The following is a 57,671-nucleotide window of genomic DNA, read 5'->3' on the forward strand; positions in this document are numbered from 1 at the left end:
ATGTCGATCCGTTTTGCTCGTTCCAGCTTGCCGATCGACTCATCAAGGCAGGAAAAGATTTTGACATGGTCTACGTTCCTGGTGCCAATCACCATACTCTAGGCACCTACACCGAGCGCAAACTCCTAGACTTCTTCGTTCGCAACATTCTCGGTCAGACCCCGCCCGACTGGAACAGCAAACCGATCGAGCTGGAGTAGCTTGTGGCTCTTGCAATTGTTAGCTCGCCTTATCGGCTGTAATCAGGGCGAGGCGCGAGCAAATCTGCACCGAAGGACGATCGTGGAGTCTAGGACTTGCGCTGCGTATTGAGGATAGGCTCGCCGCGACGTTGGTCTGAGCAAACTGCTTGATAGGCACGCCTGCAGACCGCGTGTGTGCGATTGCAAGATCCCCTATCAGCCTGGTGTGAAGCGTTCAGGGGAAAAGCCGCACCCAACGCCGCTTCCGCTCGCCGTAACGCTACGGCGGTGCGGCCCACCCGATCCGCTCGACGAGCATAGGAACACATAGGTCCCCGAACGGACGATTACCTTGGCAATAGAAGACCCTCGTCGGTCATCGCCGCTGTGGGTGGCAGCCCGTCGGTCTGGAGCTGCCACGATTCTCATCCTCGCGTCACATATGAGCTGAAGCTTTCCGGATCGGGTATCCAATCGGCATCCAGTTGCTCGGCGATATGGTTGAATTCTACCTCAGGACAAGAGTGAGTAGAGCAGCCCCGCTACGAAAATCCTATCCTGGTTCGTTTGACGCATCGACTATTCAGATTGATTGGCGTGATACCCGGCGCGGCCGCAACACGCTAGGCCGTCAACCGCTGAGCAGAAAACCAGCCTTCGCCTTCCGCGGCGGCGGACCTCGTCAGCCTTTCGAAAGCTTGCCTGAGTAGGTTGCTCATGTGATCTGTGGAAGTGAGGCTAGCGTGCACCCGTACAAACTGGACATTCATCGTAGCAGCTTGGCTGCAGGTGCAGCACGCCGTACCGCACGAGCAAGCGGACAAGCCGGCCAAGCCGGTTTTGAGCAGCACTTGGGCGAATTGCAGGCGGCGGATGAGTTGATGAGTGCACCAGGCGAGGATGTCCTCGTCAATGGCTCGCATGGCAAAGGTGAGTTGAGACCAACGAAGAGGCAGAGGATCCAAAGCAATCTGCAGCATGCTGTGACTGAGCGGCAACCAGGTCAGGTTGGTGACTCAGGCGCTCGCGCGATGATGCAACTCCCTGCCCATCAGGTGGGTACATCGGAACGGGAGGCGCAGCTCGCGATGCAGGGGGATGAGCACGAATACACCCCAGCGCCGCATCTCGATGGGTCGATGCCCTCGACAGTGCAGCCGGATCGTCCAATTGTGGCCCCCGACGGTGCCGACAAGCGTCCTGTTTATTCCAACGATGCCACCGCCATCGAAGGGCTGAAGTCTGCACTCCTTGCGGGTAAAGCCAGGCCGGACACGGTCACTCGCAGCGCAAATTCTCTTTTCGGCTTTAGTCGTTGGCTCTTTCAAAACAAAAAGCCAGGGTTTGCTGCTCGGCTTTACCATCCGTCGCTGAGCCAGGATCTCGAGGAGTACGAGAGTAGGGGTGGTTCCTCCACAGTGGCTGGCGCACTGCGTCAACTGATGAAGCCGATAGGCGGAGCCGCCCCGATTGTGGGTCGCGCTGTCCTGAACCCCCATCCTGACGACGCCGCGCTCACTAGACATTTCAGATCCGCGAGCGGCTACGCAACTGCTCTTAACCATTTCAGTCATTACCTACGTCAAAATGACAAGCTCGGGATTGCGGGCCGGATTTACGATGAATCGCTGGATAAAGATGTTGAGAGCTACAAGGCCGCCTCCTCTACTCGTGGAGCTCCGATCGAATCTGCACTGGTTTATATCCGCAAGCACCCGCCGCGCGTTATACTCGGGAGTCATCTGGAAAACGCGGTCAGCATGGAGGCTCGTCCCCGTGGCGACGCTGCTCAGCATACCGCACCACAGCAGGGATTCGATTGGCCAGAGGAGCTCCTGCCGGTAGGTTATAAGGAGGGCACCGATCTACCATTGTCTCTCGCCCCAACCGCGCACCAACACCAAGCACCCGACTTTGGAGAGGCCGTCCCTCACTTGAACTGGCGCCACGGCGACCAGGGCGCCCCGGAGGGGCTGGTAGCTGCACGGGACAGGAGCAGCCCGCTGCCAAGCGAGGCGGTGCCACATAAATCTGGACGGGGACTCGCTACGCAGCCCAGATTGTGGGCGGAGAAATCCGCCTCGCCAGAGCTCTTTCGACGGCGGGCGGAGCAGGCTCTGCCGGCGTCCGCCAGAGGTGTGGAGACATCCTCCGCGGTTGATGAAGCCGCCGCTCGCCAAGCTTTGGCTTGGTTGCAGCAGGAGATGGAGGGGATCGAACCGATGCAGGATCCTCATAAGGTGGCTACACCGGAATCTGAGGCGCAGCTCGTCAGGCAGAGGGATGAACACGAATCCACCCCAGCACCGCATCCCGGAGCTGGTGGTTCGATGCCCTCGACAGTGCAGCCGGATCGTCCAATTGTAGTCCCCAACGGTTCCGACAAGCGTCCTGTCTATTCCAACGATGCGACCGCTATCGAAGGGCTGAGGGCAGCATTCCACGCGGGTAAGGCCAGCGCGAACACGGTCACTTTCAATGTAAATTCTCTTTTCGGCTTTAGTCGGTGGCTCCTTCAAAACAACAAGCCAGGGTTTGCTGCTCGGCTTTACCATTCGTCGCTGGATCAGGATCTCAAAGAGTATGAGAGTACGGGTGGTTCCTCCACCGTGGCTGGCGCACTGCGTTACCTCAAGAAGTCGACAAGCGGAGCCCCGATTATGGGTCGCCCTCTCGTGATCCCCTATCCTGACGATGCCGAGCTCATTAGAGATTACAGAGCCGCTTCGACCAAGGAGTACCTGGCAGCGCCTGCGACCGGACGGAATCCAGATACCGTGGGCGGCTATACAAATTTTCTTAGACATTTTAGCCAGTATCTGCGTCAAAATAACAAGCCTGGGATTGCCGCTCGGATTCACGACAAATCGCTGGATAAAGATGTTGAGAGCTTCAAGGCTGTCTCCTATGGTAATAGACTAAGTATCGGTTCTGCATTGGCTCACCTCCGGGATATCCTGCCGCGCATTGTGCTCGGGCGCGAAACTGTCCTTGCTGCTCATCCGGCAGACGCAGTCACCAGGCGCGTTGGGGCCGCTGCTGAAGCTGGGCCAGCGGCACCGGCAAGAGCTCCCCAACCCGCCTCGCCAGCAACCGCTAAGCTGCCAGGCACCTACCGCGGCCTTCCACTGGTTGATGTGACCACACTGACGACCAGTTCCTCTGGGGCTCAGATCGGGGCGCTCGATCCGACAGCCCCGTCCAACGTTGCAACGGGGCGGGTGCTCGGCGCCGCCGAATGGCTGAGCGACGCCCATGTCCAGAGAGATTACAATTTGCTGGAGCGGCAACTGCAGGGGATCAATCCGGCGCTCGCTGCCCGGACTCGGCTGGTGGATCCTTCCGTATCCCATCTACTGCGACACACGTCGCCGCAAGACGCTCGAGGCATATTGCAGTCCATCTATAATCAAAACAACGCCACAGCCGACTTCCTGTTCTTGCCAGTGAATAATGGCACGGCTACTAGCCCCGGCACCCATTGGTCGCTGCTGCTCGTTGATCGCCGCGACCCCGAAAGGCGGTTCGCCTATCACTACGACTCCCTCCAGCGAGAGGGATATAACGACGTGCCTGCAAAACAGCTCGCAGGACTGCTGAATGCTACCTTGGCGCCAGCCCCCATGGCCAGACAGACGAACCATTATGATTGCGGCGTATTTGTCCTGGAGGGCACGTGGGCGCTGGTTGAACGATTGGTGAAAGGGCAGCGGCCAGACCACGAGCCGCTGCCCCTCGACAACCTCGTTGCCGATCGGCAGGCGCTGCAAGACCGGCTAAGGAGGCGCTTGCCGCACGAGGAAGAGCCGCGGCAGCTGCTGGAGGATGAACCCGCCTCCCCACCGATGATGGCATTCGAGCCAGGGGAACTGCGGCAACTGTTGGAAGACGAGCCTGACTCCCCACCAATGATGGCGTTCGAGTCAGGGGAACTGCGGCAACTGTTGGAAGACGAGCCTGCCTCCCCACCAATGATGGCGTTCGAGCCAGGGGAACTGCGGCAGCTGTTGGAGGATGAACCCGCTTCCCCATCGATGATGGCGTTCGAGCCAGGGGAACTGCGGCAACTGTTGGAAGACGAGCCTGCCTCCCCACCAATGATGGCGTTCGAGCCAGGGGAACTGCGGCAACTGTTGAATGATGAGCCTGCCTCCACTTGGGCACAAATCAATTCGACCCCACATGCGCGAGCGGACGGTGTTCATCAGCCAGCCCAGGCGCCCTGGCTCCCTGAACGCAGAAGATAACTTTGCGGAGGAGCGGTCACGCAACTGTCGGCGGCGCCGGGCCTCAGGGTGAATGGAGAGGATGGTGTCGCGTGAAGGCGCAACACGCGTGCTGACCGACCTGCATAGTAGGAAGTCGTTCATTGCTCCCAAATCGTATGTGAGGAACATTCCTGTCCCGGCTGCACCGCGCGATGCTAGGTCGCGTTGTTCAGCGGGCCAAGCCGATGACACCTACGAAGCTACTGATCGGGCAGATCGCCGTTGTGTGCGCAATTGTCATTATCGGCGTATGGACGGCAACCCAATGGTGCGCTCAAATGCTGACCTACCAGACGCCTCTCGGCGCACCATGGTTTCTCTTCGCCGGCTGGCCAATCTACAAGCCGTGGAAGCTGTTTGAATGGTGGTTCCACTTCGATGCTTATGCGCCGGAGGTCTTCGACAAAGCCGGTACGCTTGCAGGCGCCAGCGGATTCCTGGGCTGTGCCGCCGCAATCGCAGGCTCGCTTTTGCGCGCGCGACAGCGCGGGTCGGTTACGACCTATGGGTCTTCACGGTGGGCCACGACTCATGAGGTCGAGACGGCAGGGTTGTTACGGCCGGCGGGCGTTTTCCTCGGTAGGCTGAACGATCGCTATCTGCGCCATGACGGCCCGGAGCACGTCATGGCATTTGCGCCGACGCGTTCGGGCAAGGGCGTGGGGCTGGTTGTTCCAACGCTACTTTCCTGGACCGGGTCTGCCATCATTCATGATATAAAAGGCGAAAATTGGCAGTTGACCTCCGGCTGGCGGTCGAAATTCTCGTACTGCCTTCTGTTCAATCCGACCGACCCGAGATCGGCACGCTACAACCCGCTGCTGGAGGTGCGCAAAGGCCCAGATGAGATCCGGGACGTTCAAAACATCGCCGACATCCTCGTCGATCCCGAGGGCGCGCTGGAGCGACGGAACCACTGGGAGAAGACCAGCCATTCACTCCTAGTTGGCGCCATTTTGCACGTGCTCTACGCTGAAGAGGACAAGACGCTAGCCCGCGTCGCCACCTTCCTGTCGGACCCGCAACGCTCGTTTGCCGCAACGCTACGGCGGATGATGACGACAAACCATCTCGGGACGGGGCATAACCCTCAGGTCCATCCCGTAGTGGCCTCGGCGGCTCGCGAACTCCTGAACAAGTCGGAAAACGAGCGCTCAGGCGTCCTCTCGACCGCCATGTCCTTTCTTGGGCTTTATCGTGATCCAACGGTCGCGGCGGCCACTTCGTCCTGCGACTGGCGCATCGCTGACCTAGTGGATGGAGAGCGACCGCTGTCGCTCTATCTGGTCGTGCCGCCTTCGGATATCTCGCGCACCAAGCCTTTGGTGCGACTGATCTTGAACCAGATCGGCAGGCGGTTGACGGAGCGTCTGGAGGGGGACCCGAAGAAGAGCCGTAAGCATCAGCTGCTCATGATGCTGGACGAGTTTCCGGCGCTCGGTCGCCTCGACTTCTTCGAAACGGCGCTCGCCTTCATGGCAGGTTATGGCATTCGCTCCTATCTGATCGCACAATCTTTGAACCAGGTTTCAAAGGCCTATGGCGAGAACAATGCTATTCTCGACAATTGCCACGTGCGAATTGCCTTTTCCTCCAATGACGAACGCACGGCCAAGCGCATCTCGGATGCCCTCGGCACCGCAACCGAACTTAGGTCGATGCGCAACTATGCGGGCCATCGGCTTGCGCCCTGGCTTTCACATGTCATGGTGAGCCGCCAGGAAACCGCGCGCCCGCTCCTGACGCCAGGCGAGGTGATGCAATTGCCGCCGTCAGACGAATTGGTCCTGGTTTCTGGGTTGCCGCCGATCCGCGCCAAGAAGCTGCGCTATTATCAGGATCAGAATTTCACAGATCGGGTGCTGCCTGCGCCGGTGCTGCACGACGGACCCTATGCGGACTGCCCTGCATCACGCCCGGACGGCTGGACTGGACAAGTGTGCAGCGTCGATAGCCGACTTGCTGCGGACGAGGAAAGCGCCGACGCGCCAGTTGAAGACGAGGGAGGCGTTCAGCAGCAACGCCATCCAAGCCTGCCCGAAGAAGACGTTGTTGTCTCTCAAGAGCCCGATCAGGCCGATCTGTACAAGCCCGCAGACGATGACAGCGAAGCGCTCGCGGACAAGCGTGTCATGGATCGGATTTCCACTGCGGCCCGCGCCTACGGTATCAACGAGGGCAGGGGCGACGATGTCATTCCCGGCTTCTGAAGTCCGCTGAGTTGCAGAGCGCACCTCAGCGTAGATAACGGCCATAAGCAATTTTGAGCGTCTGGCCGATGCTTCTCCCGTCGCCGGCGCAACGCCGGGCCGTCGGAACGAGCCGCATGAAGCCGCACCGCATTCGCCATCAGTTTCTGCTTGAGCCGGAGCTCAGCGAGAAACTGGACAACCTCAGTCGCGATCCGTCAACGACCAAATCAGCGATCGTGGCGAAGGCGATCGAGGCGTTCATCGAGCGGCGTGGCGAGAGCGAGTTCGATCGGCGCTACGGCGTAAGGCTTGACCGGCTCTCCCGCGATCTTGCCCACGTCAGGCGCGATTCCGAGGTGATCCTGGAGAGCCTGGCGCTCTTCATCCGCTTTTCGATCACCCTTCACGCCCACACGCCGGTCCCGGATCGGGCAACGCAGGCTATTGCCCAAGAGCGTTTCGAGAAATTCGTTGAGAAGGTCGGCCGCCAGATCGCTTCCGGCAAAAAGTCGCTTAGCAAAGACAATGGTGGGGGAGGGGAAGGATGAGCTCTCATCCCGAGGCCGACCACCGGCGGCGTGTCATGCTGCGCACCGCCATGGGTCCGGCAATCACCGAAGCCCTGGCCGATCCGTCCGTCATCGAGGTGATGGTCAATCCCGACGGCGCGCTGCGACTCGACCGGTTAGGCGAAGGTCGGGTCGATACCGACGTTCACATGCACCCGTCCGAGGCAGAACGTATCATCCGCCTGGTTGCTTCGCACGTGCGCGCCGAGGCGCACGCCGACAACCCGATCGTCAGTGCCGAATTGCCGTCTGGCGAACGCTTCGAAGGCCTGCTGCCACCTGTGGTGTTGGCGCCATGTTTTGCCATCCGCAAGCCCGCCGCGAAAGTCTACACCCTGGCCGACTATGTTGCCGAACGCATCATGCTGCCGCTGCAGGCCGATGCGCTGAAAAAGGCCGTCCGCGAGCGGCGCAACATGCTGATCGCCGGCGGCACTTCCTCGGGGAAGACAACACTCGCCAACGCTCTGCTTGCTGAAGTCGCCGAATGCGACGATCGGGTGATCCTGATCGAGGACACACGCGAACTGCAGTGCGCGGCCAGGGACTGCGTTGCCCTGAGAACAAGGCGGGGCTCGGTCACCCTTGCCGATCTCGTGCGCTCGACGCTGAGGCTCAGGCCGGACCGCATCATCGTGGGCGAGGTGAGGGGCGCGGAAGCGCTCGACATGCTGAAGGCATGGAACACCGGGCACCCAGGCGGCATCGCTACCGTACACGCCAATTCCGCGCGCTCGGCTCTCTATCGCATTGAGCAACTCGCCCAGGAAGCGGTGGTCACCGTTCCCCGCCGGCTCATCGCTGAGGCGATAGATCTGATCGTCTTCATAGCGGGACGCGGCTCGTCGCGCCACATCGACGCAATCGCCGAGGTCACCGGTCTCGACGGCAGCGGCGATTACGCCGTTGCCCCGCTCACGCTTTCGCAACTCCAGCAGCTTTGAAAGGCCTTCCTCATGCGCAAGAAGCTTCGCTTTCTTTCGTCCACAGCGCTCGCGTTTCTTAACACGGCCCCGGTTTATGCCGCCGGCTCCGGCATGCCGTGGGAGCAGCCGCTGCAGCAGATCCTGGAGTCCGTGCAGGGACCGGTCGCCAAGATCGTTGCGGTGATCATCATTATCACCACCGGCCTGACGCTTGCCTTCGGCGACACCGCCGGTGGTTTTCGGCGCCTGATTCAGATCGTCTTCGGTCTGTCAATCGCCTTCGCGGCATCGAGCTTCTTCCTCTCCTTCTTCTCCTTCGGTGGTGGGGCGCTCGTCTGATGGCCGCCGGGGAGCAGCATATCGAGGGCTTCGCAGTACCGGTCCACCGGGCGCTGACCGAGCCGATCCTGCTCGGCGGGGCTCCGCGCGCGGTGGCGATCCTCAACGGTACAGTGGCCGCGGCCATTGGCTTCGGCTTGCAGCAATGGATTGCTGGTCTGGTGCTTTGGATCGCAGGCCACTCGTTAGCGGTGTTTGCCGCAAGACGCGATCCGGACTTCGCCAGCGTGCTTGTGCGCCACCTACGTCTGAAGGGGTGGCTTGCATGCTGAACCTTTCGGAATATCGAAGCAAAGCCGACCGGCTTGCCGACCATCTACCCTGGGCTGCCTTGGTGGCGCCCGGCATCGTGCTCAACAAGGACGGCAGCTTTCAGCGGACGTTGCGGTTCCGCGGCCCGGATCTCGAAAGTGCGACGGAGGCTGAACTCGTCGGCATTTGCGCCCGGGCGAACAATGCTCTCAGACGCCTTGGCTCTGGCTGGGCATTGTTCTTTGAGGCCGAGCGCACAGAAGCGCTGGGCTATCCGAACTCGCATTTTCCTGACGCCGCGTCGTGGCTGGTCGACGAAGAACGCCGCGCTGCTTTCGAGGGGAAGGTAGCGCACTACGAGAGCCGCTATCATCTGACCTTGGTGTTTATGCCACCGCCGGACGCCCAGGCGCGCGCAGAAAGCGCGCTCGTCGACTCTCATTATTCCCGAGGAGAAAGAGACTGGCGCCAGGATCTGGCGAGGTTCCGTGACGAGACCAACCGCGTGCTCGATCTCTTCTCGGGTTTCATGTCCGAAGTACGCGTCCTCGATGATGCTCAGACGTTGACCTACCTCCACGGCACGATTTCGCCTCGTCGCCATCCTATCATGGCCCCGGAAACGCCGATATATCTGGATGCAATCCTGGTCGATGCGCCGCTTACCGGTGGCCTGGAGCCGATGCTGGGTGAGCAGCATCTTCGCACACTGACCATCCTCGGCTTTCCGAACCTCACCCGGCCCGGAATCCTCGATACCCTCAATCATCAGGATTTCGCCTATCGCTGGATGACGCGCTTCATTCCGCTCGAGAAAACGGAAGCCACGAAGACGCTGACGCGATTGCGCCGGCAGTGGTTTGCCAAGCGCAAATCGATCGTGGCAATCCTACGCGAGGTCATTACCAACGAGCCGGTCCCGCTTGTCGATAACGATGCCGACAACAAGGCGCTCGATGCCGACGAAGCCCTTCAGGCATTGGGCGGTGATCATGTGAGTTTCGGCTATCTCACCACCACCGTGACCGTGTGGGGCGAGGATCGCCAAGCCGCTGCAGAGAAGCTTCGCGCGGTCGAGCGCATCATCAATGGGCTCGGCTTCACCACGATCCGAGAAGGCGTCAATGCGGTCGAGGCTTGGCTCGGCTCATTGCCTGGCCATGTCTACGCTAACGTTCGCCAACCGCTCGTTCATACATTGAACCTTGCCCATCTCATGCCGCTGTCGTCGGTTTGGGCCGGTCCTGCGACAAACGAGCATCTCGCGAAAGTCACCCAAACCGAAGCGCCACCGCTTTTCGTTGCCGAGACCAGTGGGTCGACACCGTTTCGGCTTTCCACCCACGTCGAAGATGTCGGCCACATGCTGGTTGTTGGTCCGACCGGCGCCGGCAAGTCGGTTCTGCTTGCTCTGATTGCTCTGCAGTTCAGGCGCTATGCCGGCGCCCAGGTTTATGTCTTCGACAAAGGCAATTCGGCCCGTGCTGCAACACTTGCCATGGGTGGAGAACACCACGCGCTAGGAGCGGACGGTTCCCTTGCCTTTCAGCCACTGCGCAGCATCAACGACCAGGCTAGCCGAAGCTGGGCGGCCGAATGGATCGCCAGCCTTGTTGCCCACGAGAACGTCACCGTCACGCCGGAGGTGAAGGAGGCTATTTGGTCAGCGCTGGCCAGCCTTGCCACCGCGCCGGCGCAGGAACGCACACTGACCGGTCTTTCGGTCCTGCTTCAATCCAATGCGCTGAAGACCGCATTGATGCCCTACACGCTCGACGGTCCCTTCGGCCGCCTGCTCGATGCCGATCATGATGGGCTGGCCTTGTCGGATGTGCAGTGTTTCGAGACCGAGGAGTTAATGCACAGCCAAGGCGCTTTGCTGCCGGTGCTTACCTATCTGTTCCAGCGACTTGAGGAACGGTTCGACGGACGGCCCACGCTGATCATGCTCGACGAGGCGTGGGTCTATCTCGACAATCCGCTGTTCGCCGCCCGCATCCGCGAATGGCTGAAGGTGCTGCGAAAGAAGAACGTGTCGGTTGTCTTCGCTACGCAGTCGCTGGCTGATATCGCGGGCTCTGGCATAGCGCCGGCAATCATCGAAAGCTGCCCGCAGCGCATTTTCCTTCCCAATGATCGTGCCGTGGAACCCCAGGCGCGCACAGCCTACGAGCGCTTCGGTTTAAGCGAGCGGCAGATCGAATTGATCGCCCGCGCCACGCCGAAGCGTCAGTATTATCTGCAATCGCGCCGCGGCAACCGTCTGTTCGAGCTCGAGCTTGGCCCCATCGCTCTTGCGCTTTGCGGTGCTTCCGATCCGGCCACGCAGACTCTGATCGACAGGATCATGTCCGAAGACGGGCAAGGCAGCTTTGCCTCGCAGTTCCTGATCGCGCGCGGCCTCGATTGGGCCGGCGAACTTCTCAAGCAATTCCCTCAACCAGACAAGGAGCAATTCTCATGATGCGGCGACGCCTTCTCTCCGGCCTGATCACCGTTTCCCTGATCGCCAAGCCTATGGCCGACTATGTGCAGCCCGCCTACGCCCTTATCGTGTTCGATCCGTCCAATTATGCGCAGAACGTGCTGACGGCCGCGCGCGCATTGGAGCAGATCAACAACCAGATCCAGTCGCTGCAGAATCAGGCGACCATGCTGCAGAACATGGCGCGCAATCTTCAGCGTCTGGATTTCTCTTCCGTTGGCCAACTCACCGGTTCACTCCATCGCATCGACGGCTTGATGGACCAGGCGAGTGGCCTCAGCTTTGATCTGGGCAAGCTTCAAGACCAGTGGCGCAGCCAATATCCGGAAAGCTACGACGCCACGATCAAAGTCAGCGATGTGGCGAGTGCTGCGCGGGAGCGTTGGCAAACCGCCATGCAGGCGTTCCGCCAGACCATGGGTGTCCAGTCGCAAATCGTCGAGAACGTCCGCGCCGACGGCGATCTGCTCGCCGATCTCGTCAACCGCAGCCAAGGGGCGGCCGGTGCGCTTCAGGCAAGCCAGGCCACCAACCAGCTGATGGCGCTTTCGACAAAACAGCAGATGCAGATCCAGACGCTGCTCGCAACGCAGTTTCGAGCTGAGGCCGAGGATGCCGCCCGCAAGGCCCAGTCAGACGAAGCCGCCCGCGAGATGACGAAGCGGTTCTTGGGTACCGGCTCGGCTTATCCCGGCAATTAATCACGAGTTCATCACGACGAGAAAGGCAGCGGCATGAACGACCTTGGCGTCATCGATCGCTTCATGGAGACCTTCATCCGCTACATCGACAGCGGGTTCGGTCTGCTATCGGGCGACCTCGCCTTCCTCACTACCATTCTGATCGGCATTGACATCACACTTGCCGGCCTGGCGTGGGCGCTCGGCGACGAAACCAGCGTTCTCGGCCGGCTTGTCCGCAAGGTGCTCTATGTTGGCGTCTTCGCCTTCATTCTGAACAATTTCAAGAACCTCGCCGATATCGTTTATCGTTCTTTTGCCGGTCTCGGGATTAAGGCGTCGGCCGGCAATCTGTCGGCAGACAATCTCTTGCGCCCGGGCCGCATTGCCGCGACCGGTTTCGAAGGTGCTTGGCCAATGCTTGACCAAGCCAGTCAGCTCCTGGGCTTCCCGGAAATCTTCGGCAACGCACTGACCATCTTCGTGCTGCTGATGGCCTGGTTCCTGGTTATCATCGCCTTCTTCATCCTTTCCATCCAGCTTTTCATCACCATCCTAGAGTTCAAGCTCGCCACGCTGGCAGGTTTTGTTTTGGTTCCATTCGCACTTTGGAACCGTTCAGCGTTCCTGGCCGAACGCGTGCTCGGCCATGTTATCTCGTCAGGCATCAAGGTGATGGTGCTCGCCGTCATTGTCGGTATCGGCTCCACGCTCTTCGGGGAGTTCGCTTCCGCATTGCAAGGCAAGGAGCCGGATCTTGCCGGTGCCATGTCCCAGGTACTGGGCGCACTGGCACTGCTTGGCCTTGGCATTTTTGGGCCGGGGATCGCGTCGGGTCTCGTCTCAGGCGCACCGCAGCTTGGGGCGGGCGCCGCCCTCGGCACGACCGCGGCGGCAGCGGGTGTATCACTCGTTGCTGGAGGCACAGCATTTGCTGGCGCGCGTATGGCAACCAGCGGCGGTCTCGCCGCCATCCGAGCCGGCACAACAATGGGATCGGCTGCTTCCACGTCATGGCAGATCGGGCGCGCAACCTCGCCCGACGCTGGCCTCTCCGGTGTGGCTGCTGGAATGCATGGTGTAACCAGTGCAGCTGGCGGCGCCGCTATACGCATAGCGCGATCCGCCACTGCAAGTGTTGGGCGCAACGCCGATGCCGGGCGCGATGCCGCGTGGACCGCGACCGGCGGCGCGCCGACAGCGTCAATGACCGAACGCTCTGCCGGTTCGGCCACTGTTTCGGCGCCGACGTGGGCAAGGCGCCTACGTTCTGAACAGACCGCCCGGGCAAATCGCCACGCTGCCATGCAAGCTGTCCGAGACGGAGACCGGCCGGGAGGCAGCGCCAACCCCTCTCTCAACGACAAGGATGACTAGATGCTCTTCAAGCGACCCGTGCACCGTTACGGCAAAACACCCGAACCGGTCACGCCGTATCAAAAAGCCGCCCAACTGTGGGACGAGCGCATCGGCTCATCTCGACTGCAGGCCAGGAACTGGCGGATCATGGCCCTTGGCTGCCTGGCCTTGGCGACCGGGCTTTCCGGCGGACTCGTATGGCAGTCGATGCAAAGCCGTGTCGTGCCTTATGTCGTCGAGGTCGATGGCTTCGGCGAGACGCGCGCCGTCGCGCCGGCGGTCCGGAATTATGAGCCCTCGGATGCTCAGATCGCCTGGCATCTCGGCCGCTTCATCCAGAATGTCCGTTCCGTTTCCACCGATCCGGTTTTGGTTCGGCAGAACTGGTTGGCAGCGTACGACTTTGCTAGCGATCGCGCAGCGCTCTTCCTCAACGAATACGCCAAGGCGAACGACCCCTTCGGTCAGATCGGAACGCGCAGTGTTTCGGTACAGGTCACCAGCGTGGTCAGAGCCTCCGAAAGTTCATTCCAGGTCAAATGGACCGAGCAGGTGTTTGAGCGCGGAAGCCTTGCCAGCACGATGCGCTGGACTGCGATCCTCACGATCGTGATCCGCTCGCCAAGCAATACGGATCAGCTGCGCAAGAATCCGCTCGGCGTCTTCATCAATGCCATTGACTGGTCACGCGAGCTCGACAGCGCCGTCCCAGCCCCCCTTTCTCCGACGGAGTCCACCAATGAAAGGTAAAATGTCACCGATTCGTGCCGTGCTGATCCTATCGGTGTCGGCAGCGGTCGTTTCCGCTTGTGCATCGAAGAAGGTGCCGCCGCCTGAGATTTCCTATGACGCTGCCGACTTCAAACCGGCCGCGATCGAAAAAGCGCCGGAGAGGCCGATTAGAATTGTCGAGGTGCCAAAACCACTGCCGCTGCCTGGCCAAATGCAGCCCGAGCCCGGCAAGGCCGAGGACAAGCGCCCTCCTGAAGAACGCGTCGCTGATGCCAACAAAGCCGCGACCCAGCAACCCACCAAGTACGGGTATGTTAATGCAGTGCAAGTCTACCCCTTCACCGATGGCGCGCTTTATCAACTCTATGCCGCGCCGGAGCGCGTGACCGACATCGCTCTGCAGCCGGGCGAGAAACTAACCGCCGTGTCGGCTGGCGACACCGTGCGCTGGGTCATTGGCGATACCGCAAGCGGCACCGGTGACAATCAGCGCACCCATGTTCTGGTAAAACCCTTCGCGCCGGGTCTTGCCACCAATGTCGTCATTACGACGGACCGGCGGACCTATCATTTGCAGCTTCAAAGCACCGAGAAGACCGCAATGGCGGCAATCTCCTGGACCTACAGCCAAGACCAGATCATCGCGCTTCGCCAGCGCAATGCTCAAGCCGAGGCAGTTACACCGGTCGCGTCGAACATCGCGCTCGAAAACCTTCGCTTTCGCTACTCAATCAGTGGCGACACACCGCCCTGGAGACCGACGCGAGCCTTCGACGACGGCAGCAAGGTCTATATTGAGTTCCCTCGTCGCATAGATCAGGGCGAGGCGCCACCACTCTTCATCGTCGGCGCAGATGGGAGCAGCGAGCTCGTCAACTATCGCGTGCGCGGCAACTATTACATCGTCGATCGGCTCTTCGCCGCGGCCGAACTTCGCCTCGGCACCAAGCGGCAGCAGGTGATCCGCATCAGCAGGATTGACGGCAGGCAACCGCAACGGCGGATCTCGCTCTTTCGCGGCAGCCGGCGAGGTGAGGGCTCATGATCGAAAATTCCCGCTCTGGCATCCCGCCGAAACTGGATCCCGAGGAACTGCAGCTTCGGGCCTCTCCCCGCCGCGTGGTGCGGTTCAGGCGCGGTGTGATCATCGCTATCGCAGCGCTCGGATCCGGCGCTGTCTTCGGCGTTACCATGATCGCCCTCCAGGGGCCGGCCCTTCGCATCAGGGATCAGGCGGAAGATCTCTACAACACTGAGCGCAAACCAACCGCCGAGGGACTCGATACGCTTCCCCATGACTATTCCGGCATGAAGCCAAAGCCTCCCGTCCTTGGGCTACCTTTGCCGGGCGACCTCGGCCGCCCCATCCTCGAGCGGCAGCGCCAGCTCGGCATCGTGCCGGGCCAAGACATCTCGGCCGAGGAGCAGCGTCTAGCGCAGCAGGCGATCGAAGCGCGTGAATCGCGGGTGCTTTTCCGCGTCGAAAATCGAGCTCAACAGACAGATGTCGGAGAGAGCGTGCAAACTGCTCAGCATCCATTTGAGGCGCTTCCCCAATCCGAAGCAGGACGCGCGTCAGCCTCGGTGGCGGCGGCGGAAGGCGACCAGAACAATCAGCAGCGAAAGCTTGATTTTCTCAGCCAGCGGAGCACTGGCGGGATCTACAATCCGCATGCGCTTCAGACGCCGATCTCGCCATATCAACTGATGGCTGGCAGCGTGATTGCCGCCAGCCTGATCACCGGCATCAATTCCGATTTGCCGGGCCTTGTCGTCGCGCAAGTCACCGAAAATGTGCACGACACGGTCACGGGCAACATATTGCTGATTCCGCAGGGCTCACGTCTTATCGGCGTCTACGACAGCGTCGTCGCGTTCGGGCAAAAGCGAGCGCTGCTGGTCTGGCAGCGCATTCTGCTGCCCGACGGCTCGTCGGCCGAAATCGACAATCTGCCCGCGAGCGACACCGCCGGCTACGCAGGGCTGGAAGACAAAGTCGATTTCCACACTTGGCAGATGATCAAGGGAGTGGCGCTTGCCACATTGCTCGGTGTCGGCACAGAATTCAGCCTCGGCGAAAACGAGAGCGATCTGGTCAAGGCGATCCGGGAATCAGCCCAGCAGAACGCCAGTCGAGCCGGCCAGCGCATCACCGAAAAAAACCTCAATATCCAGCCCACCATCGTCGTCCGCCCAGGTTGGCCACTGCGCGTCATCGTGCACAAGGACATCGTGCTGCGGCCATACGCCAGTTGAGCAGGAGTTATCATGGCTGACCTGAAACTTGGAAAACTTCCGGACCGAACAGCTTCGAAGATCACCATTACCGTCAGCGCGGAGCTGAGCCAAACACTCAAGGAGTATGCTGCACTTTACCGTCAGACCTATGGTCAGTCTGAAACCGTGGCAGAACTCATCCCTTTCATGCTGGCGGCGTTTCTGGAAGGCGACCGAGCCTTTGCCAGGGCCAGAAAAGAACGTCTGCCGACGGAGCTTGCCGGAAAATCGTGACTCCTCCGCTAGGGCAGCTGGAACATTGCCTAGCTGTCGCGACCTACCTGCTCCTCGCGAAGCATAGGATCAAACCCCTTGGAATGTAGGTATGCGCAAGAGAGGATGTGGAAGGAGATACCGCGCAACAGCCTAAGTTTGCATTTTCGATTTGATGCGGTAGTCGCCTATGAGCGGTCAAAACGAACGCAGCTGGTTCGCCGATCGACCAAACGGCGAGCGCACTGTGCTTTGCTCAGACCGCCACCGAGTGCCTCGCCGTTCCCCCTTTGAAATATGTATCGAACTTGGCCGCGATGGTTCGAATGAAGGGGCGACTTTCAGTCCGTACGAGGAAACTGTCACCATCGAATTCAAGCGCTCGGGCAGGATCGTGGAGTGCGATGGACCTCGAGCGATGAAGGAGCTGCTCGCCGGCTTTGCCGAACCGCTCCACCAGATCGACTGCCGAGAAGGCAAAATCACACATCAGCCGCTCGATGATCCAGCCACGGACGCGATCGTCGTCGGAAAGGGCAACGCCGCGGACGGCAGCCAACCCGCCATCCGCAACCATGCGCCCGTACCCGGCAGTCGAAGCCATGTTTTGCACGTAGCCTTGGCGAAAACGACCGATGGACGAAGGGCCAAGTCCGATCAGTGTCGGGCAGCGATCCTCAGTGTAGCCCTGAAAATTGCGATGCAAAACTCCTGCGCGGGCCGCTATGGCCAGCGCATCGTCGGGCTTCGCGAAATGATCGAGTCCTATTGCCTCATATCCCTTGGCGACAATTGCCCGCGCCGCGAGTTGAGATTGGGCGAAACGCTCAGTGGGACTCGGCAGCCATGCCTCGTCGATCATCGTCTGATGCTTCTTGAACCAGGGCACATGTGCGTAGCCGAACAGGGCCATCCGGTCTGGCTCCAAGGTCAGTGCCTGCGCCACCGTGGAACAGATCGTCTCGCGTGTCTGATTCGGGAGCCCGTAGAGCAGGTCCAGATTGACCGATTCGACGCCCCGCGAACGAACCCCGTCGACGACTGCCTTGGTCTGCAAAAAACTCTGCTCACGATTAATTGCTTTTTGCACTTGCGGATCGAAATCCTGCACGCCGAGGCTCGCCCGGGTTACGCCGATTTGAGCAAGTGCATCAAGGCGCGCCTTGTCCATGTCGTTGGTTTCGATTTCGATGCTGACCGTAGCATCCGGGAGAAAGTCGAAGCTGTCCCGCAAGGCCGCTCCAAGAGCAACCATATCATCGGGCCTCAGAATAGTTGGCGAACCGCCACCGAAGTGGATTGCACGGACATGTGCCTTGCCGCTCAGCAGACCGGCAATCGTGACGATTTCGGCATTCAGCGAGCGCAGATAAGCGGCCACCGGCTCATATTGGTGCGTCTGCTTGGTGTGGCAGGCGCAGAACCAGCAGAGCTTGTCGCAGTAAGGAATGTGCAGGTACAGCGAGATTTCGTCGCCGCTTTCCAGCGTCTCCAACCAGCCACGGTAAATGGCAGCATCGATCCCCGAATGGAAATGCGGCGCCGTCGGATAGCTGGTGTAGCGTGGGACGTTCTCGCTGAGTTTGACAGCTATTTCCGATTGCATCTCGCGTTCACCGTGTTGCCCGCCGGAACACTGCACGCATCGCTGAAGCAGACCCTGATCTCGATCAGCCGCGCTCATGGACAAACCGCCGCAGGATTTCTCTACCCTGGATGGGTATCCTGCCGGCAGTTAGGATCGGGTAAGGCGAACGCATGACCTTTCGGCAAGACATTCATAGTTCCGGCATTCCTGTTCTTTGCTTCCCTTGCGAGGCACGGCGTCGCGGTGTCTGCGGTGCGCTCGATCCAGACAATTTGGTTGGGCTCGCCAAGACTTGCTCGCGTCGCCGGATCGAGTCAGGAATGGAGTTGACCGGCGAGGCACAGAACGTCGACAGCTACTCCAACGTGCTTTCAGGCGTTGTAAAGCTATCAAAGAGCCTGTCGGATGGGCGCCAGCAGATCGTCGGTCTCCAGTTTGCACCGGATTTTCTGGGACGTCCTTTCAAGGTGGAAAGCTCGATCAATGCGGAAGCGGCAACAGCAGTCACGCTGTGTTCGTTTCCGCGAGCGGCCGTCGAACGGATGATGAAGGCGTCACGGGAATTCGAGCATCGCCTGCTCAAACAGACGCTGAATGAACTCGATGAGGCGCGCGAGTGGATGGTGACGCTGGGGCGCAAGACAGCTCCGGAAAAGGTGGCGACTTTTCTCCTCATGATGGCCCGGAATATCGATTCCAGTCTCGATGCGGCTTCCGGGTCGGCGTCCTTCGATCTGCCGCTGACGCGTGTCGAAATGTCTGATTTCCTTGGAATCACCAACGAGACCGTGAGCCGCCAACTGACGCGATTGCGGGCTGACGGGGTGATTCGGATTGAGAACGCACGCCATGTGACGGTGGACAGCATAAGCCGTCTGGAGAAGCGCTGTGGCGGCGGACGCGAGCGGCCCTAAGCGGCGAGGCCATGTCGCATGACTCCGGGGCGGGCCGTGTTTGCCTTTTAATGCGATGTTGCCGCGCCTTCGACGAAGCGGCGTCACGGTCGAGACAAACAGCTTTCGGGCTTTGATAGGAACGTGACCAATCGCCAGGTGTGTTTCGGCACATACCGGCGAAGCATGGTCCTTAATCTGCCACGGCTCGGCGGAACGATCGCGTTCGTTTCCAATGGGATCCGAACAACGTTTGGCAGGGCATCGGCAATAGCATCCAACGCGCGCAGGGCCTCAGCTTTCGCCTCAGCGATCGCGTCTGCGCCCGCCCAACCCAGGGAACGCCTTCCATGAGGGGGTGAGCCCGCGCTGCGTTCCTCGTTCATTCGCCACCTGCTGATTGCGCCGCACAAAATCGTGCGGCCTGACATAGATCAGGGCGAGGGGGCGGCGGCTGCGCGATTAGTGCGCTGCGGATTTGGCATCCACCAGATTCGAGATCGGGATCTGCAATGAAATTCGGCACAGAGATCGTCCTTCTAAGCGTGTTCGCTTTTGCGGCCCTGGTGGCCGCCGGCTTCGGCGTGGATGAACCTTTCCGCCGACACATGTGGGTGTTGTTCTTCGCAGTGGCTGGTTTCACTGCGATCCTGTTGCGCAACACGGAGTTCAGGCCAGCAGCTCCGATTGACCCATCCGCTTACATGGATGGTCCGATCCGCTACGGCGCGATCGCCACCGTGTTCTGGGGTGTCGTCGGCATGCTGGTCGGCGTGGTGATCGCGCTGCAGCTCGCCTACCCCGATCTCAACATCCAGCCCTGGTTCAATTTCGGTCGTTTGCGGCCGTTGCACACATCCGGTGTCGTTTTCGCCTTCGGCGGCAACGCGCTGCTTTGCACGTCTCTGTATGTCGTGCAGCGCACCTGCCGCGCGCGCCTCTTCGGCCGTGATCTCGCCTGGTTCGTCTTCTGGGGCTACCAGCTTTTCATCGTCATGGCCGCGACCGGCTACCTGCTCGGCATCACCGAGGGCCGCGAGTACGCCGAACCCGAATGGTATGTGGATGTCTGGCTGACCATCGTCTGGGTCGCCTACCTCATTCTGTTCCTTGGCACGATCCTGAAGCGCAAGGAACCGCATATCTACGTGGCCAACTGGTTCTACCTGTCGTTCATCGTGACCATCGCGATGCTGCATGTGGTCAACAACCTGTCCATACCAGTCTCGTTCCTGGGCTCCAAGAGCTACTCCGCCTTTTCAGGGGTCCAGGACGCCTTGACGCAATGGTGGTACGGCCACAACGCGGTCGGCTTCTTTCTCACCGCCGGCTTCCTCGGCATGATGTATTATTTCGTGCCCAAGCAGGCGAACCGGCCAGTCTATTCGTACCGGCTGTCGATCGTCCATTTCTGGGCTATCATCTTTCTCTACATCTGGGCCGGGCCGCATCACCTGCACTACACCGCCTTGCCCGATTGGGCGCAGACGCTCGGCATGGTGTTCTCGATCATGCTGTGGATGCCGTCCTGGGGCGGCATGATCAACGGCCTGATGACGCTGTCCGGCGCCTGGGACAAGCTGCGCACCGATCCGATCATACGCATGATGGTGATGGCCGTCGCCTTCTATGGCATGTCGACCTTCGAAGGCCCCATCATGGCGATCCGGGCGGTCAATTCGCTGTCGCATTATACCGACTGGACCATCGGGCACGTCCATTCGGGTGCGCTCGGCTGGGTCGGCATGATCTCGTTCGGCGCGATCTACTACATGGTCCCGAAGCTCTGGAACCGTCAACGGCTCTACTCGCTGAGGCTCGTCACCTGGCACTTCTGGCTGGCGACACTCGGGATCGTCGTCTACGCCGCGGTGATGTGGGTGTCCGGCATCATGCAGGGCCTGATGTGGCGCGAATATGGCGAGCAGGGCTTCCTCGTCTACTCCTTCGCCGAAACCGTCGCCGCCATGCACCCCTACTATGTCATGCGCGCCATCGGCGGCGCCATGTACCTCTCCGGCGCCCTGATCATGGCCTGGAACATCACCAGGACCATCCTCGGCCACCAGCGCGAGGAGGAGCCGATGCCGAGCCCCGTCGCCATCCGACCTGCGCGATCAGGAGCCAGGTAATGGGCTTGATGGACAAACACGCAATCATCGAGAAGAACGCCACGCTTCTTCTCGTTGGCTCGCTGCTCGTGGTGACGGTCGGCGGCATCGTCGAGATCGCGCCTCTCTTCTATCTCGACAATACGATCGAGAAGGTGGAAGGCATGCGCCCCTATTCGCCGCTCGAACTTGTCGGGCGCAACATCTATATGCGCGAGGGCTGCTACCTCTGTCATAGCCAGATGATCAGGCCGTTCCGCGACGAAGTTGAGCGCTATGGCCACTACAGCCTGGCTGCCGAGTCCATGTACGATCACCCCTTCCAGTGGGGATCGAAGCGCACCGGGCCGGATCTCGCCAGAGTTGGCGACCGCTACTCGAATGCATGGCATGTCGCGCATCTTACCGACCCGCGCTCGGTGGTGCCGGAATCGATCATGCCGAGCTATGGGTTCCTGAAAGACACGCCGATCGACGTGAAGGATTTCTCGACGCATCTGGTCGCCAACAGGCTTGTAGCCGTCCCTTACACGGATGACATGATCGCCCACGCCAATGCGGATCTGGGGGCGCAGGCCGATCCCAATGCCGACACATCAGGCCTTGAGGCGCGTTACCCAAAAGCCAAGATCGGCGACTTCGACGGCAACCCGCAACAGGTCACCGAAATGGATGCCCTGCTCGCCTACCTGCAGATGCTTGGCACACTGGTCGACTTCAAAAATTACGACGAAGCCGCCGGCTACCGCTGAGGAGAACGCTGATGACCTACAATTTGATGCGGGCGTTTGCCGACAGCTGGGGCCTGGTTGCGATGGCGCTGTTCTTCGTGGGGTGCATCGCCTTTGCCCTACGCCCCGGCAGCCGAAGGCTGGCCGACGAAGCGGCCCGCATTCCGCTCGAGGACGAGTGATCATGAGCGACGAGCATATCGATGAAATCTCTGGCGTCTCGACCACCGGCCACGAATGGGATGGTATCCGGGAGCTGAACAACCCGCTTCCCAGATGGTGGGTCATCACTTTTTACGTCACCATTGTCTGGGCGATAGGCTACACCATTGCCTATCCAGCATGGCCTCTGTTGCACTCGGCGACAACGGGTGTGCTCGGCTATTCCAGCCGCAACGAGGTCAGGAACGAGCTGACCGCGGCTGAGGCCGCCAAGGGCAAATATATCTCGGCGGTGGAGTCCAAGAGCGTCTCGGAAATCGCCGCGGACGACGGCCTGCGCGAATTCGCAATCGCCGCCGGTGGCGCCGCTTTCAAGGTCAATTGCGTACAATGTCACGGCTCCGGCGCCCAGGGTTCCAAGGGCTTTCCCAATCTCAACGACGACGACTGGCTATGGGGCGGCAAGGCCGAGCAGATCCAGCAGACGATTACGCACGGCATCCGCTTTGCGACTGATGCGGAAACGCGGCTGTCGGAAATGCCGGCCTTCGGCGACATCATTACCGCCGACCAGATCGCACAAGTCAGCGCCTACGTGGCCAGCCTTTCCGGCAAGGTCCGCGATGCAAGTCTGATCCAACCCGGCGCCAAGGTCTTTGCCGAGAATTGCGTGGCCTGTCACGGCGACAATGCAAAAGGCAACAGGGAATTCGGCGCCCCCGACCTGACCGATGCGATCTGGCTCTATGGATCCGGTGAGACAGCCATCGCCGCACAGGTCCGTGCGCCAAAACAGGGCGTCATGCCGGCCTGGGTTGGCCGTCTCGGCGAGATCAAGGTCAAGGAACTTGCAGTTTATGTCCATTCGCTTGGCGGCGGAGAATAGGAATGGAAGCCCTATTCTTCGGTCCCCCCTGCCAAGCGGACGAGGCCTGGCGTGAGCCGGGCCTCGACACCATCCCTAATGCGATCTGCACAACCCGGCAAGGCTATCCTACGGCGAGGCTTTACGACAGGTGCCCCTGACATCGGCTGGGAAAGTGGAGTTGCACATGCGTGACAAGACGCAGTTGACAGGGCTCGAAACAGAAACTGTCAATTCCGCCAAAACCCGCAAGCCGCTTTATGCCGCGCGTCAAAAGATCTTTCCGAAGCGCGCCTCGGGCAACTTTCGTCGCTTCAAATGGCTGGTGATGACGATCACACTTGGCATCTATTACCTGGCTGCGTGGCTGCCTTGGGCTCGCGGTCCATTTGCCCCGGACCAGGCAGTCCTGCTCGATCTCGCGAACCGGCGCTTCTACTTCTTCTTCATCGAGATATGGCCCCAGGAATTCTTCTATGTGGCCGGCCTCCTGGTCATGGCGGGCGTCGGTCTTTTCCTGATCACCTCGACTGTCGGCCGTGCCTGGTGCGGCTATGCATGCCCTCAGACGGTGTGGGTCGATCTGTTCCTCGTCGTCGAACGTGCGATCGAGGGGGACCGTAACGCCCGCATGAAGCTCGATGCAGGTCCCTGGACCGCGCGCAAGCTCATGCTGCGCGTGTTCAAGCACACCATCTGGCTCGTCATAGGCGCGGCGACTGGCGGCGCCTGGATCTTCTATTTTGCCGATGCGCCGACGCTGGTCGGCGAACTCTTCACCGGCACCGCGGCGCCCGTCGCCTACATCACCGTCGCCGTCCTGACGGCGACCACCTACACGTTCGGCGGGCTGATGCGAGAACAGGTCTGCACCTATATGTGCCCATGGCCGCGCATCCAGGCGGCCATGCTCGACGAAAGTTCGCTCACCGTCACCTACAATGACTGGCGCGGCGAACCGCGTTCTCGCCATGCGAAGAAGGTGCAAGCTGCAGGGCAGTCCGTCGGCGACTGCGTCGACTGCAATGCCTGCGTCGCGGTCTGCCCGATGGGGATCGACATTCGCGATGGCCAGCAGCTCGAATGCATCACCTGCGCGCTCTGCATCGACGCCTGTGACGGCGTCATGGACAAGCTCGGCAAGGAGCGCGGGCTGATCTCCTACGCGACGCTCTCCGACTACAACACCAATATGATGCTGGCAACCGCGGGCGGCTCCAGTTCAGTCAACCCGTCGCTGGTCAGGACCGCTGATGGCCTGTTCTCCGACAAGGTAGCGCATTTCCACATCCGCAAGATCTTTCGGCCGCGCACCTACGTCTACATGGGCTTGTGGTCGCTGATCGGCCTCGGCCTGCTCTATTCCCTGCTGACGCGCGACCGGCTCGAACTAAACGTGTTGCATGATCGCAATCCTCAGTTCGTCACGCTGTCCGACGGCTCCATCCGCAATGGCTATACCGTCAAGCTGCTCAACATGATCCCGGAGCCGCGGACGCTCGTCGTCACGATCCAAGGCCTGGATGGAGCTGACATGAGCGTGGTCGGCGAAGATATCCCGGCAGGCCGCTCATTCGCCATTCCGGTCGAACCCGACCGCCTGAAAATGCTGAAAGTCTTCGTGCGCCAGCCCGCGGGCCAGATCCGCGCGCCGGCGCAGACTTTCAAGTTCCGCGTCGAGGACAGAGCCAGCTTCGAATCGAACGAGTACACCGCCACCTTCAACGCGCCGGAGGCCCCCAGATGACTGCCAATGTACAAAAGCCTCGTGAATTTACCGGCAGGCACATGCTGGCCATCATCCTCGCCTTTTTCGGCGTGATCATCGCGGTCAATTTGACCATGGCGACGCTCGCCAGCACAAGCTGGACTGGCCTCGTCGTCGAAAACACCTATGTGGCGAGCCAGCAATTCAACAAGAAGGCCACGGAAGGACGGGCACAGGCAGCCCTTGGCTGGACCGGCAAGCTGACCATCGCATGGGGTGAAGTCCGCTACAGCCTCACCGATGCCGCTGGCAAGCCGGTTCCCCTGCACGGCGTCAAGGTGCTGTTTCGCCATCCCGCGTACGAGAAGGAGGACAAGTCGGTCACCCTCGCACCCGCCTCGGGCCAGGAATTCGCAGCCCAGCACATGCCGAAGGACGGCGTCTGGATTGTCGAAGTCGACGCCGACGCCGGTCTGGATAAACCGTATCGCGACGTCCGCAGGATCATGATTTCCCATGGAGCGCTGCAATGAGTTGTTGTGCACCGGGCGCCGAAATGGCGCTTGATCTGGGCAGCACCACGTCGGTCCTGCCGTCTAGTCAGGAGATCAGGCTGGCGAGCCGATCGCTTGGCGATGATCTCCGCCAAACCGATCTTTCGGTGCCGAGCGTTCATTGCGCAGCTTGTATCCAGACGATCGAGACGGCGTTGGGAACGCTCGATCGCGTCGAGAGCGCCCGCGTCAACCTGTCGACGAAACGGGTCTCGGTCCGCTGGCGTGGCGACGAGGTTCCACCGTTCGTCGCCGCGCTTGGACGGCTCGGCTACCAGGCGCATCTCTTCGCCCCCGAGATTGATGAAAAGGACAGGACGCTTTCGGAGTTGATCCGCGCCGTCGCGGTTGCCGGGTTCGCGGCGGGCAATATCATGCTGCTTTCGGTCTCTGTCTGGTCCGGTGCCGAAGGCGCTACCCGCGACCTGTTCCACTGGGTCTCTGCGCTTATCGCCATCCCTGCACTCGCCTTCGCCGGCGGCATCTTCTTCCGCTCGGCCTGGAATGCGTTGCGCCACGGCCGCATGAACATGGACGTGCCGATCGCGGTCGGGGTGTCGCTTGCCTACGCCATGAGCCTCTATGAGACGATCAACCATGGCGACCATGCTTATTTCGATGCATCGGTGTCGCTGCTGTTCTTCCTGTTGATCGGCCGCACGTTGGATCACGTGATGCGCGAACGTGCCCGGATCGCCGTGAAAGGCCTGTCCCAGTTGGCCGCACGTGGCGCCATGGTGCTGCGCGGCGACGGCGCACGCGACTATCTGCCGGTTGGCGAGATCGAACCAGGGATGCAGCTGCTGATTGCTGCCGGCGAAAGGATACCCGTCGACGGCAAAATCATTCAAGGGGCATCGGATCTGGACTGTTCGCTTGTCTCGGGCGAGAGCACGCCTCGAAGCGTTGCAGCAGGCGAAGCCGTGCAGGCTGGTGTCCTCAACCTAACCGGCCCGCTGACGATTGAGGCGACAGCCGCCGCGAAAGATTCGTTTCTGGCGGAAATGGTTCGGCTCATGGAAGCCGCAGAGGGCGGCCGCGCGCATTATCGCCGGATCGCCGATCGCGTTTCAGCGCTCTATGCCCCGGTGGTTCATCTCACAGCCTTCGCGACGTTCCTTGGCTGGATGGCGGTGACCGGCGACTGGCATAGGGCGATAACCATCGCCATTGCCGTTCTGATCATCACCTGCCCGTGCGCGCTCGGCCTCGCCGTACCGATCGTTCAGGTGGTCGCCGCGCGGCGTCTGTTCGAGAACGGCATCATGGTCAAGGACGGTTCGGCCATGGAGCGCCTGGCGACGATTGATAACGCAGTGTTCGACAAGACCGGAACGCTCACGCTCGGACAACCCCGGCTCCTCAATGCATCGTCGATCGATCCGGCCATGCTGGCAATCGCGGCAGACATGGCCGCGCACTCGCGTCACCCGTTTTCAAAGGCCATAGCCGGCTTTGCCGCTCTTGACGGGCAGCACAAATTCGATGCCGTCACCGAGCATCCAGGGTTCGGCATCGAAGCCACTGACGCCGGAAGCACCTGGCGGCTGGGTCGACGCGGATGGGCTGGATGGAAGGCCCGGACCGGCGGCGAAGGCAAACATGGCCATGGCGGAACGGTTCTGACGAAAGACGGGATCATTGTCGCGACCTTCGATTTCGAGGATGCGCTGCGCGCCGACGCGGCGGCGGCGATCAAGCGATTGAACGATACTGGGGTGTCGATGCAAATGCTGTCGGGCGATACCGCAGGTGCCTGCGGCGAAGTTGCAAGAATGCTGGGTGTCGACGACTTCGTTCCGTGCCTGCTGCCGTCGGGCAAGGTCGAGCGCATCGAGACCCTGGCGAAAGACGGACACAAGGTTCTGATGGTTGGCGACGGCCTCAACGACACGCCGGCGCTGAGCGCGGCGCATGTCTCGATCGCTCCGGCCACCGCCGCCGACATTGGCCGCAATGCCGCCGACTTCGTATTCCTGCGCGAAAGCCTTCTGGCAGTGCCTCTCGCGCTGGACGTCTCGCGCAAGGCGGGACACCTGATCCGCCAGAACATCGCGATTGCGATCGTCTACAATGCCGTCGCCGTGCCGATCGCCATCCTGGGCCACGCCACGCCTTTGTTAGCGGCGATTGCCATGTCTGCCTCATCGGTGCTTGTTATTGGAAACGCATTGCGCTTGCACGGCTTCGGGGCGAATGCGACGCTGCAAGTTATTCAAAAAGTCGGACGCTCCGCAGTCAGCTATTCGGCATAATCCTCGTGACGACGTTGCTCTATCTCATACCAGTGGCCCTTTTTCTGGGTGCACTGGGTGTGTCCGGCTTCGTCTGGGCATTGCGAAGCGGTCAATACGAAGATCTCGACGGAGCCGCCGAGCGGATACTAATTGATCGGGACGACAAACCGGAACGCTGATTTCAATCCGCTGTGCATAAGATGCGCGGATCGCGCTCGTCAGTCGAGCCGGCTCGGTCGGGAACAAGCTGTCCATGCTCCATGCTCCATGACCATCTTGACCTAAGCTGCACACTACATTTGTGAAAAGCCTCTGTCGTGCGAAGGACTGCCTACCATTGCACCCAGTATGAGGCGGCTGATGCCACGAGAGTACCTCGCGTGGCCGGACGAGAGCTTGGCAATGTGCGCACGGGTTCCAAAGTGGAACGTCACGGTCGATCACCTGACCGTGAACCGCCAGTGCCGATTGGTCATGTCTGGCTGATCCAGATCAGGGTCATACTCATCGGTGTGGTCTATTGACCAGTCTTCGACGGAGAAATGCATGACTTACGGAAAGATTGGTCGTCATTATCAGCACCTTCACGGTTCTGGGTTTTCTGTCGTGTGGTCGGCCATGCCTTGTGCTTACGGCGCAGCCATTAGCTGACCGGCGTCGTGTGTATCTCGCTTGCTGGCTGACCATCCGCGTGGCTGCGCGGACAGGGGGGCCGATCAACAGCTTTCGCCTTTGATGGGTTGTGTGCGTCGTTGCCGATCCATCCCGATTCCCGGCCCGCGCCTTGAGGCTATGCGACGGTACCGGAACCCAGCGCACGTCACGCGGTTCCGCGCGCGTGGTGTCCGCTCGTCACGACGATGAACGAACAAGCGGCTGGAGTACCATGAACACCGTACACATCATCGACTGCCACAATGCAAATGACTACTTCGCCGACAGGCAAGAGGGACCGATCGTGCAGCACTTGTTAAAGGCTGTCAACATCCGCGCGGAGCTCCACATGGCGTTGAACCGAACGAAATTTGGTGAGGCTGTAGTACGAGCGATGGAGGCGGAGTGCGACGTGCTTCACATCGCCGGGCACGGCAATGGTGACGGGATCGCTTCGTCCAGTGGGCGAAGTGGCCTTCTTTGGGCTGACTTCGTAAAAATGTTCCAGGGCTCGCATCCAGCGCCGAAGATCCTCGTGATGTCAACGTGCTGCGGAGCATCATCGGGGTTGGGACGTGCGTTTTCGAGATCGATCAACCGTCCGAAGTTGATCATTGGTTCGAGTGACGCGCGCTATTTCGACGACTATGTCGCCGCGTGGGCTTTGCTCTATCGGCGACTGAATTGCAAGGACATCGACATCGAAGCCATGCAGCAGGTTCTTGATGAGATATGCGCGGTCGTGGATAAAAGTTTCCGCTACCTTGGCTGGGATGACGAGAGAGAGCGCTACGTTCGATACCCTCACCCTCGCAAGAGAGCCCGCTTCGACGTCGTGGAGCGTGAGTAGTATGCGCAAGGGTTCCAGGTGGAATGTGGCGATCGATGCGGCGCGGCCGTCGCTGACCAGCGTCGCGAGTGTCTCGCTTGCTGGCGGCGATCTGCGCGGCTGCGCGGCGAAAGGGCGGGATCGGTTAGCCGCATCCACCTCTGAGCGCTTTGAGTGCTTCGTTGCCGATCGATGCGAATCTCCCGGCCCAGCGCCTTTAGGCAATGCGGCGGGCACGGAGCTCATGTCACTCGGCTCAGTTTCACCGTTACACGAGGATAGGCGACCGGATGGCGGCACGCTGATGGGCTCTGACGATAATTTTGACATCGTTGTCGTTGGAGCCGGCCCGGTCGGCCTTTCGTTCGCTGCGTCGCTTGCCCAAAGCGAACTCAAGGTGGCAGTTGTTGAACAGAACACATTCGATAGTCTGGCGAATCCGGCTTTCGATGGTCGCGAAATCGCGCTGACCAACGCTTCGATCAGAACCCTTCGCGAGCTCGGCGCCTGGGATGTCATTCCGGCTTCGGACAAATCAGCACTTCAAGGCGCGCGCGTGCTCAACGGCTCGAGCGCATTCGCTCTTCGTTTCGATCCTCCCAGCAACTCTGGAGAACCGCTGGGGGTTTTGGTTCCAAATTGCCGGATCCGCGAGGCGCTGTTCAAAATCGTCCGCTTGCAGGATCGCGCCCGGCTGTTGTGCGGCCACTCGGTCGTCGATGCAACAAACAGCCAAGAAGGAGCAGTCGTAACGCTCTCTAATGGCGCGCGTTTAACTGCTCGGCTGGTTGTTGCCGCGGATTCGCGTTTGTCCGCCACGCGTGATCTGCTAGGCATCGGCGCCGATATCAACCGGCTTGGCCACTCGATGCTGATTTGCCGAGTGAGGCACGAGCGCGCCCACCACCAGATCGCCATCGAATGGTTCGATCACCATCAGACGATAGCGATATTGCCCCTAGCGGAGGGCATGTCGTCGCTGCTGCTCACATTGCGCTCAAACGAGGCCTATAGACTGCTTGCCTTCGATGATGATTTGTTCCTGTCGGAGTTGACGAAACGGTGTCGAGGGCGCCTTGGAAAAATGACCTTGGCAAGCAAGCGCCACACCTATCCGCTGGTCACGACCTGGGCGCACAAATTCCGGGCGCCGAGCGCCGCACTCATCGGCGACGCTGCCATCGGCATGCACCCGGTGACCGCTCACGGGTTCAACATCGGTCTCAGCAGCCAGAAGCAACTCGCCCGTGGAATCATGACTGCGTGCCGCGACGGCCGCAATGTTGGCGACCCCGACATGCTGCATATATACGAAAGGCGGCTGCGCCTGTCGGCGTCGCCGCTCTACCATGCAACGAACATATTGGTTGGACTCTACTCCAGAGACCACCTGGCGGCACGGCTTGCAAGGCATCTGGGGCTTCGCTTTGCCCAACATGTTCCCCTTGTCCGGCATGGGATTTCGGCGGAGCTCCAGCGGTGATACTGCACCAGCAGTCGCATTTTTGCGCGTGCTGGGCGAGCGATGGGAGAGAGTGCATGATGCACCGGAGTAATCCTGCTCCCCGACGCTGATCTCCGATTGAAGAATTAACCCGTCCTTCAGGGGGGCTGCATAGGCTGCGGACAAGCAGGAGTAAGCAAGCTGACCCGTCCAGCCTTGGAAAAAGAAGATCCGCTGGAGGCGAGAATCCTTCAGGACCAGCTCGCTGATCTGAGGGCAGGCCTTTTCGTCTCAATGCCGATAAGCATTGTGCTGTCCGGGCTGATTTTGACCGTGCAGGCCCTTTCCGGGAACGGTCTTGCTGGCGCGGCCTGGTTTTCGGTCGTTAATGCGATAAATGCCGCCCGCCTTGCACTCGCCCGTCATCAGCTGAAGGAACCCGGAGTCCAGGATGATCTGACACGGGTTTGGCTGCGGCTTCGCTGGTTTGGCAGGCTTGCTCTTCTGGCGGGATTCACCTGGTCATTCCTTGCCGTCCTAACGGCTGGATACACGACGTCTCAAGCATCGCTGCATCTAATAATTCTGGCGGGCATTTCAGCTGGCGCGGTCACGTACGGCAGCTCATATGCTGCGGCAGCGATATGCTTCATCACACCGCCACTCCTCATTGCCGCCGCATGTTTGCTGACGAAGGGAGCCCCGGAAAACTACATTCTGGCTTTTGCCGTCCTGCTTTTCGAGGGCGGCCTGGTTCGATCCTCGTTCGTTGGACAAGCGCGCTTCCGTGACGCGAGCCGCCTGAGACATCAAGCCGAGCGGCTTGCCGCGGAAATGGAGCGCAATTCCAGGGAGGACCATCTTACCGCGCTCCTCAACAGGCGGGGCCTCGAACATGCAATCGATCAGTTTGAGAACACCGATGGACCCTTTGTGGCCATGCTGATTGATCTGGACGGGTTCAAATCTGTCAACGATACCTACGGTCACAGAACGGGTGACGAGCTGCTTGCCAGGATCGCCCGCCGAATAGAGGAAGAAGCACCGGAGGGCTCAACGCTCGCCCGCATCGGTGGGGATGAATTCGTGCTGGTTTTTTCTTCGCGAAAGAATTCTCCTTCTCCCACCAATCTCGCGTCCAATCTCATAGCCAAGCTTGCTCGCCCCTATCCTGGGATCGCATCAGTCCGCATTGGAGCGTCTATAGGAATCTACTTGGCTGAAAACCCCGGACTAACGGAAATGTTGTTGCGGGCCGACATCGCCCTTTACACAGCTAAGCGCCGCGGCAGGAATGAATTTTGTCTGTTCGATGCCGAGCTAGCCCGGGAGTTGCAACGCCGCCAGTCAATCGAACGCGATCTTCATTCGGCGATAACGATGAGAAGCTTGGTCGCTTGGTTTCAGCCAATCGTAAGACTCGAAACTGAAGCCGTCGTCAGTTTTGAAGCCTTGCTAAGATGGTCTCACCCGCTTCACGGTCCCATTTCTCCGCCCGAGATCATGACAGCGGCACGCGAAACTGGAATGCTTCAGCTGCTAACTCAAACGGTATTCGCCGACTGTTGCGCTCTTATCGAGGGCTTGGTCAAAGCTGACCGTCGTGATGTTCGTGTGGCGATGAATGTTTCACCGTGCGAGTTGGAAGCTGGCGATATTGACGAGATGATTCTTAATGGTCTGGCGGCAAAAGACCTCCCTGCAACGATGTTCGACATCGAGATTACCGAAGAAGCCCCAGTGGATCCGGACAGAGTGGATGAAAAGCTCGCCCGGCTTTCACATGCTGGCATTTCTATCGCGCTCGATGACTTCGGCACCGGTTTTTCGACGTTGGCATCGCTCAAGGACAGTCGGATCAGGAAGGTGAAAATAGATCAGGGCTTCGTTCGCGGCTTAGCCAAGTCCCGGGAGAATCGGCTGCTTGTCAAAGCGGTGATTGATCTTGGTAGGACGCTCGGGATCGAGGTCATGGCCGAGGGCGTTGAAACAGAGGCAGATCGGCAAACTCTGTACCAGCTTGGCTGCAGAACCGCGCAGGGCTTCCTGTTCTCTAAGGCAGTGCCTCTCCATTTGGCACTTGATTCGGTAGTAAAAGAGCACGCGAAGGAGTTGTGACCGGCCTCTCCGTCCGTGCTGCTCGCGGAACTTTCATGTGGGGTGGACCTGACGCGCGAAAGCCGTTTCGGACGGTAGAGTTATTACGGGGCGAAACTGAGCACGTGGTTTGGATAGCAGCAATCCGGTCCACCGGCGCACATGCAGCGGCTTCATACAAGCGTTCAAGTTGCGAGATGAGCTTGAGTGAACGACGTCGGAGAATTGCGTCCTTTGGACGCTGGTTTCGCGGTTCCCGTAGGATTCGATTACGGGAAGCGTTCTTGGCTGCTTCTCGGCTCAGCGCTCATCGGGATGAACAACGTACCCGCGGTCAAGGTCTTCGCGACCTCAACCCAGTCACCATCCCGCAACAGCAGCGGTCGGGTCCTGATCAAGCGCTCAGCCTCAGCACAGGTGCTGGAGCAACGGTAGAGCGCGGAAAACGTGTATCGGAATGCGCTGGCTCACCATAGGAAGCTGCCACGGCATGTCGAATGTCCCCAGGGGGCGGACCGTTCCCTTGCATTTGTCTCGATGACGGGCTCTCAAAGCTAAAGCCAAGAGAGCTTTATAAAAATCGCACCCGATCGGCTGCGCAACGACGACCAGCTGAGGCCCGATCGGGTGCTAAGGTCGTGCCAAAAAAGGCGCGTCACTGTCGCATTTCTAGCCGGCTTGCGATCGGACGTCATCTCTTGGCGATCGCTGCCCCTTCTCTCAAATGCGTTTAGCGGCGCCGATGGCGAATAGCGCAAGCTTTTCCACCCGTTTCTACTCCACTACCGAGACTCGTCACCAACCTCCTTTTATTCGCTTCCATATGGCCCATCCTGTCTCCAATCGAGGAGGAGCGCGAACATGGGCCAAGCCGTAGAACGTCTCAGTCTCGGGAATTCTTCTGCTCGCCAAACTGCCGTTGTCGCCGGCACCATATTTGGCAGGGTGACAGTGCACGACAAGATATCAGGCGTTCTTGTCTGGGCTGAACTATGCTTGCAAGCCATAACCCAAAAATCGCCGATCCCTTTGAATTCGAGCCGGATGAATGGGTGTTTCAAAATTTTTGGCGGTTTTAGGCAGAACCCTCCGATGGCCCGCGTACCGGTCAAGCTTCGTGAGCACTTTAGGTTCGTCGATCAGGCATAGGTTTCTTTCCCATGCCACATGCTGGCCGTTTGCCTAGTTCGGAAGCCCTCGAGAGGCGTTGCTCGTCTTGGTATGGCGTCGCCCCTTTTTCCGATCCATCGGCCACGGAGCTAGAATGGTGTCTAGCTGTTGCCGCCTACTTGGTCATCCGGCATGGAGATGCCTATATACCGACCTTCGAAAGGCTGGAATACGAGGTCGAACAAATGCGGCGGAAGCTCGGAAATCGCGAGCGAGCGCAGCGCGTGCTGGCCACGCTCAACCTAAATGGCTCGGACAGCTGGAGCCGTGAGGTTGGTTCTCAAGGCCTGGATGGCGCCGCAATCACATTCGCCCGGGCGGGGTAAAAGCGATTTTTTGGAGCCACTCGCGCTTTTGCGCTAACGAAGGTCCCGCGCCGTATTTGGGCCGGATCCATTTGTGGCCCATCAGAGAAGCAATTACCTTCTCCGGCGCCTCAACTGCCGTCAGCCGGTCCTCGAAAGTGTGTCGCAGGCTATAAAGACTATGCTCGGAAGTCGGCAGAAGTTCCTTGCTGGCGAGCACCTTGTTGACGAGCGCTGAAAGTGACGCGGCCTTGTCGCGATAACGAGGAAAGCCGTCCGGATGGAGCTTGATGGCTGCAAGTGCGCCGCCAACCAAGGGAATGTCACGGGCTGAATGACCGGTCTTCAAGCGACGGCCATTGGGGCGCACCCGCACATGCGGGATTTCTCGATCGAGGTGGATTGTTTCGGTGGTGAGGTTTGCCGCTTCAGAAAGCCTGAGTCCGGTATCGGCAATCACATAGATTAGATGGCGGGCTTCGTCATTGAGTCCGTCGAGCGCGCCTTCAGCGAGTATCTTCTCCTGAATGAACTCCGCTGTGAACGCAGCGCGTTGCCCGGGGACGGCGCCGGAAAGACGCAGGTTTCGAAAAACCGGCTCCAGCTTGAGCTGGTGAGTCAGATCGACGACGCGCAGCATTTTCGAAACATGGCCGATGTCCTTGTTGGCCGTACCGATATCAAGTCCATCCTCAACGATCCGCTTTTGCCACCACTCGCGGAACGCGATTGCGTCGTCCCGAGTGAGGCTTGCGATCTCCTTGTCGCCAATGACTCCAACCAGATTGGCAACTGCGCGCTTTTTGGGGTTACGCCATTTCTTGATTTGGTTGGGCGACATGGCCAGCAAGTTCTGTTGCTCGATCGTCTCGAATTCCTTGATAAGACCGCTCAGGCGGACCGCTGGCCGCTTCTCCCCACCCATGACGGCCGAGACGTCCTGCGCGTCCTCGATCGATTTTTTGTCGAGGAGCAGCTTGATACGGGCCATGAGTTCGTCGAGCGGCCCCGCTGCTAGTTCCTCGTTAGTGCGATAGGCCAATCCAAATGACCGCGCGCGCTTCCTCGCGGCTTCGAAACGCAGCCCCGCCTCGGCGGATTGGCCTTCCCGCAGTCTACGCCAATACGCCTCCAGCCCCGCGCCGAGGCTTTGCACTGCATCTCGCGCCCGTACACCGCGGGGATCGTCAGCCACGGCGACGCCCGTGGAAATGCGTACTAGGCAGCGGCGATCAAACGCCGCGAATTCCTTCGGCACCCTGCGGACGAGATACCAGATGCCTTCACGTTTATGCGGCTTTGGCGCTGCGGAACGTCGCATTATCTTTCTCTAATGTTACACAGTTTGTTACACAGTCTAAGATATGTTTCGCTTCGTGCTGGTCAAGTGCAACAAGGAAGCTTTTGAAAGGAAAGGATTTTTATGGAAGCTATATGGCGGAGAGGGAGGGATTCGAACCCCCGATGGGCTTGCACCCATGCCGCATTTCGAGTGCGGTGCATTCGACCACTCTGCCACCTCTCCGCGGTCATGGTCGGCCGTTGCCGGCGCGGCGCACTAGATAACGGCTGAACGGGCAGGTTACAAGGCCAAATCCGCCGGGAAGTTCAGCTTGCTCTCCGGGTCCAGCCCGGATCGAGATCATCCCGTCCTGGACAGGTGATACCAGCCAGTCCGCCGGGCCAAGGAATCGGCCTGTTTGCCTTGACTCCCACTCAACCTTCGGTTAGGGACAGCGCGCAATCGGCGTGGAGGGTTCTTCCGCGCCGCTTGTTTTTTGAACCCGCAGACTGACAAAAAGACGGCCGAACCGCCAGAGGCGGTTCATCAAGGCCGACCGAACAGCGAAAGGCAAAAAATGTTCGCAGTCATCAAAACGGGCGGCAAGCAGTATCGCGTTGCCGCCAACGATCTCCTGAAGATCGAAAAAGTCGAAGCCAATGTCGGCGATATCGTCGAGATCGGCCACGTGCTCGCGCATGGCGAGGGCGAGAATGTCACGTTCGGCGCGCCGTTCGTCGATGGTGCGGTGGTTACCGCCGAAGTCGTCGAGCAGGGCAAGAACCGCACGGTCATCGCTTTCAAGAAGCGCCGCCGCCAGAATTCGCGCCGCAAGATCGGCCACCGCCAGCTTTTGACCACCGTGCGGATCTCCGAGATCCTGCTGGGTGGCGCCAAGCCCGCCAAGAAGGCCGCCGCCAAGGCTGAAGCCAAGGCGGAAGCAGCCCCCGCGGCCGCGCCGAAGAAGGAAGCCAAGGCAGCCGAGACCACGGCAGCGCCGCTGTTCAAGGCGCCGAAGGGCGAGCCTGACGACCTGACCGTGATCAAGGGCATCGGCCCGGTCGCCGCCAAGGATCTCGCCGAGCAGGGCATCATCACCTTCGCGCAGCTGGCCAAGCTGACCGACAAGGATGTCGCCAAGATCGACGAGCACATGCCGTTCAGCGCCGACCAGATCAAGGACTGGCGCGAGCAGGCCAAGGAACTGGCGAAGAAGTAATTTTCTGGCGAAACATCAGCCGGATCGGACTTGAAACGGAACGCGAACGCGTTCATAAGGCCTTTTAGGCGCCTTGCGGCGCAACGGAGTTAGTTAGATGGCACACAAGAAAGCTGGCGGCTCGTCGCGCAACGGTCGCGACTCGCATTCCAAGCGTCTGGGCGTGAAGAAGTTCGGCGGCGAAGCCGTCATCCCGGGCAACATCATCATTCGTCAACGCGGCACCACGTGGCATCCCGGCGTCAATGTCGGCATTGGCACGGACCATACCCTTTTTGCGCTCGAAGCCGGCGCCGTGATGTTCAACAAGAAAGCCAACGGCCGAACCTACGTATCGGTCAACCCGATTACCAAAGCCGCGGAGTAGCCGGTTCCGCACTAGAACACCGGCGCCCATCTCGGGAACCGGTGTCTGGCAAAACCAGGAAATGGATCAGGGGAGATGGGTTTCCATCTCCCCTTTTTCTTGTGCCTGGAGGACTTTGAAATGGTTGCCGAAGCGGAAGACTCAGAAGACGAAAGTTACGCGATAGACTGTCCGGTGCTGATCACCGAGCGGCTGGTGATGCGGGCGCCGCACGAAGGCGATATCGCGCAGCTGGCCGAGCTTGCCGACAACCGCCACGTCGCAGAAATGCTGGCGCGCATGCCGCACCCCTATGGCGAGGCCGAGGCACGCGCCTTCCTCGCCATGGCCAAGTCGCGCCGCGCTGGCGTCGCCTATGCGCTGACGCTGGCCGGCACCGACACTTTCGTCGGCTGCGCGGGCTTGAACACCACCGATCGCGGGCTGGAGCTGGGCTACTGGATCGGCGAGCCTTACTGGAAGCGCGGCTATGCGACGGAAGCCGCCCACGCGCTGGTCGACCTCGCCTTCCAGAAGACGTCGGTCCAGGTGCTGCATGCCTCGACGCGGGTCATCAATCCGGCCTCGCGCCGGGTCATCCACAAATGCGGCTTCCAGTATGCCGGCCAGGGCATGCTGAACTCGATCGTCGCCGGCCAGGTACCGGTCGAGCGCTACCGGCTCGACAGGAAGACGTGGACCAGCCTGCGGAACTGGGTTCACTTTTGATGGATGACGCCGGTCAAGCCAATGGTCGACAGCAGCGATATTGAAACGGTCGCGATCGCGCCGATGACGCCCGGGGACGTTGAAAGCTTTCACCGGGCTCTCGACGTCGTAGCGCGTGAGCGAAAGTACCTGTCCTTCCTCGAGGCGCCACCGCTGGATCAAACCCGCAGTTTCGCGATGGATCGTATCGGCAGAGGCGATCCAGGGGTCGTTGCCGTTGTTCGCGGCGAGGTCGTCGGCTGGTGCGACATCTCACGCCATGACCGGCTCATACATGCTCATCGCGGCACCCTGGGGATGGGGATCATTCCCTCTTATCGGGGGCATGGCCTGGGACTGCGGCTGATCAATGCGACCTTGGCGCAGGCGCGCAAGGCCGGCTTTGTCCGCGTCGAGCTTTCCGTGCATTCCGACAATGCGCGCGCCATCTCCCTCTACGACAAGGTCGGGTTTGTCAGGGAGGGCGTGCAGCTCGACGCCGTCTGTATCGACGGGGAATACCGCGATGCGATCATGATGGCGATCGTCGAACGCGAAAACGCTGCCGGATGAATGGCCATCAGCCCAGTTCGGCCCAGACCGGCAGGTGGTCCGAACCAGTTGCTTGCCGGTCTACCCACAGGCGCTTCAGCGAGCGGGCAAGCGACGCGCTGGTGAAGATATAGTCGATGCGCTTGTGGCGGCTGGCGCTGGTTGGGTCCTTGGGATCGACCCAACTGATGAGATCGTCGCCGGCGACATCGAGGCGCACGGCAGCATCGACGGCGAAGTCGGCGGTCAGCGGCATGCCGAATTCGTGGTCCGGGCGGCCGGCGAGTTCGACATATTCGGGCGAGCCGGCCAGCATGTTGAAATCGCCCATGGCCACAAAGGCCTCGGGATGCGGCAGTTCCGGCAGGCCGATCTCGGCGACGCCGGACAAGGCGCCGCCTTCGAGCGCATAATTCAGCAGGCGCCGGCGCAGGAACTGGATCTGGCTGGCACGTTCGACCGGGCTGCGGTGATCGAGATGGATGGAATAGAAGCGGATGAAACCAAGCGGCGTCTCGATGAGCGCCTCCAGCGCGCCGCGCTGGAAGTTCATCATCTCGAAGCTGCGGCTGCGCGGCAGAAGCAGGTTGCGCGACAAATGAATGGGCGTCTTCGACAGCACCATATTGCCGAGCTGGAAGGTCGTGGTGATGGCGCGGCCGTTCTCGATGCGCGAGCCGATATTGGCCTCGAAATTGCTGCCATAGACAGCGAAATGGTCGGGAAGGGCCTCGCCGATCTCGGCGACCATGTCGCGCCCGCCATTCCTCGGATTGTTGCGGGTGACCTCCTGCAGCGCGATGACGTCGGCACCGCGCACGGCGTCAGTGATGCGCCCGACATCGTAGTGCCCATCAAGACCGATGCCGTACTGGATGTTGTAGGTTACAAGCCTCATGCCGACATCTCTCCGGCCGACCCCATGCGGCCATCGTCACAAAACGGCCTCGCCCTTCGCCGCGCCTTGGTTTAGAGCAAGGCCCAAGGTTTAGAGCAATGCCGCAAGGCCAATAAAAGAAACTGCAGTCCCATGAAATTTCTCGATCAAGCCAAGGTCTATGTCCGCTCCGGTGACGGGGGCGCCGGTTCGGTGTCGTTCCGGCGCGAGAAATTCATCGAGTTCGGTGGGCCGGATGGCGGTGATGGCGGCCGTGGCGGCGATGTCTGGCTGGAAGCGGTCAACGGGCTGAACACGCTGATCGACTATCGCTACCAGCAGCACTTCAAGGCCAAGACCGGCGTCCATGGCATGGGTCGCAACATGACCGGCGCCAAGGGGGCCGACGTCACGTTGAAGGTGCCGGCCGGAACGCAGGTGTTCGAGGAAGACAATGAAACGCTGATCTGCGACCTAACCGTGGTCGGCCAGCGCTTCCTGCTCGCCAAGGGCGGCAATGGCGGCTTCGGCAACCAGCATTTCAAGACCTCGACCAACCAGGCGCCGCGCCGCGCCAATCCGGGCCTGCCGGGAGAAGAGCTCAACATCTGGCTGCGGCTGAAGCTGATCGCCGATGCCGGGCTGGTCGGGCTGCCCAATGCCGGCAAGTCGACGTTTCTCGCCGCGGTCACCGCCGCCAAGCCGAAGATCGCCGACTATCCCTTCACGACGCTGCATCCCGGCCTCGGCGTGGCGCGCATCGATGCACGCGAATTTGTCATCGCCGATATTCCGGGCCTGATCGAAGGCGCGCATGAGGGCGTCGGCATTGGTGACCGCTTCCTCGGCCATGTCGAGCGCACGCGCGTGCTGCTGCATCTGGTTTCGGCGCAGGAGGAAAATCCGGGCAAGGCCTACAAGACCGTGCGCGCCGAGCTCGATGCCTATGGCAACGGGCTGATCGAGAAGGTCGAGATTGTGGCACTCAGCCAGGTCGACACGCTCGACGCCGATGAGCGCAAGAAGAAGGTCGCCTCGCTGAAGCGCGCCTCGGGGCGCGCGCCGATGCTGTTGTCCGCCGTCACCGGCGAAGGTGTCGAGGCCGTGCTGCGGGCGCTGATGGCTGTCGTCGCCGAAGCGCGGGCACAGATCACTGCCCCGGTCGAGACGCGCTGGGAAAAGTAAGGCCATGCAGTCGCTCAGGAAATACCGGCGCATCACGGTCAAGATCGGCTCGGCGCTGCTCGTCGACCGCGCAAGCGGCCTGAAGCGCGACTGGCTGGCCTCGCTCGCCGACGACATCGCGGTGCTCGCCCAGGGCGGCGCCGAGATCCTCGTCGTGTCGTCCGGCGCCATCGCGCTTGGCCGCACCATCCTCGGCCTCGGCAAGCGTGCCCTGAAGCTCGAGGAGAGCCAGGCGGCTGCCGCCGTCGGGCAGATCGCACTGGCCGGCGCCTGGTCGGATGCGCTGGGCAAGGGCAGCCTGAGATCGGGCCAGATCCTGCTGACGCTCGGTGACACGGAGGAGCGCCGCCGCTACCTCAATGCCCGCGCGACGATCTCGACACTCCTGAAGATGAAGGCTGTGCCGGTCATCAACGAGAACGACACGGTCGCCACCTCCGAAATCCGCTATGGCGACAATGACCGGCTGGCCGCGCGTGTGGCGACGATGATGGGCGCGGACCTTTTGGTGCTGCTCTCCGACATTGACGGGCTCTACACCGCGCCGCCGGCGCGCGACCCGCAAGCCAAATTCATTCCGGTGGTCGACCGCATCACGCCTGATATCGAGGCGATGGCGGGGGCGGCCGCATCCGAGCTGTCGCGCGGCGGCATGCGCACCAAGCTCGATGCCGGCAAGATCGCAACCGCCGCCGGCACTGCGATGATCATCACATCGGGCACGCGGCTGTCGCCGCTGATGGCGATCGAACGTGGCGAGCGCGCCACCTTCTTCCGGCCGAGCGCCAATCCGGTCAAGGGCTACAAGACCTGGATCGCCGGCCAGCTCGAACCGGCGGGCCGGCTGACGGTCGATGCCGGCGCCGTCGGTGCGCTCACGTCGGGAAAATCACTGCTGCCGGCTGGCGTCAAGCTGGTCAGCGGCAACTTTTCGCGTGGCGATACGGTGGCGATCCTGTCACCCGAGGGCCGCGAGATCGCACGCGGCCTGGTTGCCTACGATGCCGCCGATGCCGTAAGGATCGCTGGCCTGAAGACGGCCGAGATCGAAACCGTGCTCGGTTACGAGGCGCGTTCGGCGATGATCCACCGCGACGACCTTGTGGTGAGTCATTCCGGTGATCAAGTACGGGCCAGTGACCAAGTACGGGCCAGTGACCAGGTAGGGGCCAGTGACCAGGTACTGGCTGTGGACAAGGTATCGAGCGGAGGATGAGCCATGCTGAAGCTGCATGAAAAATCCGGAGACGACACAGTGGCGCTGATGGCCGATATCGGCCGCCGCGCCCGCGCAGCCGCCCGACCGCTGGCCATCGCCACCACCGCCGCCAAGAATGCCGGACTTGTCGCCATGGCGCAGGCAATCCTCGCCCGGGAGCAGGACATTCTCGACGCCAACGCCATCGACATCTCGAATGGCGGGGAAGCAGGGCTTTCCGCAGCCTCCATGGACCGGTTGAAACTCAATCCGGCGCGCATCCGAGCCATGGCCGACGGCATCCGCGAGATCGCGGAGCTCGGCGATCCGGTCGGCGACGTGATCGCCTCTTGGCAGCGGCCGAACGGCCTGCGGATCGAGCGTGTGCGCACGCCGCTTGGCGTCGTCGGCGTCATCTACGAAAGCCGACCAAACGTGACGGCGGATGCCGGCGCGCTCTGCCTCAAGGCTGGCAATCCGGTGATCCTGCGCGGCGGTTCGGATTCGCTGAATTCGTCATCCGCCATCCATGCCTGCCTGGTCGAAGGCCTGAAGGCCGCCGGCCTGCCGCAAGACGCCATCCAACTGGTGCCGACCACCGACCGCGCCGCCGTCGGCGAGATGCTGAAGGGGCTTGACGGCACGCTCGACGTCATCATCCCACGCGGCGGCAAAAGCCTCGTCGGGCGGGTGCAGAACGAGGCGCGCGTACCGGTCTTTGCTCATCTCGAAGGCATCTGCCATCTCTACATCGACCGCTCCGCAGACCTCGATATGGCGGTCAGGATCGCGGTCAACGCCAAGATGCGGCGCACCGGCGTTTGCGGCGCTGCCGAAACGCTGCTGGTCGACCGTGCGGTGGCGTCCACCCATCTGCTGCCGATCCTCGACGCGCTGCGCGCCGCCGGCTGCGAGATCCATGCCGATGCCGAGGTGCTGAAAGTGTTTTCCGACGCCAAGCCGGCGACCGATGCCGACTGGGTGACCGAATATCTCGACGCCGTCATCGCGGTGAAGCTGGTCGACGGCGTCAGCGGCGCGATCGACCACATCGAGACGTTCTCCTCGCATCACACCGAGGCGATCATTGCCGAGGATGTGCAAGCGGTGGAGCGGTTCTTCAACGAGATCGATTCGGCGATCCTGCTGCACAATGCCTCGACGCAGTTCGCCGATGGCGGCGAGTTCGGCATGGGCGCCGAGATCGGCATCGCCACCGGCAAGATGCATGCGCGCGGCCCGGTCGGCGTCGAGCAGCTGACCTCCTTCAAATACCGCGTGCGCGGGTCGGGACAGGTGAGGCCTTGACGCTTTTCGTTCCCAGAGCCTGAGGGCCTTGCGCGCGCCGACCCCCCTCTGCCCTGCCGGGCATCTCCCCCTCAAGGGGGGAGATCGGCTGTTGTTTTTGATTTCGCCAATTGTTGGCGCTGCAGAATTTCTGTCGTCGATGAAGCTGCCAATCTCCCCCCTTGAGGGGGAGATGTCCGGCAGGACAGAGGGGGGCGCCTAGCACCATGCTGTCGTCGTCCCAGCCCCCTGTCCCCTCCTGCTATCTCAAAATGCCGCATGCCGAAAAAGGCCTGGCCGTCGGCCTGTTCGGCGGCTCGTTCAACCCGCCGCATGCCGGCCATGCGCTGGTCGCCGAAATCGCGCTCAGGCGCTTGGCGGTCGACCAGCTGTGGTGGATGGTGACGCCGGGCAATCCGCTGAAGAGCGCCGGGGAATTGGCGCCGCTGGCCGAGCGGTTGCAGCTGTCGGAACGGATCGCCAAGAACCCGAAGATCAAGGTCACCGCCTTCGAGGCGGCGCATCATGTGCGCTACACCGCCGACACGCTGGCGCTGGTCAAGGCGCGCAATCCCGGCGTCGATTTCGTCTGGATCATGGGCGCCGACTCGCTGCGCGACTTCCATCACTGGCAGCGCTGGCGCGAGATCGTGCTGACCTTCCCGATCGCGGTCATCGACCGTCCGGGTGCGACGCTGTCGTTCCTGTCGTCGGTCGTCGCCAAGACCTTCGACTATGCCCGTATCGACGAAGGCGACGCGCCGCTGCTCGCGCGCATGAAGGCACCGGCCTGGACCTTCATCCACGGTCCACGCTCGTCGCTATCATCGACCGCGATCCGCAAGAAGGCAAAGGGATAGCAGCCCTCGCACGGGAGAAGGAAAGAACCAGCGTTTCGGCCGCGCGGCCATGTCGTTTTTACAGCGGCCTTCGCCCAGCCGATCGGCGATGCTGATCGGACATGGCAATTCAAACCAAGCACCAACCCGCAGTCGATCCGGAACAGGGCAGCGCGCCCACGCCGCTGATCGCGATTGCCAGCGTCATCGTGTCGATGGCGCTGATCGCCATCGGCAATGGGCTGATGTTCGCCTATATCCCGGTCAGGCTCGGCGTCGAAGGCTTCGATCCGACCTGGGCCGGGCTGATCGTCACCGGCCTGTCGGCCGGCGGCCTCGCCGGCTGCATCCTCACCGGGCCGCTGGTGCGCAGGGTCGGCCATGCCCGCGCTTTCATGGTGCTGTCGGCGCTGATCGCATTGTCCAATGCGGCAATAGGCGCTGGGCCGCATCCTTTGCCGTGGATCGGGGCGCGCGCGCTCTACGGTTTTGCCATATGCGGCCTGTTCATCGTGGCGCAGAGCTGGCTGAACGACGCCATCGCCAACGCCATACGCGGCCGGGTGATGGCCTTCTTCTACGTCGCCTATGTCGCCGGGCTCGGCGTCGGCTATGCGGCGCTGGCGCTGGTCGACATCAAAGCGGCGGATGCGCCGTTGATCGGCATCGTCTTCACCGCCCTGTCGATCCTTCCTGTCGGGATGACGCGGCTGGCGCAGCCGCCGGCGCCACAGGCGGCCTCGGTGGCGCTGCGCCGGGCCTGGCGGATTTCGCCGGTCGGCGTTGCCGGCATGCTGGCAGTCGGCGGCCTGTCGATGTCGATTTCCGGTTTCGCGCCGATCCACGCCACGGCCAAGGGCTACAGCCAGGCCGATGTGGCGCTGCTGCTTTCGGTGATGCCGCTCGGCACGCTGATCCTGCAGCTTCCGTTCGGCTGGATTTCCGACCGCACCGATCGCCGCTACGTGCTGATCGGGGCATCCGCGCTTGCCGCGGCGGCCGGCATGTTGGCGCTCGGTTTCGACGGCGGTGCGTTGGCGTTGCTGCTGGTGATTTATGTCTTGTGGGACGGCGCGTCGGAATCGATCTATTCGCTGTCGAGCGCGCATGCCGCCGACCGTGCCGGCAAGGACGACATGGTGGCGCTGTCCAGTTCGCTTCTGTTTGCCTGGTCGCTAGCCGGCTTCATCGTACCGGGCATCGTGACCGCGCTGTCGGCCGCCTTCGGCACGCAGGCCTTCATCTATGTGGCCATCGTCATTGCCTGTGTCTTCTGCCTGTTCGTGCTGTTGCGGGTGTTCACCACGCAAGCTGTGCCGGCCACTGAAACCGGCAGCTTCGCACCGATGACAGCGCAGGCGCCGCTGCCGGTGGAACTCGCCTATGCGCCGGATGAACAGGACTGGCGCCGAGCCGATTGATTATTGCCGGCGGGCTTCCGGCGCCGGTGCTTCCGGCGGCGGCAGCGGGATCGAAATGCCTTCGCTATCGAATTCCTGCTTGGCGCGCTTGGTGAGATCGGTCTGGGTGGCGAAGAAATCCGCTGATGATGTCCAGTAGCGCAAGGCGATCGAGACGGTGCTGTCGCCCAGTGCCGCAACGAAGGCGATCGGCGCCGGCTGGCGCTTGATGCGACGCTCAGTGGCGGCGATGGCCAGCAATGCCTTCTGGGCGCGATCGATGTCGTTCCACGAGCCGATGCTCAGCGTGATATCGGCGCGACGGACGCCGTTGCGGGTAAAATTGCGCACCGGCTGGTTCCACAGCGTCGAATTGGGCGCCAGGATGTAGACGCCGTCGGCAGTCCTGAGCTTCGTGGCGAAGAGGCCGATTTCCTCGATCGAGCCGGCAATGGTGCCGACCTCGACGGATTCGCCGATGCGGAACGGCCGCAGCGCCAAGAGCATGATGCCGGCCGCAATGTTCTGCAGCGTGCCTTGCAGGGCCAGGCCGATGGCAAGGCCGATGGCGCCGATCGCGGCGATGATCGAGGCGGTCTGCACGCCGAACTGGCCGAGCACCATGATGACGACGAGGATCAGGATGGCATAGCGGACGATCTTGGAAAGGAAATGCCGCAACGTCTGGTCAAAGCCATGGATATGGCCGAGGCCGGCGAAGATCGAACGTTCGGCGAGGCCGGCGACGATGTAGCCGACCACCAGAAGGATGACGGCACCGACCGCGGAAAAGGAATAGGAGACGATCAGCGTACTGAGCTGCGCCAGACCTGCCTGGACGGTGAGAAGCGTGTTTTGCGGATCGATCGGCATGGCGGGATTCCGGTTGGTCGATCAGCCGATAACCGCCGGGGGATAGCTGGGTTCCGATCTTTTTGCCTCTCGCGTGGAACATCCGGACAATGGGCGAGTTCGCCTGAATTGGGGCTCCGTCTTGAAACTGCAACGGAACTCTGCCTATCTAAGTGGTGTCACCTGCTTTTGGGGTGATTTGGTTGTTCTTGCTGCGAAAGGAAATACACTGAGAACAGCACTGCGGAAGAAGGCCGACATCGTGCCTTCGCCGGCCGGGATCAGCGTAAACGACGCCGTGTCCCGCGCCATCAACACAGTCCTTGCCAGTCTGGAAGACTCCAAGGCCGAAAACATCGTCTCAATCGACATTCAGGGGAAATCGAGCCTCGGCGACTACATGGTCGTCGCATCGGGCCGATCGCACCGTCATGTCTCGGCTGTCGCCGATCACCTCCTCAAGGCGCTCAAGGATGCCGGCCTCGGCTCGGCGCGCGTCGAGGGGCTGTCCGGCGCCGACTGGGTCCTGATCGATTCGGGCGACATCATCGTCCATGTCTTCCGTCCCGAGGTCCGCGAATTCTACAATCTCGAAAAGATGTGGCAGGCGCCGGATCTCGAGGAAGAGACCCTTCATTAAGCTGCTCCGCGTCGTTGCCCAGAATCGGATTTCGCCTTTGGGTGACACGCTCTAACGGCTTATAGAGGCGGGATGAAGATTTCAGTTCATGCCGTGGGCCGAATGAAAGCCGGCCCCGAGCGGGAGTTGGCCGACCGCTATTTCGAGCGCTTCGCCAGGAGCGGGCCCGCGGTCGGCCTCGAATTCGCCGGGGTCACCGAAATCGTGGAGAGCCGCGCGCAAAGCGCTGCTGAGCGCCAGCGTGACGAAGCTTCAAGGTTGCAGGCGCAGCTGCAGCCGGGCACGGCGCTGATCCTGCTCGATGAACGCGGCAAGAGCCTTTCCTCGCAGGATTTGGCCAGCCGCATCGGACAGTTGCGCGACGGCGGCCGCAAGGCGCTGGTTCTGGCCATAGGCGGCGCCGACGGCCACGATCCGCCGCTGCGCGACCAGGCTGAGCTGGTGGTGTCGTTCGGTGCGCTCACCTGGCCGCACCAGCTGGTGCGGGTGATGCTGGGGGAACAGCTCTACAGGGTGGCGACGATCCTGTCCGGCCATCCGTATCACCGGTCCTGAAAGCCGCCGGGTCACACCGAATTCCGCCCCAATGCCGCGCAAGATCGCGTTGAGGGATTGCTTTTTGTGCATGCCGTTGTTCCGGAACCACCGCGCAGTTTTGGGCGACATGGGTTAACATGGTTGATGGTTCGTTAACGAAGCCGCAGATAGAATCGATGGCGAATGTCTGAAGGCTGGAAATCGACACCGGGCTCATCGACAGGGGGCTCCTGGCGCGCGCGCTGCGGCATCGCGGCGGCGGCGTTTGCCCTGTCGTTGCATGGGGCATGGGCCGAGAACACGCTCGACATGGCTCCCGATCCAGACCAGAGCCGCGCCGAATATGAACGCGTTTCCAAGGAAATAACGCTGTCGTCGGAACGGCTGGCGAAGCTCGCCGCCGATATCGCCGCGGTCAAGAAGGACCACGCCTCGATCACGGCCGCGCTGATACAGTCGGCGATGACCGAGCAGAAGCTTGGCCAGGACATCGAGGACATCGGCGCCAAGCTGGAGGGGCTGAAAGCCCAGCAACAGAAGATCCGCGCCTCGCTTGCGGCGCGGCGCGACGTGCTGGCCGAAGTGTTGGGCGCGCTGCAGCGCATGGGGCTCAATCCGCCGCCGGCGATCCTGGTCAAGCCGGAGGATGCGCTGTCCTCGGTGCGCAGCGCCATCCTGCTCGGCGCCGTGGTGCCGGAGCTGCGCCAGCAGACCGATAGCCTGCTGGCCGACCTCAAGGAGCAGACCCGCGTGACGGCCTCGATCGAAGCCGAACGGGCGCGGCTGACAGCGGCGGTCGGCGACCAGACGGCGGAAAAGAAGCGGCTCGGCATGCTGCTGGAGGCCAAACAGAAGCTCGAGGCCGATACGAAGGCGCAGATGGCGGCCGAACAGCAGAAATCCGAGGCGCTTGCGGCCAAGGCCAGCAGCCTGAAGGACCTGATCGCGTCGCTCGAGGCACAGGCCGACAAGACCCGCAAGGCCGCGGATGCCGCGAAGGCAACCAGTGCCGACCAGCCGAGTGACGACAAGACGGCATCGCTGGCGGCACTGCCGGTTCCTGAAGGCAACCGGCTCACCGCGTCAGCACCGTTTTCGGCACTGCAGGGGCAGATCGCGCTGCCGGTCACCGGCCGCATCAAGCGCCGGTTCGGCGCCGATGACGGTAGTGGCGCGGTGATGCTTGGCGACATGCTTGCGACACAATCGGGAGCCATCGTTACCGCACCGGCGGATGGGAATGTGCTTTATGCGGGGCCGTTTCGCTCCTATGGTCAGCTCTTGATCCTCAATGCCGGCGACGGTTATCATGTCGTTCTGGCGGGGATGAGCAGAATCAGCGTCGTGACTGGCCAGTCGGTGCTCGCAGGAGAGCCGGTCGGCGCGATGGGAGAGGCCCGGGTGGCAAGCACCTCGGTTTCGAAGAATGGAAATGCCACGCCGGAGCTCTATGTAGAGTTCCGCAAGGATGGAAAACCCGTCGATCCGGCCCCATGGTGGGCGGACCGTTTTTCTGGAAGGACGTGAAATGATGCGGAAACTGTCGCTTCTGTTTGCCGGTGCGCTGATGGGCGCATCCGCCATGAGCCTTGTCTATGGCGCTCCTGGCTCCTCGGCGAACGCTGCGGGGTCGGAGACCTACAAGCAACTGGCGATCTTCGGTGACATCTTCGAGCGGGTGCGGGCGCAATATGTCACGCCGCCCGACGACAAGTCGCTGGTCGAAAACGCCATCAACGGCATGCTTTCCTCGCTCGACCCGCATTCCTCCTACATGAACGCCGAGCAGGCGCAGGACATGCGCGTGCAGACCAAGGGTGAGTTCGGCGGCCTCGGCATCGAGGTCACCATGGAGAATGACCTAGTCAAGGTGATAACGCCGATCGACGATACGCCGGCCGCCAAGGCGGGCGTGCTGGCCGGCGACTACATCGCCAAGATCGACGGCGAAGAGGTTCGCGGCCTGACGCTCAATGACGCGGTCGACAAGATGCGCGGCCTGGTCAACACGCCGATCAAGCTCACCATCCTGCGCCAGGGCGCCGACAAGCCGATCGAGCTGACGGTGGTGCGCGACATCATCAAGGTCAAGGCGGTCAAGTTCCGGGTCGAGAACGACATCGGCTACATGAAGATCACCTCCTTCACCGAAAAGACCTATGACGACCTCGAGAACGCCATCGCGACCATCAAGAAGCAGGTGCCGGACGACAAGCTCAAGGGCTATGTGCTCGACCTGCGCCTCAATCCGGGCGGCCTGCTCGACCAGGCGGTGAGCGTGTCTGACGCCTTCCTGAAGCGCGGCGAGATCGTCTCGACGCGCGGCCGCGATCCGAAGGACGTCACCCGCTTCGACGCCAAGCCGAAGCAGACCGACGACGTCAACGGCAAGCCGATGATCGTGCTCGTCAATGGCGGCTCGGCCAGTGCGTCCGAGATCGTCGCCGGCGCGCTGCAGGATCTGCGCCGCGTCACGGTGGTCGGCACGCAGTCCTTCGGCAAGGGTTCCGTGCAGACCATCATCCCGCTCGGCGAGAATGGCGCGCTCCGGCTGACGACGGCGCTCTATTACACGCCGTCCGGCAAGTCGATCCAGGGCAAGGGCATCACGCCCGACATCAAGGTCGACCAGCCATTGCCGCCGGAACTGCAGGGCAGGGACCTGACGCGCGGCGAGTCCGACCTCAAGGGCCATATCAAGGGCGCCGACGAGAGCAAGACCGGCTCGGGCTCGGCCGCCTATGTGCCGCCGGATCCGAAGGACGATCTCCAGCTCATCTACGCCGAGCAGCTGCTGCGCGGCCAGAAGACCGATCCGTCCTTCCCGCCCAATCCGGAAAAGGCCGTGCTCAACCAGTAAGGCCAGCAACAGGCTGGCTGCCTGAACGAAGCAATGCGATGCTGCCGGGACCGAAAGGTTCCGGCAGTTTGATTCGGGGGCAAGACGGGGCCTCCAGATGCGGCGCCAACGGGGTACCGGCGGTGCGCCAGGGTTGATGAATTCGCGCGTGTCTTCCCGAGGGGGATCGCCTTCGGAACCGTGCGCTCCGGGGACAGGGCTTGGCTGATATCGGCAAGGACATCGAACGCCCGCTTGGACAGACCGTTCGGGCACCGCGGACCGCCGGCAAGATCAGCGCGGGCGTGATCGTGGCGACCTTGGTCGTGCTGGCGGTGGTCGGCGTTTCCGCCGCAATCGCGCTCAGGGAAAAGCCATTTCGAAAGCCGCAAGAGGTTGCCGTTTCGACACCGAAAGTGACGGCGGCGGCCGAGCCCGCCGCGTCGCCTCCCGCATTGGCCCCGGCAGCGGCGCAGAAGGTGGAGACGCCGGCGAAGATGGGCGGGCCGCAGATCATCCATGTCCAGACCGAGGAAGGCGATAGTCCGCCCAAGACCATTGTCATCCGTGATCCGTCGACCCTGGGCCAGAACCTGAAGGTCGCGCATATTCCCGACAAGGCGCTGATCGAGGCCAGCGACACCGGACCCCTGCCGATACGCTCCGCCGATGGCCGGCGGCCGTTCGATGTCTATGCGCGGCCCTGGTCCGGCGCGCGCGGTGCCCGCGTGGCGATCGTCATCGGCGGACTTGCCGTATCGCAGACCGGCACCCAGGCGGCCATTGCCAAGCTGCCGCCGGAGGTGACGCTGGCCTTCGCGCCGCAAGGCAACAGCATCGGCCGCTGGATGCAGGCAGCCAGGCAGGGCGGCCACGAGATCGTCATGCAGGTGCCGCTCGAACCATTCGACTATCCCAACGTCAATCCCGGCCGCAACACGCTGACGGTGGCGGCGAGCGCCGAAGAGAACCTGAAAAGCCTGCACTGGGCGCTGTCGCGGACGACGAACTATACCGGTGTCATGAACTATATGGGCGCGCGCTTCTCCGCCGACACCGCGGCGATGGAGCCGTTCATGGCCGAACTCGGCAAACGGGGTCTCGCCTATGTCGACGACGGCTCGTCGGCGCGCAGCCTGGCGCCCGACCTGGCGCTGAAGGACGGCGTGCCCTTCGTCGCCGGCGACACGGCGATCGACGCGGTGCAGGATCGCGGCGCCATCCTGAAGAAACTGGACGGTCTCGAAGCGACCGCGCGGGCCAAAGGCACCGCCGTCGGCATCGGCTCGGCCTTCGACCTGACGGTCGACACCGTCTCGTCCTGGATTGCGGAGGCCAAGAAGCGCGGCATCGAGATCGTGCCGATTTCGGCGGTGGCGATCGATCCGCAAAAAGGCTAACCGTCGGAAGATGGCCGGAAAGACTGACTGATGCCGAAGACGAGCAAGATCGATCGTGAAACGCTGCCCTACCGTCCCTGCGTCGGGCTGGTGATCCTCAATGGTGAGGGTCTGGTCTGGGTCGGGCATCGCATCGCCGAGCCCGACAGCGAATTTGCCGGCACGACGCAGCTCTGGCAGATGCCGCAAGGCGGCATCGACAAGGGTGAGGAGCCGTTGCAGGCGGCGGAGCGGGAGCTCTATGAGGAGACCGGCATGCGCAGCGTCTCGCTGCTCGCCGAGGCGCCGGACTGGATCAATTACGACCTGCCGGACCACCTTGTCGGCGTTGCCTTCAAGGGCCGGTATCGCGGCCAGACGCAGAAATGGTTCGCCTTCCGCTTCCATGGCGATACCAGCGAGATCCAGATCAATCCGCCACCGGGCGGCCACACCGCCGAATTCGACAAATGGGCATGGCGGCCGATGCAGGAGCTGCCCGACCTGATCGTGCCGTTCAAGCGTCATGTCTATGAAGACGTGGTGGCGGCGTTCCGGCACCTCGTGCCATAGCTGGAGGGGCACGGCCGTGGTTCAGCCGCTGCGGTTGCCGCGCGGGCCCAGCGGTCCTATTGATGTCTATCCGCCACAAGAAGGGTCGCCATGAACGACGCCTCCAAGAGGTCGCTGTCCGGGGATGCCGCAGTAAGCGAAGCGGCGGCCGGGGCCATCCTCACCATCGATCTCGGCGCGATCCGTGAAAACTACCGGCGGCTGAAGGCGCGGCTAGGCGGCGTGCGCTGTGCCGGCGTGGTCAAGGCCGATGGTTACGGTCTCGGCGCCGCGCAGGTGGCGTCGGCGCTGATGAGGGAGGCCTGCGACATCTTCTTCGTCGCGCTGCTGGCCGAAGGCATCGACCTGCGCAAGGCGATCGGGACCGGACCAGATATCTACGTGCTGAACGGGCTGCCGCCTGGCTCCGAGCCGGAAGCGCGGGCGGCCGGTCTGTGCGCGGTCATCAACAGTGGCGCGCAGTTGAAAGCCTGGCGCGCGGCGGCGCATGGCGCCGGGCGACGGCTTCCGGCCGCTATCCAGGTCGACAGCGGCATGTCTCGGCTCGGCCTGGCGCCAGCCGAAGTCGAGACATTGGAGGGGGATAGCAGCGCGTTCGAGGGCATCGATATCAGATATGTGATGAGCCATCTGGCCTGCGCCGACGAGCCGCGCAATCCGGCCAATGAACAACAGCGCCTGGCCTTCGAACGGCTGCGCGCCATGCTGCCCGAGGCGCCCGCTTCGCTTGCCAATTCTTCCGGGATTTTTCTCGGGGAACGCTACCACCACGACCTCGCCCGGCCAGGGGCGGCGCTTTATGGCATCAATCCGACGCCTGGCGAGCCCAATCCGATGCGGCCCGTCGTGCGGCTGCAGGCCAAGGTGGCGCAGACGCGCCGCGTCGAAAAGGGCACCGGCATAGGCTATGGCCATGCCTATCGCGCGGAAGGTCCGCTAAGCCTGGCGACGATTTCGTTCGGCTATGCCGATGGCTGGCTGCGCCGTTCCGCTTCGGCGGCCTGGTTCGAGGGGGTGCGCCTGCCTTTCCTCGGGCGTGTGTCGATGGATTCGGTCATTCTCGACATTTCCGCCCTGTCGCCCGGCAAACTGCGCGAGGGCGATCTGGTCGAGCTGCTGGGTCCTTCGCAGAGCGTCGACGATGCCGCCGGCCATGCCGGCACCATCGGCTATGAAATCCTGGCCAGTCTCGGCCCACGCTTTCACCGGCGTTACATCAATCGGTAGCCCCTTGGGGGTAGCCCTTGAGGCTAGCCCCTTGGCGGGCGCGGCAGAATCCGGCAGACAGGGAATGGCATGCCCGGTTTGGGCGCCGTGGAGCGTGAACGATGAAGATCATGGTGCTGGGCGGTGGTGTCATCGGGGTGACCACCGCCTACTATCTTGCCGAGGCCGGCCACGAGGTGACGGTGCTCGACCGCCAGAAAGGCCCGGCACTGGAAACCAGCTTCGCCAATGCCGGCGAGATCTCGCCCGGCTATGCCTCGCCCTGGGCAGGCCCCGGCATTCCGCTCAAGGCGATCAAATGGCTCCTGATGAAGCATGGCCCGCTGGTGGTGCGGCCGGCCTTCGATCCGCATATGTGGACCTGGCTGGTCAAGATGCTGCGCAACTGCACCGCCGAGCGTTACGCGATCAACAAATCGCGCATGGTGCCGCTGGCCGAGTATAGCCGCGACACGCTGAAGGCGCTGCGCGAAACGACCGGCATCACCTATGACGAGCGCACCCAGGGCACCTTGCAGCTTTTCCGCACGCAAAAGCAGCTTGATGGCACATCAGGCGATGTCGAAGTGCTGAAGAAATATGGCGTGCCCTACGAGATCCTCGATCAGGACGGCTGCGTCGGGGCGGAGCCGGCTTTGGCCAGCGTGCGCGAGAAGTTCGTCGGCGGGCTGAGGCTGCCGCATGACGAGACCGGCGACTGCAAGATGTTCACCGACAAATTGGCCGAGCTCTGCGTGGCGCGTGGCGTGAAGTTCGAATACGACACGACGATCTGGCGCGTCATCCGCAGCCGCAATCGCATTGCCAACCTCAGCACCAGCAAGGGTTTCAAAACCTCTGACGCCTATGTGATGGCGCTGGGCAGCTACTCGGCGGGCTTCATGCGCCGGATGAAGCGATCAATCCCGGTCTATCCGGTCAAGGGTTATTCGATCACCGTGCCGGTCAAGGATGCCGCCGCCGCGCCCGTGTCGACCGTGATGGACGAAACCTACAAGGTGGCGATCACCCGGCTTGGCGATCGCATCCGCGTCGGCGGCACGGCCGAGATTTCGGGCTTCGATCTCAGGCTGCACGAATCGCGGCGCCGTACGCTCGAACATTCGGTCGGCGATCTCTTTCCGGGCGCCGGCGCCATGCGCGAGGCGACGTTCTGGTGCGGGCTGCGGCCGATGACGCCGGACGGGCCGCCGCTGATCGGCCGCACCGAGCTTTCCAACCTCTACCTCAACACCGGCCACGGCACGCTCGGCTGGACCATGGCCTGCGGTTCGGCCAAGGTGCTGGCCGACATCATCTCGAGCCGGGTGCCTGATATCGATGCTCGTGCTCTGGCGCAGGAGCGCTACCTGAAATAGGCAGCGCGCCCTGGGTGCATGCTTCGTCTTGACGCAATTCCGGACGGAAAACCGTTTCACACTTTTCCTGGAATTGCTTCAGAACGCCTGTCTGACCCAGGCCTCGTCAAACAGCAGCCGGTAGGCCCACGGGATCGTCACATTGGTGGCGACCGGGTTCGAATGGGCGAGATAGTCGTCATAGATCGGCTTCATCCTGAGGTAGAAGGCGGGATCGAGCACCGTCATGCCGTTCTCGCTGTCGTGGAAGAAGCTGCGGTTGTTGAGGTTGACCGACGAGACGGCGACCAGCCTCTCGTCGATCATCATGATCTTGGAATGCAGCACCACGTCAGGCGCCTTGAACTCGCGGATATTGATGCGGTCGCCATATTTCTCGACGAACAGCTTGTTTAGCGCGGTGAGGAACTTGCCGCCGATATCGCCCTTGAGATCGATGCGGCCGACAATGTCGATCTTGACGCCACGGGCGAGTGCCCGGTCAAAGGCCTGGGCGAGGCTCGGTGTCAAATTGAGGTAAGGATTGACGATCTGGATATGGTGCCGCGCGGCGTCGACCAGCTCGACGAAATAGCCCTCCAGCGCATGGCCGTCCTCATAGGGCACCGAAATGAAATGCCGGGCATTACCAGGTGGGCGGCCATGTCCGCGGACCGGAATGGAGAATGGGCGCGCCAGATTGGTGTCGGCGTCGCGCAACCATATCGTCGACAGATGCGCGGCGAGCGTATCGACCGTCGCGCTATCGGTGAACTCGATGTCGAAGTCGCTCCAGTTCGAATAGTAGTTCAGCGAAAACCCGTCGGTCTTGCCGTATTGCTCAAGGTCGGGATAGCGCGACAGGTCGATCGGCTGATGGAACAGGAAGCCATCATGGATGTTGCGGCCGCCGATGATGACGCGCGAGCGCGCGGGATCCTGCGCCAGCGTCGCCAGCATCTTGATATGATGGGTCTTGTGCAATTGTGAGATCTGCTCGTCGATCGGCGCGCCATGATCCGCGCGCCAGCGATATTCCTGCAATTCGACATTGGGGAACTCGGCCGCCAGCCGGCGCAGCATGGCGTCGTCCTTGTCGCGCTCCAGCACGTCGGTGACCATGATGCGCACCTTGGTGCCAAGTGCTGCATGATGGCGGATCAGCCGTTCGATGATGCAGCCGGAAAAGTCGGCCTTGAACTCGAGCGAGGAGAGATAGATCAGCTTCAGCGTTGGCGCCTTGGAGAAATCAAGCGGCAGGTCCGGATCACCCTTGTCGATGGCGGCGTCGGACAGTGGCGCGCCCATCAGCGCCTCGACCTTGGCGTTGAAGCCGTCGCGCGACTTGCGCAGCAGGCGCGGCTCGCCGATCGGCAAGGCGCAGGTCTGCGACAGCCAGCGGCTGGCATAGAAGGCGCGTTCGAGTGCGTCGAGGCCGGCGCCGCTGGGGACCGGGCAATGCTGGTAGCGGCTGTCGAAACTGGCGAGCGCCGGGTCGGCGGTCTCTTCGCGCCGGATGGTGAGCGGCGTGCCGGCCGGGGCAAGGCTGGAACGGATCCTTGCCGTGCACCGGTTCAGGCTGTCGCCTGGAAAGAGGCTGGCCGTGCCGTCTTCGCCCAACAGGCGAAAGCGGAATGCCGCGCCGGCGGGAATGGTGCGCGAGGCTCCGGCCTCACGGATCGCCAGGGGACCGTCGCAGGTGCCTTCGATATCGGCCGGCTGCTTGCCCGCCTGGCGCACGACGATCTCGGTGCTGCGTGCCTGCAGGCCGGAGAAATCAAACGTCTTGTGCGCCGAGGGCCGCGCTGCCGCATCGATGTAAAGCGTCTGCCGCGATGTCCGCCAGCGTCCGCCAAAATGGCCCTCGCCGCTGCCGCCGGCCGGCGGCAGATGCGCGCTGGAGACCGGCCCGGCCAGTCGCTGGAGCCTCGTGTAGCTCGCCTGGAAGTCGTGATCCAGCACGTCGCGCCGGTTGCGCCCGAACGGGCCGGTGCCGTTGGCGCGATCCATGACGCCGAGCTGGTTTTGGGCAAGCAGCGCCAGGAACCGCCTTTCGTAGTCGCTGGTGCCGGTATTTCCGAAGAACTGCGCCGCCGCGACCCGCGGCCCCGAGGTGCCGTCCGCCAGCGAGGGCCGCGCGCAGGCTTCCTGTCCCGGCAGCAGGTCGCAGGCATTGCTGTCCGCACCGGCGCAGCCGGCAAGGGCGGCGAGCCCGAACAGGGCTGATATGACGGATGCGCGGACGTTCACCCGTTGGCTCCGGCCTTCATTGCGCTCAGTTGCGCCGGGTCGCGAGGCGGCATGAAGCCCTGTGGAAACACCTTGCAGACGGGAGCGGCGAAGGTGGCGATCAGCAGTTCCGCCTCGCCGCGCATCTTGCGGGGTGCTGTCTTGTCATCGCGGATCGCCCTGGCCGAGGCGACGAGGGCGCCGTCGCAGTCGCAATGGTTGTGGCGGGCGATGTAGCAGGCGTCATGGATCCGGCAAACCGCGTCGAGGCGGTCGACCGGCCGGGCCGACAGATCGCCGGTGCGGGTGCCGGGACCGCAATAATTGCCGATGACGAAGGGCGAGGGTCGCGCCATGACGTAGCGGATCGGCTTCGGCAATTCGGCTTCCGGCACTTTTGTCCATGGATTGGCGCATGCGGAGGCGATCAGCAGCGGCAGGATGGCAAGAACGGCTCGCATGTCTATCCGCGCCAGCTTTCTGAAAAATTTCCCCACCCGGCTGTCCGCCCCGTGGGCGGTGGCCGCACGCCTGATGCCATACTGTCCGGTTCTGTGGCAAGGAAAAGGCGGCGTGCACGACTTGGGCTGTGCGTTGGTGAGTTCGTTCGATCGCGATCGGCCTTGTCGGCGCTTCTACAGGAAAAGGCTTCTCTCCCGCTCCACCGCCTTGGCGATGAAGCCAGCGACGACCTGGACACGGCGCAGCGGCCTGACCGATTCGTGATAGACCAGCCAATAGGCGCGGCGGATAGGTGCGACCACGTCGACGGGCACCAGTTCGGGCATGGAGCGGGCGACGAAGGTGTGCAGGATGCCGATGCCGGCGCCCGAGCGCACGGCTTCGGCCTGGCCGAGCGCCGACGAGATGGCGAAGCTGGTGCGCCAGTCCGCGCTGAAGTCAGAGGCGTAGTCGAGCGAAGGGCTGACGATGAGATCGGGCACGTAGCCGATGAGGGTGTGCTGGCCGAGTTCGGCAGCGGTTTTCGGCAGGCCATTGGCTTCGGCGTAGGCACGCGACGCGAACAGACCGAGCGAATAGTCGACAAGCTTTCCCGCCACCAGCCGGCCTTCCGTCGGCCGCTCGACGGTGATGGCAATGTCGGCTTCGCGACGGGACAGTGAGAAGGAGCGCGGCACCGGCACGAGCTGGATCGTCAGTTCGCGGTGCAGCGCGGTCAGCGCGCCGAGCCGCCTGGCCAGGAAGGCGACGCCAAACCCGTCCGGGGCGCCGATGCGCACCGTGCCCGAGATATCGTCGCCTTCGCCTGATATGGTCGAGCGCGCGGCGATCATGTCGCCCTCCATGCGCTCGGCAATATCGAGGAAGCGCTCGCCGGCGGG

The 57,671-nt window shown here is 61.9% G+C and carries 49 protein-coding genes, 1 tRNA gene and 1 pseudogene (2 of these 51 running past the window's edge); 43 read left to right on the top strand and 8 right to left on the bottom strand.

Features of this window, described 5'->3' with window-relative positions; all coding sequences use genetic code 11:
• From JT360_RS06995 to JT360_RS07060, 14 genes and pseudogenes are all read left to right on the top strand, one after another.
• Positions 1–200: pseudogene (locus tag JT360_RS06995) on the top strand (S9 family peptidase); it begins 2,102 nt to the left of the window's first position.
• An 833-nt stretch (positions 201–1,033) separates the two neighbouring features.
• A complete protein-coding gene (locus JT360_RS07000) occupies positions 1,034–4,429 on the top strand; it encodes a Ulp1 family isopeptidase (RefSeq protein WP_250888653.1) in 3,396 nt (1,131 codons plus the stop codon).
• 206 nt (positions 4,430–4,635) lie between these two features.
• Complete coding sequence (locus JT360_RS07005) at positions 4,636–6,660, top strand: conjugal transfer protein TraG (RefSeq protein ID WP_024502848.1); 2,025 nt, start codon at positions 4,636–4,638, stop codon at positions 6,658–6,660.
• A gap of 116 nt (positions 6,661–6,776) precedes the next feature.
• Positions 6,777–7,190 carry a YlcI/YnfO family protein gene (locus JT360_RS07010; protein ID WP_095488561.1) on the top strand — a complete coding sequence of 138 codons (414 nt, stop codon included), beginning with the start codon at positions 6,777–6,779 and terminating at the stop codon, positions 7,188–7,190.
• Positions 7,187–8,155: a P-type conjugative transfer ATPase TrbB gene (gene trbB / locus JT360_RS07015; RefSeq protein ID WP_024502850.1), complete on the top strand. Its 969-nt coding sequence runs from the start codon at positions 7,187–7,189 to the stop codon at positions 8,153–8,155. Before JT360_RS07010 ends, trbB begins: the two co-directional genes overlap by 4 nt.
• 12 nt (positions 8,156–8,167) lie before the next feature.
• Positions 8,168–8,476, top strand: a complete 309-nt coding sequence (locus JT360_RS07020) for a TrbC/VirB2 family type IV secretion system protein (protein WP_126057781.1) — start codon at positions 8,168–8,170, stop codon at positions 8,474–8,476.
• Positions 8,476–8,748 carry a VirB3 family type IV secretion system protein gene (locus JT360_RS07025; RefSeq protein ID WP_024502852.1) on the top strand — a complete coding sequence of 91 codons (273 nt, stop codon included), beginning with the start codon at positions 8,476–8,478 and terminating at the stop codon, positions 8,746–8,748. The genes JT360_RS07020 and JT360_RS07025 overlap by 1 nt, the downstream gene beginning before the upstream one ends.
• Complete coding sequence (gene trbE, locus JT360_RS07030) at positions 8,742–11,192, top strand: conjugal transfer protein TrbE (RefSeq protein ID WP_126057782.1); 2,451 nt, start codon at positions 8,742–8,744, stop codon at positions 11,190–11,192. Before JT360_RS07025 ends, trbE begins: the two co-directional genes overlap by 7 nt.
• Entirely contained in the window at positions 11,189–11,914 is a 726-nt protein-coding gene (trbJ, locus tag JT360_RS07035; protein WP_024502854.1) for a P-type conjugative transfer protein TrbJ, read from the top strand. The genes trbE and trbJ overlap by 4 nt, the downstream gene beginning before the upstream one ends.
• A gap of 33 nt (positions 11,915–11,947) precedes the next feature.
• On the top strand, positions 11,948–13,270 hold the full coding sequence (trbL, locus tag JT360_RS07040) for a P-type conjugative transfer protein TrbL (protein WP_127317705.1): 1,323 nt from the start codon (positions 11,948–11,950) through the stop codon (positions 13,268–13,270).
• Positions 13,271–14,002: a conjugal transfer protein TrbF gene (gene trbF, locus JT360_RS07045; RefSeq protein WP_126063930.1), complete on the top strand. Its 732-nt coding sequence runs from the start codon at positions 13,271–13,273 to the stop codon at positions 14,000–14,002.
• Between the two features lies 1 nt (position 14,003).
• Entirely contained in the window at positions 14,004–15,029 is a 1,026-nt protein-coding gene (trbG, locus tag JT360_RS07050) for a P-type conjugative transfer protein TrbG (protein ID WP_127232321.1), read from the top strand.
• Entirely contained in the window at positions 15,026–16,240 is a 1,215-nt protein-coding gene (locus JT360_RS07055) for a TraB/TrbI/VirB10 family type IV secretion system protein (protein WP_126057785.1), read from the top strand. Before trbG ends, JT360_RS07055 begins: the two co-directional genes overlap by 4 nt.
• 12 nt (positions 16,241–16,252) lie before the next feature.
• Positions 16,253–16,495, top strand: coding sequence for a DUF2274 domain-containing protein (locus tag JT360_RS07060; RefSeq protein ID WP_126057786.1), 243 nt, complete (start codon positions 16,253–16,255; stop codon positions 16,493–16,495).
• A 235-nt stretch (positions 16,496–16,730) separates the two neighbouring features.
• Here the strand turns inward: JT360_RS07060 and hemN are convergent, their stop codons facing one another.
• Positions 16,731–18,080, bottom strand: a complete 1,350-nt coding sequence (gene hemN / locus JT360_RS07065) for an oxygen-independent coproporphyrinogen III oxidase (protein ID WP_126059321.1) — start codon at positions 18,078–18,080, stop codon at positions 16,731–16,733.
• A gap of 152 nt (positions 18,081–18,232) precedes the next feature.
• Here hemN and JT360_RS07070 point away from each other — a divergent pair, with 152 nt between their 5' ends.
• From JT360_RS07070 to JT360_RS07125, 12 genes are all read left to right on the top strand, one after another.
• On the top strand, positions 18,233–18,976 hold the full coding sequence (locus JT360_RS07070; protein ID WP_126057787.1) for a Crp/Fnr family transcriptional regulator: 744 nt from the start codon (positions 18,233–18,235) through the stop codon (positions 18,974–18,976).
• 491 nt (positions 18,977–19,467) lie between these two features.
• Positions 19,468–21,087 carry a cytochrome-c oxidase, cbb3-type subunit I gene (ccoN, locus tag JT360_RS07075; protein ID WP_024502862.1) on the top strand — a complete coding sequence of 540 codons (1,620 nt, stop codon included), beginning with the start codon at positions 19,468–19,470 and terminating at the stop codon, positions 21,085–21,087.
• The gene (ccoO, locus tag JT360_RS07080) at positions 21,087–21,818 is read left to right on the top strand and encodes a cytochrome-c oxidase, cbb3-type subunit II (protein ID WP_024502863.1); all 732 of its coding nucleotides are present in this window, start codon (positions 21,087–21,089) and stop codon (positions 21,816–21,818) included. The genes ccoN and ccoO overlap by 1 nt, the downstream gene beginning before the upstream one ends.
• Positions 21,819–21,829: 11 nt before the next feature.
• On the top strand, positions 21,830–21,979 hold the full coding sequence (locus JT360_RS07085) for a cbb3-type cytochrome c oxidase subunit 3 (protein WP_024502864.1): 150 nt from the start codon (positions 21,830–21,832) through the stop codon (positions 21,977–21,979).
• Positions 21,980–21,981: 2 nt separating this feature from the next.
• Positions 21,982–22,845 (top strand): cytochrome-c oxidase, cbb3-type subunit III, encoded by an 864-nt coding sequence (gene ccoP, locus JT360_RS07090; protein WP_024502865.1) that lies wholly within the window; start codon positions 21,982–21,984, stop codon positions 22,843–22,845.
• 166 nt (positions 22,846–23,011) lie between these two features.
• A complete protein-coding gene (ccoG, locus tag JT360_RS07095; protein WP_024502866.1) occupies positions 23,012–24,571 on the top strand; it encodes a cytochrome c oxidase accessory protein CcoG in 1,560 nt (519 codons plus the stop codon).
• On the top strand, positions 24,568–25,065 hold the full coding sequence (locus tag JT360_RS07100; protein ID WP_024502867.1) for a FixH family protein: 498 nt from the start codon (positions 24,568–24,570) through the stop codon (positions 25,063–25,065). The genes ccoG and JT360_RS07100 overlap by 4 nt, the downstream gene beginning before the upstream one ends.
• Positions 25,062–27,341 carry a heavy metal translocating P-type ATPase gene (locus JT360_RS07105; protein WP_214470767.1) on the top strand — a complete coding sequence of 760 codons (2,280 nt, stop codon included), beginning with the start codon at positions 25,062–25,064 and terminating at the stop codon, positions 27,339–27,341. Before JT360_RS07100 ends, JT360_RS07105 begins: the two co-directional genes overlap by 4 nt.
• A gap of 5 nt (positions 27,342–27,346) precedes the next feature.
• Positions 27,347–27,502, top strand: a complete 156-nt coding sequence (gene ccoS, locus JT360_RS07110) for a cbb3-type cytochrome oxidase assembly protein CcoS (protein WP_081714250.1) — start codon at positions 27,347–27,349, stop codon at positions 27,500–27,502.
• 707 nt (positions 27,503–28,209) lie between these two features.
• A complete protein-coding gene (locus tag JT360_RS07115) occupies positions 28,210–28,827 on the top strand; it encodes a CHAT domain-containing protein (RefSeq protein ID WP_024502869.1) in 618 nt (205 codons plus the stop codon).
• 283 nt (positions 28,828–29,110) lie between these two features.
• On the top strand, positions 29,111–30,289 hold the full coding sequence (ubiM, locus tag JT360_RS07120; RefSeq protein ID WP_502845458.1) for a 5-demethoxyubiquinol-8 5-hydroxylase UbiM: 1,179 nt from the start codon (positions 29,111–29,113) through the stop codon (positions 30,287–30,289).
• Positions 30,290–30,466: 177 nt separating this feature from the next.
• The gene (locus tag JT360_RS07125) at positions 30,467–32,368 is read left to right on the top strand and encodes a putative bifunctional diguanylate cyclase/phosphodiesterase (protein ID WP_024502871.1); all 1,902 of its coding nucleotides are present in this window, start codon (positions 30,467–30,469) and stop codon (positions 32,366–32,368) included.
• Positions 32,369–33,820: 1,452 nt separating this feature from the next.
• Here the strand turns inward: JT360_RS07125 and JT360_RS07130 are convergent.
• Together JT360_RS07130 and JT360_RS07135 are read right to left on the bottom strand one after the other, a co-directional pair.
• Entirely contained in the window at positions 33,821–35,143 is a 1,323-nt protein-coding gene (locus JT360_RS07130; RefSeq protein ID WP_024502873.1) for a tyrosine-type recombinase/integrase, read from the bottom strand.
• A 114-nt stretch (positions 35,144–35,257) separates the two neighbouring features.
• A tRNA-Ser gene (locus tag JT360_RS07135) sits at positions 35,258–35,347 on the bottom strand.
• Positions 35,348–35,681: 334 nt separating this feature from the next.
• Between JT360_RS07135 and rplU the strand changes: the two genes are divergently transcribed.
• From rplU to JT360_RS07155, 4 genes are all read left to right on the top strand, one after another.
• A complete protein-coding gene (gene rplU / locus JT360_RS07140; protein WP_214470768.1) occupies positions 35,682–36,323 on the top strand; it encodes a 50S ribosomal protein L21 in 642 nt (213 codons plus the stop codon).
• Positions 36,324–36,420: 97 nt separating this feature from the next.
• On the top strand, positions 36,421–36,690 hold the full coding sequence (rpmA, locus tag JT360_RS07145; protein WP_091578900.1) for a 50S ribosomal protein L27: 270 nt from the start codon (positions 36,421–36,423) through the stop codon (positions 36,688–36,690).
• A gap of 120 nt (positions 36,691–36,810) precedes the next feature.
• Positions 36,811–37,398, top strand: coding sequence for a GNAT family N-acetyltransferase (locus JT360_RS07150; RefSeq protein ID WP_214470769.1), 588 nt, complete (start codon positions 36,811–36,813; stop codon positions 37,396–37,398).
• A 3-nt stretch (positions 37,399–37,401) separates the two neighbouring features.
• A complete protein-coding gene (locus JT360_RS07155; protein WP_502845456.1) occupies positions 37,402–37,950 on the top strand; it encodes a GNAT family N-acetyltransferase in 549 nt (182 codons plus the stop codon).
• A gap of 7 nt (positions 37,951–37,957) precedes the next feature.
• On the opposite strand, the gene JT360_RS07160 is transcribed toward JT360_RS07155, so the two are convergent.
• Complete coding sequence (locus JT360_RS07160) at positions 37,958–38,827, bottom strand: endonuclease/exonuclease/phosphatase family protein (RefSeq protein ID WP_214470770.1); 870 nt, start codon at positions 38,825–38,827, stop codon at positions 37,958–37,960.
• A 132-nt stretch (positions 38,828–38,959) separates the two neighbouring features.
• Between JT360_RS07160 and obgE the strand changes: the two genes are divergently transcribed.
• The 5 genes from obgE (at position 38,960) to JT360_RS07185 (ending at position 44,736) form a co-directional block, all read left to right on the top strand.
• Complete coding sequence (obgE, locus tag JT360_RS07165) at positions 38,960–39,991, top strand: GTPase ObgE (protein ID WP_214470771.1); 1,032 nt, start codon at positions 38,960–38,962, stop codon at positions 39,989–39,991.
• 4 nt (positions 39,992–39,995) lie between these two features.
• The gene (gene proB / locus JT360_RS07170) at positions 39,996–41,207 is read left to right on the top strand and encodes a glutamate 5-kinase (RefSeq protein WP_250888654.1); all 1,212 of its coding nucleotides are present in this window, start codon (positions 39,996–39,998) and stop codon (positions 41,205–41,207) included.
• 3 nt (positions 41,208–41,210) lie between these two features.
• Entirely contained in the window at positions 41,211–42,497 is a 1,287-nt protein-coding gene (locus tag JT360_RS07175) for a glutamate-5-semialdehyde dehydrogenase (protein WP_214470772.1), read from the top strand.
• 251 nt (positions 42,498–42,748) lie between these two features.
• Entirely contained in the window at positions 42,749–43,336 is a 588-nt protein-coding gene (locus JT360_RS07180; RefSeq protein ID WP_214470845.1) for a nicotinate-nucleotide adenylyltransferase, read from the top strand.
• 101 nt (positions 43,337–43,437) lie between these two features.
• On the top strand, positions 43,438–44,736 hold the full coding sequence (locus tag JT360_RS07185; protein WP_214470773.1) for an MFS transporter: 1,299 nt from the start codon (positions 43,438–43,440) through the stop codon (positions 44,734–44,736).
• Here the strand turns inward: JT360_RS07185 and JT360_RS07190 are convergent, their stop codons facing one another.
• Positions 44,737–45,588 carry a mechanosensitive ion channel family protein gene (locus tag JT360_RS07190; protein WP_214470774.1) on the bottom strand — a complete coding sequence of 284 codons (852 nt, stop codon included), beginning with the start codon at positions 45,586–45,588 and terminating at the stop codon, positions 44,737–44,739.
• 241 nt (positions 45,589–45,829) lie between these two features.
• On the opposite strand from JT360_RS07190, the gene rsfS reads away from it, so the two are divergent.
• The 8 genes from rsfS (at position 45,830) to JT360_RS07230 (ending at position 54,120) form a co-directional block, all read left to right on the top strand.
• Entirely contained in the window at positions 45,830–46,207 is a 378-nt protein-coding gene (gene rsfS, locus JT360_RS07195; RefSeq protein WP_214470775.1) for a ribosome silencing factor, read from the top strand.
• Between the two features lie 72 nt (positions 46,208–46,279).
• The gene (rlmH, locus tag JT360_RS07200) at positions 46,280–46,762 is read left to right on the top strand and encodes a 23S rRNA (pseudouridine(1915)-N(3))-methyltransferase RlmH (protein ID WP_214470776.1); all 483 of its coding nucleotides are present in this window, start codon (positions 46,280–46,282) and stop codon (positions 46,760–46,762) included.
• Positions 46,763–46,927: 165 nt separating this feature from the next.
• Positions 46,928–48,271, top strand: a complete 1,344-nt coding sequence (locus tag JT360_RS07205) for a murein hydrolase activator EnvC family protein (protein ID WP_214470777.1) — start codon at positions 46,928–46,930, stop codon at positions 48,269–48,271.
• A 1-nt stretch (position 48,272) separates the two neighbouring features.
• Positions 48,273–49,604, top strand: coding sequence for a S41 family peptidase (locus JT360_RS07210; protein WP_214470778.1), 1,332 nt, complete (start codon positions 48,273–48,275; stop codon positions 49,602–49,604).
• 200 nt (positions 49,605–49,804) lie between these two features.
• On the top strand, positions 49,805–50,983 hold the full coding sequence (locus JT360_RS07215) for a divergent polysaccharide deacetylase family protein (RefSeq protein WP_214470779.1): 1,179 nt from the start codon (positions 49,805–49,807) through the stop codon (positions 50,981–50,983).
• Between the two features lie 30 nt (positions 50,984–51,013).
• Positions 51,014–51,535, top strand: coding sequence for an RNA pyrophosphohydrolase (locus tag JT360_RS07220; RefSeq protein WP_214470780.1), 522 nt, complete (start codon positions 51,014–51,016; stop codon positions 51,533–51,535).
• A 90-nt stretch (positions 51,536–51,625) separates the two neighbouring features.
• Positions 51,626–52,762, top strand: coding sequence for an alanine racemase (gene alr / locus JT360_RS07225; protein ID WP_214470781.1), 1,137 nt, complete (start codon positions 51,626–51,628; stop codon positions 52,760–52,762).
• 101 nt (positions 52,763–52,863) lie between these two features.
• Complete coding sequence (locus tag JT360_RS07230; RefSeq protein WP_214470782.1) at positions 52,864–54,120, top strand: D-amino acid dehydrogenase; 1,257 nt, start codon at positions 52,864–52,866, stop codon at positions 54,118–54,120.
• Positions 54,121–54,198: 78 nt separating this feature from the next.
• Here the strand turns inward: JT360_RS07230 and JT360_RS07235 are convergent, their stop codons facing one another.
• From JT360_RS07235 to JT360_RS07245, 3 genes are all read right to left on the bottom strand, one after another.
• Positions 54,199–56,349: a phospholipase D-like domain-containing protein gene (locus JT360_RS07235; protein WP_214470783.1), complete on the bottom strand. Its 2,151-nt coding sequence runs from the start codon at positions 56,347–56,349 to the stop codon at positions 54,199–54,201.
• Positions 56,346–56,789 (bottom strand): phospholipase A2 family protein, encoded by a 444-nt coding sequence (locus JT360_RS07240; RefSeq protein ID WP_214470784.1) that lies wholly within the window; start codon positions 56,787–56,789, stop codon positions 56,346–56,348. Before JT360_RS07240 ends, JT360_RS07235 begins: the two co-directional genes overlap by 4 nt.
• 174 nt (positions 56,790–56,963) lie before the next feature.
• Positions 56,964–57,671: the 3' portion of a LysR family transcriptional regulator gene (locus JT360_RS07245; RefSeq protein WP_214470785.1), read on the bottom strand. It continues 174 nt past the right edge of the window; only the last 708 of its 882 coding nucleotides appear in the window; the start codon falls outside the window, past its right edge — the gene reads right to left on this strand; it ends in the stop codon at positions 56,964–56,966.

Source organism: Mesorhizobium sp. dw_380 (assembly GCF_018588885.1).
Taxonomy (GTDB): domain Bacteria; phylum Pseudomonadota; class Alphaproteobacteria; order Rhizobiales; family Rhizobiaceae; genus Mesorhizobium.

Bases quoted from the DNA above. Each gene is read 5' to 3' on its own strand.
- JT360_RS07005 (WP_024502848.1), top strand. From the start codon at position 4,636: ATGACACCTACGAAGCTACTGATCGGGCAGATCGCCGTTGTGTGCGCA.
- JT360_RS07010 (WP_095488561.1), top strand. From the start codon at position 6,777: ATGAAGCCGCACCGCATTCGCCATCAGTTTCTGCTTGAGCCGGAGCTC.
- trbB (WP_024502850.1), top strand. From the start codon at position 7,187: ATGAGCTCTCATCCCGAGGCCGACCACCGGCGGCGTGTCATGCTGCGC.
- JT360_RS07020 (WP_126057781.1), top strand. From the start codon at position 8,168: ATGCGCAAGAAGCTTCGCTTTCTTTCGTCCACAGCGCTCGCGTTTCTT.
- JT360_RS07025 (WP_024502852.1), top strand. From the start codon at position 8,476: ATGGCCGCCGGGGAGCAGCATATCGAGGGCTTCGCAGTACCGGTCCAC.
- trbE (WP_126057782.1), top strand. From the start codon at position 8,742: ATGCTGAACCTTTCGGAATATCGAAGCAAAGCCGACCGGCTTGCCGAC.
- trbJ (WP_024502854.1), top strand. From the start codon at position 11,189: ATGATGCGGCGACGCCTTCTCTCCGGCCTGATCACCGTTTCCCTGATC.
- trbL (WP_127317705.1), top strand. From the start codon at position 11,948: ATGAACGACCTTGGCGTCATCGATCGCTTCATGGAGACCTTCATCCGC.
- trbF (WP_126063930.1), top strand. From the start codon at position 13,271: ATGCTCTTCAAGCGACCCGTGCACCGTTACGGCAAAACACCCGAACCG.
- trbG (WP_127232321.1), top strand. From the start codon at position 14,004: ATGTCACCGATTCGTGCCGTGCTGATCCTATCGGTGTCGGCAGCGGTC.
- JT360_RS07055 (WP_126057785.1), top strand. From the start codon at position 15,026: ATGATCGAAAATTCCCGCTCTGGCATCCCGCCGAAACTGGATCCCGAG.
- JT360_RS07060 (WP_126057786.1), top strand. From the start codon at position 16,253: ATGGCTGACCTGAAACTTGGAAAACTTCCGGACCGAACAGCTTCGAAG.
- hemN (WP_126059321.1), bottom strand. From the start codon at position 18,080: ATGCAATCGGAAATAGCTGTCAAACTCAGCGAGAACGTCCCACGCTAC.
- JT360_RS07070 (WP_126057787.1), top strand. From the start codon at position 18,233: ATGACCTTTCGGCAAGACATTCATAGTTCCGGCATTCCTGTTCTTTGC.
- ccoN (WP_024502862.1), top strand. From the start codon at position 19,468: ATGAAATTCGGCACAGAGATCGTCCTTCTAAGCGTGTTCGCTTTTGCG.
- ccoO (WP_024502863.1), top strand. From the start codon at position 21,087: ATGGGCTTGATGGACAAACACGCAATCATCGAGAAGAACGCCACGCTT.
- JT360_RS07085 (WP_024502864.1), top strand. From the start codon at position 21,830: ATGACCTACAATTTGATGCGGGCGTTTGCCGACAGCTGGGGCCTGGTT.
- ccoP (WP_024502865.1), top strand. From the start codon at position 21,982: ATGAGCGACGAGCATATCGATGAAATCTCTGGCGTCTCGACCACCGGC.
- ccoG (WP_024502866.1), top strand. From the start codon at position 23,012: ATGCGTGACAAGACGCAGTTGACAGGGCTCGAAACAGAAACTGTCAAT.
- JT360_RS07100 (WP_024502867.1), top strand. From the start codon at position 24,568: ATGACTGCCAATGTACAAAAGCCTCGTGAATTTACCGGCAGGCACATG.
- JT360_RS07105 (WP_214470767.1), top strand. From the start codon at position 25,062: ATGAGTTGTTGTGCACCGGGCGCCGAAATGGCGCTTGATCTGGGCAGC.
- JT360_RS07115 (WP_024502869.1), top strand. From the start codon at position 28,210: ATGAACACCGTACACATCATCGACTGCCACAATGCAAATGACTACTTC.
- ubiM (WP_502845458.1), top strand. From the start codon at position 29,111: ATGGGCTCTGACGATAATTTTGACATCGTTGTCGTTGGAGCCGGCCCG.
- JT360_RS07130 (WP_024502873.1), bottom strand. From the start codon at position 35,143: ATGCGACGTTCCGCAGCGCCAAAGCCGCATAAACGTGAAGGCATCTGG.
- rplU (WP_214470768.1), top strand. From the start codon at position 35,682: ATGTTCGCAGTCATCAAAACGGGCGGCAAGCAGTATCGCGTTGCCGCC.
- rpmA (WP_091578900.1), top strand. From the start codon at position 36,421: ATGGCACACAAGAAAGCTGGCGGCTCGTCGCGCAACGGTCGCGACTCG.
- JT360_RS07150 (WP_214470769.1), top strand. From the start codon at position 36,811: ATGGTTGCCGAAGCGGAAGACTCAGAAGACGAAAGTTACGCGATAGAC.
- JT360_RS07155 (WP_502845456.1), top strand. From the start codon at position 37,402: ATGACGCCGGTCAAGCCAATGGTCGACAGCAGCGATATTGAAACGGTC.
- JT360_RS07160 (WP_214470770.1), bottom strand. From the start codon at position 38,827: ATGAGGCTTGTAACCTACAACATCCAGTACGGCATCGGTCTTGATGGG.
- obgE (WP_214470771.1), top strand. From the start codon at position 38,960: ATGAAATTTCTCGATCAAGCCAAGGTCTATGTCCGCTCCGGTGACGGG.
- proB (WP_250888654.1), top strand. From the start codon at position 39,996: ATGCAGTCGCTCAGGAAATACCGGCGCATCACGGTCAAGATCGGCTCG.
- JT360_RS07175 (WP_214470772.1), top strand. From the start codon at position 41,211: ATGCTGAAGCTGCATGAAAAATCCGGAGACGACACAGTGGCGCTGATG.
- JT360_RS07180 (WP_214470845.1), top strand. From the start codon at position 42,749: ATGCCGCATGCCGAAAAAGGCCTGGCCGTCGGCCTGTTCGGCGGCTCG.
- JT360_RS07185 (WP_214470773.1), top strand. From the start codon at position 43,438: ATGGCAATTCAAACCAAGCACCAACCCGCAGTCGATCCGGAACAGGGC.
- JT360_RS07190 (WP_214470774.1), bottom strand. From the start codon at position 45,588: ATGCCGATCGATCCGCAAAACACGCTTCTCACCGTCCAGGCAGGTCTG.
- rlmH (WP_214470776.1), top strand. From the start codon at position 46,280: ATGAAGATTTCAGTTCATGCCGTGGGCCGAATGAAAGCCGGCCCCGAG.
- JT360_RS07205 (WP_214470777.1), top strand. From the start codon at position 46,928: ATGTCTGAAGGCTGGAAATCGACACCGGGCTCATCGACAGGGGGCTCC.
- JT360_RS07210 (WP_214470778.1), top strand. From the start codon at position 48,273: ATGATGCGGAAACTGTCGCTTCTGTTTGCCGGTGCGCTGATGGGCGCA.
- JT360_RS07220 (WP_214470780.1), top strand. From the start codon at position 51,014: ATGCCGAAGACGAGCAAGATCGATCGTGAAACGCTGCCCTACCGTCCC.
- alr (WP_214470781.1), top strand. From the start codon at position 51,626: ATGAACGACGCCTCCAAGAGGTCGCTGTCCGGGGATGCCGCAGTAAGC.
- JT360_RS07230 (WP_214470782.1), top strand. From the start codon at position 52,864: ATGAAGATCATGGTGCTGGGCGGTGGTGTCATCGGGGTGACCACCGCC.
- JT360_RS07240 (WP_214470784.1), bottom strand. From the start codon at position 56,789: ATGCGAGCCGTTCTTGCCATCCTGCCGCTGCTGATCGCCTCCGCATGC.